The 46,265-nt window shown below is 74.9% G+C and carries 43 protein-coding genes and 1 pseudogene; 24 read left to right on the forward strand and 20 right to left on the reverse strand.

Going from position 1 to position 46,265, the window contains the following annotated elements:
- The 6 genes from MNZ27_RS13140 to MNZ27_RS13165 form a co-directional block, all read left to right on the forward strand.
- Window positions 1–794 (forward strand): TRAP transporter TatT component family protein (locus tag MNZ27_RS13140; RefSeq protein WP_242394534.1); only part of this gene is annotated, 794 nt, incomplete at its 5' end.
- 17 nt (window positions 795–811) lie between these two features.
- The gene (locus tag MNZ27_RS13145) at window positions 812–1,672 is read left to right on the forward strand and encodes a DUF4292 domain-containing protein (protein WP_242394536.1); all 861 of its coding nucleotides are present in this window, start codon (window positions 812–814) and stop codon (window positions 1,670–1,672) included.
- Between the two features lie 145 nt (window positions 1,673–1,817).
- Window positions 1,818–2,519, forward strand: a complete 702-nt coding sequence (locus tag MNZ27_RS13150; RefSeq protein ID WP_242394538.1) for a MotA/TolQ/ExbB proton channel family protein — start codon at window positions 1,818–1,820, stop codon at window positions 2,517–2,519.
- 3 nt (window positions 2,520–2,522) lie between these two features.
- Window positions 2,523–2,984, forward strand: coding sequence for an ExbD/TolR family protein (locus MNZ27_RS13155; RefSeq protein WP_242394539.1), 462 nt, complete (start codon window positions 2,523–2,525; stop codon window positions 2,982–2,984).
- Between the two features lie 168 nt (window positions 2,985–3,152).
- Window positions 3,153–4,205 carry a GspE/PulE/PilB domain-containing protein gene (locus tag MNZ27_RS13160; protein WP_242394540.1) on the forward strand — a complete coding sequence of 351 codons (1,053 nt, stop codon included), beginning with the start codon at window positions 3,153–3,155 and terminating at the stop codon, window positions 4,203–4,205.
- A 146-nt stretch (window positions 4,206–4,351) separates the two neighbouring features.
- Window positions 4,352–5,170: an SIR2 family NAD-dependent protein deacylase gene (locus MNZ27_RS13165; RefSeq protein ID WP_242394541.1), complete on the forward strand. Its 819-nt coding sequence runs from the start codon at window positions 4,352–4,354 to the stop codon at window positions 5,168–5,170.
- Window positions 5,171–5,226: 56 nt separating this feature from the next.
- On the opposite strand, the gene MNZ27_RS13170 is transcribed toward MNZ27_RS13165, so the two are convergent.
- The 4 genes from MNZ27_RS13170 to MNZ27_RS13185 form a co-directional block, all read right to left on the reverse strand.
- The gene (locus MNZ27_RS13170; RefSeq protein ID WP_242394542.1) at window positions 5,227–7,527 is read right to left on the reverse strand and encodes a carboxypeptidase-like regulatory domain-containing protein; all 2,301 of its coding nucleotides are present in this window, start codon (window positions 7,525–7,527) and stop codon (window positions 5,227–5,229) included.
- A 294-nt stretch (window positions 7,528–7,821) separates the two neighbouring features.
- A complete protein-coding gene (locus tag MNZ27_RS13175) occupies window positions 7,822–9,021 on the reverse strand; it encodes a metallophosphoesterase (protein ID WP_242394543.1) in 1,200 nt (399 codons plus the stop codon).
- A 39-nt stretch (window positions 9,022–9,060) separates the two neighbouring features.
- On the reverse strand, window positions 9,061–9,456 hold the full coding sequence (locus MNZ27_RS13180; protein WP_242394544.1) for a hypothetical protein: 396 nt from the start codon (window positions 9,454–9,456) through the stop codon (window positions 9,061–9,063).
- Between the two features lie 83 nt (window positions 9,457–9,539).
- Window positions 9,540–9,887, reverse strand: coding sequence for a 4a-hydroxytetrahydrobiopterin dehydratase (locus MNZ27_RS13185; RefSeq protein ID WP_242394546.1), 348 nt, complete (start codon window positions 9,885–9,887; stop codon window positions 9,540–9,542).
- Window positions 9,888–9,974: 87 nt separating this feature from the next.
- Between MNZ27_RS13185 and MNZ27_RS13190 the strand changes: the two genes are divergently transcribed.
- The 3 genes from MNZ27_RS13190 to MNZ27_RS13200 all read left to right on the forward strand — a co-directional run bounded on the left by MNZ27_RS13190 (window position 9,975) and on the right by MNZ27_RS13200 (window position 12,260).
- Complete coding sequence (locus MNZ27_RS13190; RefSeq protein WP_242394547.1) at window positions 9,975–10,352, forward strand: DUF423 domain-containing protein; 378 nt, start codon at window positions 9,975–9,977, stop codon at window positions 10,350–10,352.
- A gap of 135 nt (window positions 10,353–10,487) precedes the next feature.
- Complete coding sequence (locus MNZ27_RS13195; protein WP_242394548.1) at window positions 10,488–11,816, forward strand: POT-type proton-dependent oligopeptide transporter; 1,329 nt, start codon at window positions 10,488–10,490, stop codon at window positions 11,814–11,816.
- Window positions 11,817–12,059: 243 nt separating this feature from the next.
- Complete coding sequence (locus MNZ27_RS13200) at window positions 12,060–12,260, forward strand: hypothetical protein (protein ID WP_242394550.1); 201 nt, start codon at window positions 12,060–12,062, stop codon at window positions 12,258–12,260.
- 54 nt (window positions 12,261–12,314) lie between these two features.
- Here MNZ27_RS13200 and MNZ27_RS13205 read toward each other — a convergent pair whose 3' ends face one another.
- Window positions 12,315–16,682: a DEAD/DEAH box helicase gene (locus MNZ27_RS13205; protein WP_242394551.1), complete on the reverse strand. Its 4,368-nt coding sequence runs from the start codon at window positions 16,680–16,682 to the stop codon at window positions 12,315–12,317.
- A gap of 91 nt (window positions 16,683–16,773) precedes the next feature.
- Between MNZ27_RS13205 and MNZ27_RS13210 the strand changes: the two genes are divergently transcribed.
- Window positions 16,774–17,289, forward strand: coding sequence for a DUF4442 domain-containing protein (locus tag MNZ27_RS13210; protein WP_242394552.1), 516 nt, complete (start codon window positions 16,774–16,776; stop codon window positions 17,287–17,289).
- A 105-nt stretch (window positions 17,290–17,394) separates the two neighbouring features.
- On the opposite strand, the gene MNZ27_RS13215 is transcribed toward MNZ27_RS13210, so the two are convergent.
- On the reverse strand, window positions 17,395–17,943 hold the full coding sequence (locus tag MNZ27_RS13215; RefSeq protein WP_242394553.1) for a hypothetical protein: 549 nt from the start codon (window positions 17,941–17,943) through the stop codon (window positions 17,395–17,397).
- A gap of 255 nt (window positions 17,944–18,198) precedes the next feature.
- Entirely contained in the window at window positions 18,199–19,095 is an 897-nt protein-coding gene (locus tag MNZ27_RS13220) for a transposase (RefSeq protein ID WP_242394555.1), read from the reverse strand.
- A gap of 377 nt (window positions 19,096–19,472) precedes the next feature.
- Here MNZ27_RS13220 and MNZ27_RS13225 point away from each other — a divergent pair.
- The 4 genes and pseudogenes from MNZ27_RS13225 to MNZ27_RS13240 form a co-directional block, all read left to right on the forward strand.
- Window positions 19,473–19,786, forward strand: a pseudogene (locus MNZ27_RS13225) (DUF4150 domain-containing protein); the annotation flags it as partial.
- A 36-nt stretch (window positions 19,787–19,822) separates the two neighbouring features.
- A complete protein-coding gene (locus MNZ27_RS13230; protein WP_308197959.1) occupies window positions 19,823–22,249 on the forward strand; it encodes an HET-C-related protein in 2,427 nt (808 codons plus the stop codon).
- Window positions 22,246–22,863, forward strand: a complete 618-nt coding sequence (locus MNZ27_RS13235) for a DUF7738 domain-containing protein (protein ID WP_242394557.1) — start codon at window positions 22,246–22,248, stop codon at window positions 22,861–22,863. Before MNZ27_RS13230 ends, MNZ27_RS13235 begins: the two co-directional genes overlap by 4 nt.
- A complete protein-coding gene (locus tag MNZ27_RS13240; RefSeq protein WP_242394558.1) occupies window positions 22,860–23,441 on the forward strand; it encodes a DUF7738 domain-containing protein in 582 nt (193 codons plus the stop codon). Before MNZ27_RS13235 ends, MNZ27_RS13240 begins: the two co-directional genes overlap by 4 nt.
- 630 nt (window positions 23,442–24,071) lie before the next feature.
- Here the strand turns inward: MNZ27_RS13240 and MNZ27_RS13245 are convergent.
- Genes MNZ27_RS13245 through MNZ27_RS13255 form a run of 3 tightly spaced genes read right to left on the reverse strand, consistent with a single transcriptional unit; the run spans window position 24,072 to window position 27,320 of the window.
- On the reverse strand, window positions 24,072–25,235 hold the full coding sequence (locus MNZ27_RS13245; protein WP_242394559.1) for a THUMP domain-containing class I SAM-dependent RNA methyltransferase: 1,164 nt from the start codon (window positions 25,233–25,235) through the stop codon (window positions 24,072–24,074).
- The gene (locus MNZ27_RS24035) at window positions 25,232–26,203 is read right to left on the reverse strand and encodes a GGDEF domain-containing protein (RefSeq protein ID WP_242394560.1); all 972 of its coding nucleotides are present in this window, start codon (window positions 26,201–26,203) and stop codon (window positions 25,232–25,234) included. The genes MNZ27_RS13245 and MNZ27_RS24035 overlap by 4 nt, the downstream gene beginning before the upstream one ends.
- Before the next feature lie 58 nt (window positions 26,204–26,261).
- Window positions 26,262–27,320, reverse strand: a complete 1,059-nt coding sequence (locus MNZ27_RS13255; RefSeq protein ID WP_242394561.1) for an OmpA family protein — start codon at window positions 27,318–27,320, stop codon at window positions 26,262–26,264.
- 106 nt (window positions 27,321–27,426) lie between these two features.
- On the opposite strand from MNZ27_RS13255, the gene MNZ27_RS13260 reads away from it, so the two are divergent.
- The 8 genes from MNZ27_RS13260 to phoU all read left to right on the forward strand — a co-directional run bounded on the left by MNZ27_RS13260 (window position 27,427) and on the right by phoU (window position 35,114).
- Window positions 27,427–28,122, forward strand: a complete 696-nt coding sequence (locus tag MNZ27_RS13260) for a response regulator (RefSeq protein ID WP_242394562.1) — start codon at window positions 27,427–27,429, stop codon at window positions 28,120–28,122.
- An 8-nt stretch (window positions 28,123–28,130) separates the two neighbouring features.
- Complete coding sequence (locus MNZ27_RS13265) at window positions 28,131–29,261, forward strand: sensor histidine kinase (protein ID WP_242394563.1); 1,131 nt, start codon at window positions 28,131–28,133, stop codon at window positions 29,259–29,261.
- Between the two features lie 227 nt (window positions 29,262–29,488).
- Window positions 29,489–30,625: a porin gene (locus tag MNZ27_RS13270; protein ID WP_242394564.1), complete on the forward strand. Its 1,137-nt coding sequence runs from the start codon at window positions 29,489–29,491 to the stop codon at window positions 30,623–30,625.
- 109 nt (window positions 30,626–30,734) lie between these two features.
- Window positions 30,735–31,766, forward strand: coding sequence for a phosphate ABC transporter substrate-binding protein PstS (gene pstS, locus MNZ27_RS13275; protein ID WP_242394565.1), 1,032 nt, complete (start codon window positions 30,735–30,737; stop codon window positions 31,764–31,766).
- Entirely contained in the window at window positions 31,750–32,745 is a 996-nt protein-coding gene (gene pstC / locus MNZ27_RS13280; protein WP_242394566.1) for a phosphate ABC transporter permease subunit PstC, read from the forward strand. The genes pstS and pstC overlap by 17 nt, the downstream gene beginning before the upstream one ends.
- Complete coding sequence (gene pstA, locus MNZ27_RS13285; protein ID WP_242394567.1) at window positions 32,742–33,590, forward strand: phosphate ABC transporter permease PstA; 849 nt, start codon at window positions 32,742–32,744, stop codon at window positions 33,588–33,590. The genes pstC and pstA overlap by 4 nt, the downstream gene beginning before the upstream one ends.
- Window positions 33,587–34,345, forward strand: a complete 759-nt coding sequence (pstB, locus tag MNZ27_RS13290; RefSeq protein WP_242394568.1) for a phosphate ABC transporter ATP-binding protein PstB — start codon at window positions 33,587–33,589, stop codon at window positions 34,343–34,345. The genes pstA and pstB overlap by 4 nt, the downstream gene beginning before the upstream one ends.
- A 67-nt stretch (window positions 34,346–34,412) precedes the next feature.
- On the forward strand, window positions 34,413–35,114 hold the full coding sequence (phoU, locus tag MNZ27_RS13295) for a phosphate signaling complex protein PhoU (protein WP_242394569.1): 702 nt from the start codon (window positions 34,413–34,415) through the stop codon (window positions 35,112–35,114).
- Window positions 35,115–35,121: 7 nt separating this feature from the next.
- Here phoU and MNZ27_RS13300 read toward each other — a convergent pair whose 3' ends face one another.
- The 9 genes from MNZ27_RS13300 to MNZ27_RS13335 form a co-directional block, all read right to left on the reverse strand.
- On the reverse strand, window positions 35,122–35,754 hold the full coding sequence (locus MNZ27_RS13300; RefSeq protein ID WP_242394570.1) for a hypothetical protein: 633 nt from the start codon (window positions 35,752–35,754) through the stop codon (window positions 35,122–35,124).
- Window positions 35,755–35,841: 87 nt separating this feature from the next.
- Window positions 35,842–36,447, reverse strand: coding sequence for a phosphatase PAP2 family protein (locus MNZ27_RS13305; protein ID WP_242394571.1), 606 nt, complete (start codon window positions 36,445–36,447; stop codon window positions 35,842–35,844).
- On the reverse strand, window positions 36,444–37,262 hold the full coding sequence (locus MNZ27_RS13310; RefSeq protein ID WP_242394572.1) for an NlpC/P60 family protein: 819 nt from the start codon (window positions 37,260–37,262) through the stop codon (window positions 36,444–36,446). The genes MNZ27_RS13305 and MNZ27_RS13310 overlap by 4 nt, the downstream gene beginning before the upstream one ends.
- Window positions 37,259–37,393, reverse strand: a complete 135-nt coding sequence (locus MNZ27_RS23610) for a hypothetical protein (protein ID WP_277957911.1) — start codon at window positions 37,391–37,393, stop codon at window positions 37,259–37,261. The genes MNZ27_RS13310 and MNZ27_RS23610 overlap by 4 nt, the downstream gene beginning before the upstream one ends.
- Window positions 37,390–38,406, reverse strand: a complete 1,017-nt coding sequence (locus MNZ27_RS13315) for an ABC transporter substrate-binding protein (RefSeq protein ID WP_242394573.1) — start codon at window positions 38,404–38,406, stop codon at window positions 37,390–37,392. The genes MNZ27_RS23610 and MNZ27_RS13315 overlap by 4 nt, the downstream gene beginning before the upstream one ends.
- Window position 38,407: 1 nt before the next feature.
- Window positions 38,408–39,169 carry an ABC transporter permease gene (locus MNZ27_RS13320; protein WP_242394574.1) on the reverse strand — a complete coding sequence of 254 codons (762 nt, stop codon included), beginning with the start codon at window positions 39,167–39,169 and terminating at the stop codon, window positions 38,408–38,410.
- Window positions 39,102–40,025: an ABC transporter ATP-binding protein gene (locus tag MNZ27_RS13325; protein WP_242394575.1), complete on the reverse strand. Its 924-nt coding sequence runs from the start codon at window positions 40,023–40,025 to the stop codon at window positions 39,102–39,104. The genes MNZ27_RS13320 and MNZ27_RS13325 overlap by 68 nt, the downstream gene beginning before the upstream one ends.
- Window positions 40,026–40,244: 219 nt before the next feature.
- Window positions 40,245–41,192, reverse strand: a complete 948-nt coding sequence (locus MNZ27_RS13330) for a THUMP domain-containing class I SAM-dependent RNA methyltransferase (protein WP_242394576.1) — start codon at window positions 41,190–41,192, stop codon at window positions 40,245–40,247.
- Window positions 41,193–41,196: 4 nt separating this feature from the next.
- On the reverse strand, window positions 41,197–41,460 hold the full coding sequence (locus MNZ27_RS13335) for a hypothetical protein (RefSeq protein WP_242394577.1): 264 nt from the start codon (window positions 41,458–41,460) through the stop codon (window positions 41,197–41,199).
- A gap of 84 nt (window positions 41,461–41,544) precedes the next feature.
- Between MNZ27_RS13335 and MNZ27_RS13340 the strand changes: the two genes are divergently transcribed.
- Window positions 41,545–42,657 (forward strand): glycosyltransferase family 4 protein, encoded by a 1,113-nt coding sequence (locus tag MNZ27_RS13340; RefSeq protein ID WP_242394578.1) that lies wholly within the window; start codon window positions 41,545–41,547, stop codon window positions 42,655–42,657.
- Here the strand turns inward: MNZ27_RS13340 and MNZ27_RS13345 are convergent.
- Window positions 42,633–43,907: an MFS transporter gene (locus MNZ27_RS13345; protein WP_242394579.1), complete on the reverse strand. Its 1,275-nt coding sequence runs from the start codon at window positions 43,905–43,907 to the stop codon at window positions 42,633–42,635. The two genes, MNZ27_RS13340 and MNZ27_RS13345, sit on opposite strands and share 25 nt — an antisense overlap.
- Window positions 43,908–44,119: 212 nt before the next feature.
- Between MNZ27_RS13345 and MNZ27_RS13350 the strand changes: the two genes are divergently transcribed.
- Complete coding sequence (locus MNZ27_RS13350; RefSeq protein WP_242394580.1) at window positions 44,120–45,715, forward strand: ABC-F family ATP-binding cassette domain-containing protein; 1,596 nt, start codon at window positions 44,120–44,122, stop codon at window positions 45,713–45,715.
- The last annotated feature ends 550 nt before the right edge of the window (window positions 45,716–46,265 follow it).

Below are 46,265 nucleotides of genomic sequence, written 5' to 3' on the forward strand. Positions count from 1 at the left end.
CCTCGGCCGAGGCGACGCGCCCGCCCGCCGCCGCGGAGGCGGAGCTCGCCCTCGCGGAGGGGGATCGCGCCTTCGCCCGGCGCGAGGACACGTCCCAGCTCGAGGCCGCGATCGCGGCGTACGAGCGGGCGGCGCTGCTCCGGCCCGCCGATCCCGCGATCGAGGTGCGCATCGCGCGCGCGGAGGCGTACCGCGGCCTCGCGGCCCCGGAGCCGTCCCGCGCCCGCGAGGGCTGGGACGCGTCGGCGCGGGCCGCGGAGCGCGCGCTGCGGGTGCTCGCGCCGTCGTGGGCGAAGGCGATCGACGCGGGCGAGGACCCGGCCGCCGCGGCGGCGCGGATCGACGCCGGCGGCGCCGAGGCCCTCTACTGGCTCGCGCTCGGGACCATGCGCTCCGCGCAGACGACCGGGTACGCGGCGGTGCTCGCCGTGAAGGACGCCGCCCTCGGGATGATGACCCGGGCGGCGGAGCTCGACGAGCGGGTGGACGCCGCCGGCCCGCTCCGCGCGCTCGGGGCGTGGCGGGCGGCCCTGCCGGTCGCGGCCGGCGGGGGCGCCGCCGCGAGCCGGGCGCACTTCGAGCGGGCGCGGGCGCTCGCCCCGGACGATCTGCTCGGCCCCGTGTCCGAGGCGGAGACCTACGCCGTGCTGACGCAGGACCAGCCGTTGTTCGAGCAGCTCCTCGCGGAGGTGCTCGCCGCCGATCCCGGGCGCGATCCGGTCCGCGCCCCGGAGAACCGCATCGCCCGCCGCCGCGCGCAGGAGCTGCTCGAGCGCGAGGCGCGCCTCTTCTAGCGCGCGAGGGTCGATCCGTGTCTACTCACCGTCGAACCGCCGTCCCCCTCCTGGGCGTCGTCGCCGCCGTGGCGCTGGCCGGCTGCCGGCCGCCTCGCACGCCGCCCCCGGATCTCTCGCTCGACCCCGCGGCGCTCCGCGAGCAGGTGCTGCACGCGGAGGGGCGCGTCCGGAGCGTGCAGGGAGAGGCCCGGGTCGGGGTGGACGCGCCGGGCGGCTCCGGCACCGTCAAGCAGTTCATCGCGGCGGAGCGCCCGGACCGGCTCCACCTCGAGGTGCTCGACTTCTTCGGGAACGTGGCGGTGGTCCTCGCCGCGGGAGACGGCCGGTTCGCGCTCTACGACGGCCGCGAGAAGGTCTACTACCGCGGGGCGGCGACCCCCGAGAACCTGGCGCGCCTCGTCCCGCTGCGCCTCCGCGCCGAGGAGCTCGTCGCGATCCTCTGCGGCGACGCCCCGCTCGTGGACGGGGCGCCGGCCGCGGCGGCCCCGGGGCCGGGGTACGTCACGCTGGATCTGGCCCGCGGGGCGCTCACCCAGTCGCTGCGGATCGGCCCGGGGGCCGTGATCGAGCGCTCGTCGCGCCGGATCGACGGCGCCCCCGGACCGGGGACGTACGACGTCGCGTTCGACGACTTCGAGCCGCACGCCGGCGTCCGGTTCCCCCGGTCGGTCGCGCTGCGGTCGGATTCGCCGAAGGTGAAGATCGACCTGCGCTGGGGGACGATGGAGGTGAACGGGGCGCCGGATCCGGCCCTGTTCCGCCTCGCGCCGCCTCGCGGCGCGCGCGTGGTGGACCTCGACGCCGGGCAGGCGGCGCGGGGCGCGCCGTCGAGCCCGTTCGGCGTCCCCGCGGGGAGCGACGCGCCGGCCGGCTGAGCCAGGCGGTCGGCCCTGCGGGCGCCCGACGGATCGGGCGTTCGGGGGAATGACCCGGGTCACCCGGGCGTTCGCGCCGTCGATGGGCCCCCCGCGCGACCGTCGCCGCCGTTAGACTCTCACCGCGCCCAGCGGAGACCACGACTTGGACTTCAGCTACTCGACCTTCCTCAAGAACGGCAGCGCGGCGATGTGGATCATCGTCGCGTGCTCCGTCATCGCGCTCGCGGTGGCGATCGAGCGGGCGGTCGCGCTCTTCGGCTTCACCGCGAAGGCGAAGAGCCTCGCGGACGCGGTGACCCGGGCGCTGTACCGCGGCGACGTCGAGGACGCCCGGGCGCAGTGCGAGCGGTCGGGATCGCCCGCCGCGGACGTGTTCCTCGCCGGCCTCGTCGCGGCGCCGCCCCGCCCGGGCGCCCGCGCCGCGCCGCCGGTCGAGAAGATTGTCGCGGCGGTGGAGCGCGAGCGCCAGCAGGCCAATTTGAAGCTCCGCCGGGGCCTCTGGATCCTCGGCACCGTCGGGGCGACCGCGCCGTTCGTCGGGCTCTTCGGGACCGTGGTCGGCATCATGCACGCGTTCAGGCAGATGGCCGCCACCGGGCAGGGGGGCTTCGCGGTCGTCGCGTCGGGGATCTCCGAGGCGCTCGTCACCACCGCGGGCGGCATCGCGGTCGCCATCGAGGCGGTGGTCCTCTTCAATTTCCTGAACGTGCACGCGCAGAAGCTCGCCCTCCAGCTCCGGCTCCTCACCGAGGAGTACCTCGAGATCCTGAAGGAGGTCCTCCCCGCGCTCCGGGCCGGCGCGGCGGAGCCGACGGCGCCGCTGCGGCCCGCGGGGGAGGGCTAGCGGATGGCGCTCGGCGGTCCGAACGGGGACGCGGGCGGCGACGACGAGGTGGGCGGCGGGATCTTCGCCGACATCAACATCACGCCGCTCACCGACATCTTCCTCGTCCTCCTCATCATCTTCATGGTGACCACCACCGCGATCGCGGAGGCCGGCCAGGAGAAGGGCGGCTTCAAGGTGAACCTCCCGAAGGGCGGCAAGGGCGAGGTCTCGGCGGTGCCGCAGGACCTCGCGGTCGCCATCCTGGCCGACGGTCGGGCGGTGATCGGCGGGAAGGTCCTGGACGACGAGGCGCTCAGGCGCGCCTTCGGCGAGGTCCGGGGCCGGAACGCCGACACGGTGGTGCTCGTGCAGGCGGACGAGGGCGTGCCGCACGGGAGGGTCGTGCAGGTGATGGAGCTCGCCCGCGGGGAAGGGCTCGCCCGGCTCGCGATCGCCACCCGCGCCGGCGGCGGCGGCCGCTGATCGAACTTCTCTCGGTCAGGCCCGTCGGAACTTCTCTCGGTCAGGCCCGTCGCGTCCGCGCCGCCGCCGGTCGCTGATCGTCACCGTGGCATGTCGTCGCGGACAGCGTCCCCTGCGGCGCCCGGTCGCTCGACCGCTCGACATGGCGCGAGGTAGGATTCGGGCTCCATGGGCCCGACACCGAAGAAGCGGCTGGGGGAGCTGCTCCTCGAGTCCGGCGTCATCGACGCGGCCCAGCTCCAGGCCGCCCTGGGACACCAGCGAAAGTGGGGGGGCCGCCTCGGGCAGGCCCTCGTCGAGCTGAAGCTCGCGCGGGAGACGGACATCGTCCGGGCGCTCGCGAGGACGCTTGGCTACGAGGTCGCGCGCCTCGGCGACGTCGAGCCCTACGCGCTCGAGCAGGCGCTGAAGCTCGTCCCGCGCGACTTCGCGGTCCGCCACAACGTGTTCGCGCTGTCGGCGGACTCGACGTCGATCTCCGTGGCGATGTCGGACCCGACGAACCTCGCGGTCGTGGACGAGCTGCGCTTCCGGACCGGTCGGCGCGTGAAGGCGAGCATCGGCGGCGACCGCGAGATCGCCGCGGCGGTGCGGCTCCACTACCCCGGCGAGGGGGGCGCCCTGCAGGTCGAGGCGATCGCTCTCGAGCTCGACGAGGTGGACTCCGGCGCGCCGGGGCTCGACCTCGCCGGCGGCCGCTCGGGCGACGCGTTCGACGCGTTCTTCGGGAGCGCGCCGGGTCACCCCGCGGCGCCCGCGGGGGAGCCGGCGGGGCGGCCCACGGCGCCGCGCGCGGCGGGCCGCACGCCGGCCCTCTTCGAGCTCGAGGACGCGTCCGGGGGCCGGCGGCGATCGCCGGCGGGCCCGACCCTGGGAGCGCTGGAGAGCGAGCTCGAGCCCGAGGAGCTGACGCCGGTCACGCTCGAGGAGCTCGAGGAGGAGCTCCCGGGTGAGCCGGTGCTCGCGACGGAGCTCGCGCCGCTCGAGACGGAGCTCGCGCCCCTCGAGGAGGAGCTGGGCGAGAGGCGACAGCAGCAGGCGCGCCCGATCTCCCCCGCGGAGCGCGAGATCCTCGACGCGCTCGACCGCCTCGCCCGCGGCGCGCCCCCCGAGCCGCACCTCGTGCAGCCGACGCAGGCGATGGCCGCGGTGATCCGGCTGCTCGTCCGGCACGGCATCGTCACGGAGCGGGAGCTCGTGGACGAGCTGCAGCGCAGGTAGCGGCGCGGACCGCCGCGCCGATGGCGAGCTCGTCGGCCGCCTGGCGAGCGGCCTCCCGCCCGGCATCCGGGCGACCCGCAGAGGGGGCTGGCGCGCGCGCCTCGCGAGCTTCGGGTCGCGCCCGCAGGGTGCGCTATTGTTTGTGGATGGATCAGAAGCTCGCGACGCTCCTCGAGGACACCCGCCGGCGCCAGGGGCCCGTGGTGGTGCTCACCGGCGCAGGCATCTCGGCGGAGAGCGGGATCCCGACCTTCCGGGGCGAAGAGGGCTACTGGGTGGTCGGCTCGCGAAACTACATGCCCCAGGAGATGGCGACCCACTCGATGTTCGAGCAGGCGCCGGACGAGGTCTGGCGCTGGTACCTCTACCGCTTCGGCGTCTGCCGCGACGCGCAGCCGAACGCGGGCCACGCCGCCCTGGTCCGCCTCGAGCGCGCCCTCGGCGATCGCTTCACCCTGGTCACCCAGAACATCGACGGGCTCCACCGCCGCGCCGGCTCGCAGCGCGTGTACTGCATCCACGGCGACGCGGCCTGGGTTCGCTGCGCGGCGGAGTGCGGGGTGGGGCTCCTCGACCTGCCGCGGTTCCCGCCGCGCACCAGGGACCAGCCGCTCACGGCGGAGGACCGGCGGCAGCTCACCTGCCCGCGCTGTGGGGGCTGGCTGCGACCGCACGTGCTGTGGTTCGACGAGTACTACGACGAGGAGCACTACCGCCTCGAGAGCGCGCTCCGCGCGGCGCGCGGCGCCGACCTGCTGCTCGTCGTCGGCACGAGCGGCGCGACCAACCTGCCCATGCAGATCGGCGAGCTCGTCTACATGCGCGGGGCGGCGCTCGTGGACGTGAACCCGGAGGAGAACCCGTTCGCCGAGCTCGCGGAGCGGTCGCCGCGCGGCCACTTCGCGCGCGGGAGCGCCTGCGAGCGGCTGCCGGAGATCGTCGCGGCGCTCGGGGCGGAGGGCTAGTACTGCTCCGCAGCGGCTCCGGCTCGCAATACTGATGCGCGGTGCGAGCGCCCGCGTCAGCGCCGGACCGGCGCGTCCGCGAGCGAGATCTCGAGTCCCCGGGTCTCGCCGGCCGCGAGCCGGACGTCGGCCTCGCCGCGGCGCCCGTCGTCGGTCCGGACGAGGAGCCTGAGCGGCTCGGATGGGAGATCGCCCAGGGCGAAGCGGTCGCCGGTGAACCGGTGCACGTCCACGGTGCGCCACCCCTCCGGCGTGGGCCGCGACGACACCTCCAGGGTGAAGCCCCTCACCGTGCGTCCACCCCCCCGGACGATCCCGTCGAGGGCGCCGCCCGGGGCGAGGGGGACCACCAGCGTCCCCGAGGCCGGGAGGGGGCCGGTGTACGCGCCGCTCCGGCCGCCGTTCCGGACGCGCAGGACCACCGCGGCCCCGCCGGGGACGAGGCCGGCGCCGAGGCGGACGCGCCCGTCCTCGCCCGCCGTGAGGGCGAGGGCGATCTTCGCGTCGTCGGGGCGGGAGAGCGTCACGATCGCGCCCGGCGACGGGGCGCCGCCCGGCTCGATCACGGCGACCTCCGGCCCCTCTTCGGCCGGCGCCGGGGCGAGCGCGAGGTCGAGCCGGGTGGTGAGGCGAGGCTCGACGCGCACGAAGGCGGGCGGGATCCGCAGGTCCGCGTAGGCCACCTCGGCCGGCGCGGCGTGGACGCGGTACTCGCCCGCGGGCACCGCGAGGCCGTAGTTCCCCGACGCGTCGGCGAGGGTCCGCGCCACCTGCGAGGTGCCGAGCCCGGCTCGGAGCGGGACCGCCACGACCGCGGTCCCCAGCGGCGGTCGCCGGCCGCCCGCCGTCACGCGTCCGCTCAGGAGCCCGGCGGCGGGGACGACGAAGTCCGCCCGGGACGTGCGACCGGGCTCGATCCGCACGGCCCGGACGTCGCCCAGGAGCGCGCTGGACTCGGCCGCGACGAGCTCGGCGCGCCCCGCCTCCACGCCGGTGATCCGGTAGCGCCCCTCGAAGTCGCTGTGGACCTCGATCGGGAGGACGCCCTCGAGGCCGTCCCCGCGCGACAGGACCCGCACCCGCGCGCCGGAGAGCGGCGCCCCGGCCGCGTCGGCGACGGTCCCCTCGACGGCCCCCCGGGCGGCGAGCGTGACGCGCACGGCCGCGCGCTGGCCGGCCGCCAGGGTGATCCCGGCGACGGTGGTCGGGCTCGCGTCCGGCGCGGACGCGCGCAGGTCGTACGGGCCGGGCGCGAGCCCGTCGAGCGCGAAGCGTCCGCCCGCGTCGGCGGTGGCGCTCGCGGCGCGGCCGCCGGTGTCGTGCCGGACGAGCTCGATCCCGGCGCCGCTCGCCGGCGCGCCGTCGCCGAGCACGACGGCGCCCTCCACGGTCGCGGCCGGCCCGAGCCGGACGGCGACGCCGCGGACCGCCGCGCCCGGCGCCGACGTCACCGGCGCGGTCAGGGCGCCCGCCTCGCCGGCGGCGGACGCGAGCAGGGCGTACTCGCCGGCGGGCAGCGCGATCGAGAACCGCCCCGCCGCGTCCGCGGTCGCCGTCGCGAGGTGAGCGCGCGAGACCGCGCGCACCGCAGCGCGGGCGGCGGCGCGGTCGCCGGGGAGGAAGATCTCCCCCGCGAGCGTCGCGAGCGGCTCGATGGTGAGCTCGAGCGGGCCGGCGCGGGGGACCGCCACGGGCTCCACCCGGAGCGCGTGGAACCCGGGCGCCTCGATCGTCATCGCCCAGGTGCCGGGCGCGAGCCCTCCGGCGTGGAAGCGGCCGGTCCCGTCGGCGTTCACCCGGAGCGTCTCCTCCTCGGGCGCGCCGAGGCCCGCGCCGAGCCGGGCCGCCGCGGCGGGGACGAGCGTGGTCCGCGCGGCGATCGGCCGTCCGTCGCGATCGTGGACCACCCCCTCGAGCGCGGCGGGCGGCGCCAGCTCCACCTCCACGCGGGACTCCGCCTCCCCCGTCGCCCGGAGCACCTCCGCGTACCCCGGCGCCAGCCCTGCCGCCCGGATCGCGGCGAGGTAGGCGCCGGCGCGGGCGGGCACCTGGGCGATCCCGTCGGGGCCCGCCGTCGCCGCGCCGGCCCGCCGCCAGGCCGGCACCGCGCCGACGACCGCGCGGTAGAGCTGCACCGACGCCCCGGCTTGCGGCTCGCCGCCCGCGGTCACCCGCACCACCGCGGCGCCGTCGCCCGGAGAGGCGGGCGCGTCGGGCGGGCTCGACGGCGGCGGGACGGGGAGCGGCGGCGCCGGGCTCACCTGGCCCTCGCGCGGGAGCTGCCAGACCACGAGCGCGGTGGCGAACGCCGCGGCGACGACGACGCCGACGAGGGCGACGCGGGGACGGATGCGCATGAGCTCCTCCCTGGAGCGCCGACCTTAGACCACCGCCCGGCGCGAGGCAGGCCCCCGAGCGGGCCGGCGGAGGTCACCACGAGTCATCACCCGGCGCGAGCGGGCGCGGCGTAGCGCCTCTCGGTTGGGTCGAGCTCGTCGCGAGGCACACGATGCCGTCGCCGAGCCGGGGCACACGACGACGGAGCAGCGCAGGCGTGCCTGGAAGGCACGTCGAGCAGCGGACGGAGGAGTCTGCCCGGCGCAGGCAGGCAGCGTGCGCCGCAGCAGGGCTCAGCCCAATCGAGCGGCGCTTCAGGTCAGGATGATGCGCGCGAGCTCGGGCGGCGAGCCGAGGCGCATCGGGGGTCCCCAGTAGCCGGTGCCGCGGGAGACGTAGACGTGACCCCGGGTGCCCGCCTCCTCGAGGGCGTACAGCCCCTTCACGTACGGGTACGCCGCGGCCACCAGGAGGTTGAACGGGAAGAGCTGCCCGCCGTGCGTGTGGCCGGAGAGCTGGAGCTCCACCCCGGCGCCGATCGCCTCGGGCACGCCGCGCGGCTGGTGCGCGAGGAGGACCAGGCTCCGCGCGGGGTCCCGCCCGGCGAGCGCGCGCGGGAGGTCCACGCCGTGGCCGTTCCCGAACCGCCCGGCGCTCCAGTCGTCCACCCCGGCGAGGTCGAGGGACGCGCCGGCGTCGCCGATCGCGACGCGCTCGTTGCGGAGGACGCGGACGCCGAGGCGCCGGAGGTACGCGATCCACTCCTCCACGCCCGAGTAGTACTCGTGGTTGCCTGTGACGAAGTAGACGCCGTGGCGGGCCCGGAGCGCGGCGAGGTGGCTCACCGCCTCGCCGAGCTCCCTCACCGAACCGTCCACGAGGTCGCCCGTGATCGCCACGAGGTCGGGGCGGAGCGCGTTCGTCTGCTCGACGACGCGCCGCACCTCGCGCGCCCGGATGGTGGGCCCCACGTGCAGATCGGTGATCTGCGCGATGGTGAAGCCGGAGAGCGCCGGCGGCAGCCGCTCGAGCCGCACCGGGATCTCGGTCACCTCCGCCGGCCCCGTGGCGCTCCGGAACGCGAGGACGCCCGCGCCGCCCGCGGCGAGGACCGCGCCCCCGGCGACCGCGCGGGCGACGAAGGCGCGGCGGCCGGGATCCGGGAGGTCGGGGGCGGAGCGCAGCCACGCGAGGACGGAGGTCGCGCCCCGCGCGGCGAGCCGCGCGAGGTCCAGGGCGGCGAGCGCGCAGAAGAGCAGGAACGCGACGCCGAGCCAGGTGAAGGCGGCGATGGGCAGGAGCCGCGCGATCCGGCCGGAGCCGAGCCGGACCGCGAACACGCCGGCTGGCACCGCGAGGGTGAGCGCCGCGAGGAGCACCGTCGAGAGCCGGCGCCACCCGTCCGGCAGCCCCGGGTCGCGCACCAGGCGGACCCAGAGGTAGGCGTGCATGCCGCCCAGGATGGCGAGGCTGACCAGGAGGAACGTCGCGAAGGGGAGGACCGGCCGGCTCACCCGGGATGGTGTAATCCGGCCGCGGTCGCGGTCGCGGGATCAGCGCGCCGCGTACCAGCTCAGCGCGTTCCACTCACGGTCGAGGTCGGCGCGGCGGGACGCGTACCAGCGCTCGAACCGTTCGGCCCGGTACGGATCGCGGCGCCAGGGGACGGAGTAGAAGTCCGCCCGGGCCTGGTCCAGCCGCACGTACTCGGCGCGGAGGCGCGCCCGCTCCTGCTCGCGGAACGCCCAGCGGCGCTCGTACCGCCCCCGCCACTCCCGGCCGTCGCGGTCTTCCCAGCGGTGGTCGCGGTCGTGCCAGCCGCGGCCTTCGCCCCAGCCGGCGGGGGCCGGGGCCGGGACGCCGTGGTCGTCGTCGCACGCGCGGGCGAAGGCGGGGACGGCGGCGGCGACTGCGGCGGTGACGACGAGGTTCCTGAGCGCGGTCTTCATGGTGTCCTCCGGTGTTCCCTCTCCACCGGAGAGACGCGCGGGCCGCGGCGATATTCAGGATCGGGCGCCCGGGTGGGCGTCGGTCAGCGCCGCGCGGCGGCGGCCGCGGGCAGCCGGTCGAGCTTCGCCGCGACGATGAAGTCGTTCTCGGTGAGGCCGCCCGCCTTGTGCGTCCACAGCGTCACGTCCACGGTGTTCCAGTGGACCGCGAAGTCCGGGTGGTGTCCCTCCGCCTCGGCGACCTCCGCGAGCGCGTTCACGAAGCGCATCGCCTCGGCGAAGTCCTTGAAGCGGTACTGCCGGTAGATGCGGGTGCGGGCCTCGCGCGCCTCCCAGCCGCCCAGCGTCCCGAGCGCGGCGTCCACCGCGGCCGCGTCCATCGGCGGGGTGCCCGGCTGACACGGGGCGCAGGTCTTGCTCGCGTAGTCCATGCGGTACGCCTCTCCGGCGTGGAGCCGGGTCGCAAGGCCAAGATGGGATGGCGACAGCCGCTCGCCTCGAGCCGCATACTGCCGGGCATGGAACGGCTCTTCTTCGCGCTCGGCGCGATCTCGGCCGGGATCTCGGTGGCGGCGGGTGCGTTCGGCGCGCACGCGCTCAAGGCGCGCCTCCCCGCCGATCTGCTCGCGGTGTTCGAGACCGGCGCGCGGTACGAGATGTACCACGCGCTCGGCCTGCTCGCGGCCGGCTGGGCGGTCTCCCGCGCCCCCGGCGCCGCGAGCTGGGCGGGCTGGCTCTTCGTGGCGGGGACCGTGCTCTTCTCCGGGAGCCTGTACGCCCTCGCGCTCACGGGCGTGCGCGCGCTCGGGGCGGTGACGCCGTTCGGCGGCGTCGCGTTCATCGCCGGCTGGGTCGCGCTCGCCGTCGCGGCGCTCCGGCTGCCCGCCGCGGGCTGATCGGCTCCGCGGTCGCGGGGACGCGCGACGGCGGAGGAAGGATCCGGTCGCGACCCCGGCTGCCGTAGGTGAGCTCTTTGGCCTGGAGGCGGAGCGCCTCGCGCGGCGGGGCCGCCGCGTGGCAGAGTGGCGCGCATGTCGCAGCTCCCCGCCCGCGCGGCCCGCTTCCCATCCTCGATCCGCTTCCTCGCCTGGAACGAGGCCGCGGAGCGGTTCTCCTATTACGGGATGTCGTCGATCCTGGTCCTGCACCTGGTGCGGAACCTCCACCTCCCGGAGAACCAGGCGATCGCCGCGTACCAGCTCTTCACCGCGGGCGTCTACCTCACCCCGATCGCCGGGGCGTTCCTCGCCGACCGCTACCTGGGCCGGTACCGCACGATCCTCTGGCTGTCGCTCGGCTACGTCGCCGGGCATGCGGTGCTCGCCACGTGGGATGGTGCGATCGGGCTCGTCGTCGGCCTCGTCCTGATCGCGGTGGGCGCGGGCGGGCTCAAGCCCTGCGCCTCGGCCTTCGCCGGCGACCAGATCCCGCCGGAGGACGAGGGGCTCGTGGCGCGCCTCTACGACCTCTACTACTGGATGATCAACCTCGGCTCGACCGCCTCGACCATCGCGATCCCGCTCCTCTTCGACCGGGCGAGCCCCCGGATCGCCTTCGGCGTGCCCGGCCTCGCGATGGCCGCGGCCCTCGCGCTCTTCTGGGCGGGACGCCGGCGCTACGTGTACGTGCCGCCCGCGCGCGCCAGCCGCGTCCCCGCCGGCGGCGTGCCGGGCTCGGCGGGGGCTGACGCGGGCGCGGCGCCGGCCGGCCGGATCCTCCTGCGGATCCTCGCGGTGTTCGCGCCCATCACGATCTTCTGGGCGCTCTTCTTCCAGTACGGGTCGTCCTGGACGCTCCAGGCGGCGCGGATGGTGCGGCCGGTGCTGCCGCTCGTCGGGGAGATCTCGGCGGGCAACGTGCAGACCCTCGACGCCGTGTTCGTCCTCCTGCTCATCCCGATCTTCGCGATGGTGGTCTTCCCGGCCGTGGAGCGGCGGGGCGTCCGCGTGACGGCGCTCCGCAAGATGACGGTCGGGATGTTCGTGACCGTGCTCTCGTTCGTCGCCGCCGCGCTGGTCGAGGCGGCCCTGGCGCGGGGGCCGGTGCACGTCGCCTGGCAGATCCCGCAGTACTTCTTCCTCGCGGTCGGCGAGGTCCTGGTGTCGGTGACCGCGCTCGAGTTCGCCTACTCGCAGGCCCCGGCCCACCTCAAGTCGGTCGTGATGGCGTGCTGGTACCTCACGATCTGGGCGGGGACGTCCCTCGCCGCGGTGATCGCCTGGCTGAACCGCTTCCAGGGCGTCCCGTACTACGTCTTCTTCGCCGGCCTCATGGCGCTCGCGGCGGCGAGCTTCGCGGCGGTGGCCTGGTGGTACGAGCCGGTCGCGCCCTCGACGGTGTCGCGCCCCACGGTGTCGTAGGTGCGTGGGATGGCCCCCTGCGCCCGGGCGCGCGCGTGCTCGGTGTTCGGGCCGCCTCCACGCATGCGCACGGCGACGCACATCGGCGCCAACTACACTGTAGGTGTCCCTTGCGAGCGCGGTGGGTCCCAACGGCGGCGCGCCGTGCTAGGTTGAGCGTGACCCCGGGTGCCGATGCCGGCAGCGGAAAAGGTAGCGAATGCGCCGCCGGAGCTGGCAGCCACTTTGCTGGAGACGATCGTCATGAAGCGAAACACCCTGCTCGCGCTCGTCTCGCTGTCGCTCCTCGCAGGCTGCGCCTCGACGGACGGTGTCCAGCACTACTCCGTGGTGCCGCAGGTCCAGGTGACCGAGCGGACGCCGACGAAGCGTCCGTCGCAGGCGAACTACCAGACCCGCCCCGAGGAGTCGCCGCTCTCCGGCTCCGGCGGCTCGGCCCGTTAGTACTGCTCCGCACGACCCACGAGCCAGTCGGCTCCCGACTTCTGACGCGCGGTACTAGCGAGCATCCGCGGCGCGGGGCTCGCCTCGCGTCGCGCCGGCCGGCGCCGCCGACGGCACGCCGGCGACGTACTCCACGCGCCGTCCCGACGCCGCGGAGACCCGCGGCCCCGGCGTGAGGATCCCCACCAGGTTGAGCGGATCGACCGCGGAGACCGTCACGCGCTCGTCGCCTGCACGCGGCGCGCGGCGGACCGCCCGCAGCGCGTCCACCGCCTCCGGGAGCGCGAACTGCTCGCCGGTGAACCCGGAGACGAACCGACCGCCGCGGATCGCGCCGCGCGCCTCGAGGGTCCGGTAGACCCGGACGAGCGCGCGCCAGGGCGGCGCGTCCTCGCGCGCGAGGAGGTCGCGGAACACCACGCCGTAGCGGCGCAGGTACTGCTGCGCGAGCCGCTCCAGGAGCGGCTCCGGGGGATCCTCGCCGCCGGCCTCTCCGGGCGCGCCATCCGGCGGCGGGGAGATGGGCCGGAGCAGCGACCAGCGTCCGCCGCCGCTGCCGGAGCGCGCGACGCGGGAGCGGCGGCGATCCCAGAGCGCCCGCAGCCCGGCGAACGCGTCGCAGGTCGCGGCGCCGGACGCGACGAGCTCGAGCAGGAGCGGCGCGAGCGCGTCGCGCGGCCGGCCGAGCGCGGCCGCGAGGTCGGTCGCGAAGGAGGCGCCGCGTGACGCCAGCGCCGCCGCGAGCCCGCGCGCCTCGAGCCCTGGGCGGGGCGGAGGTCCGCCGGCGGCCTCGAGGAGCCACCCGAGGTCCTCGCGGAGCGCGAGCGTGAGCGGGAACGCGCGGGTGGGCTGGGCGCGGTGGGCCGGGGCGCCTGCGGCGTCCGGGGCTCCGGGAGGCGCAGGCGCCGCGGCCGCCGCGAGCCGGCCGAAGGCGACCTCCCCGCCGAGGCAGAGCCGGTCGAGGAGCTCGGGCGCGTAGCCCTCGACGCGCGCGGCGAGCAGCTCGCGCTCCCACGCGCCCGCGGCGGCGTGGAAGCCCTGGAGCTGCCCGATCACCTCCGCCAGCCCACGCTCGCCGTGGAGGCGCGTCCCCGGGGCGAGGTGCTGCCAGCGGAGGAGGAAGCGCAGGAGGTCGGCCGCGGTCACCGGCTCGATCTCGCGCCGGAGCCGGTCGAGGGTGAGCCGGTGGATCCGCGCGAGCACCGTCCGCTCGCACCAGTGCGGCGCGTCCCGCGTCGCGGGCGTGCCGGCGAGGAACGTCCCGCGCAGGACGCGGCCGTCCGCCTCGAGCCGGACGAGGGCGAGCGCCACCCGGTCGGCCGCGAGCCCCAGGCGCGCGGCGAGCCCGTCCGCCGTCACCGGCCCGAGCCGCGGCGCCCACCCGCGGACGACCGCGAGCACCGCGTCGTCCGGATCGGTCGGGACCCGCTCGGAGGGGAGGGGCCGGAGCGGTGGATCGAGCGCGGGCGCCGCCGTCCCGTGCCCGCGGAGGGCGGGCGCGAGCGCGGCGGCGAGCCCGGCCCGCTCCGCCGCCATCCAGGCCGGCGGCGCGCCCGGCGCGAGCATCCGGGCGGCGCGGCCGGCCTCCCGCAGCGCGGCGAGGAGCGCCGACCACCGGCGCGCCTCCGCCTCGGGCAGGACGCCGACGTCGAGCAGCAGGTCGTGGAGCTCCTCGGCGTCGCGGACGTCGGGCGCGAGCTGCTCCTCGACGGCCGCCATCGCCGCCGGGTCGAGGGCGCCGGCGCCCGCCGCCTCCGATTCGGGCAGTGCACGCCGCAGGGTCACCGCGCGGGCGCGGCGCTCCTCGAGCGGCGCGTCGTCGAGGTAGGCCCAGGGGCGCGCGCCGAGGATCTCGTGGGCGAGCGGCGACGGCGCGGCGGTGTCCACGGACAGGAGGCGGAGCTCGCCGGCGCGCATGCGGGCGACGAGCGCCCGGAGGGCGGGCGCGTCCATCGCCTCCTCGAGGCAGTCGCGCAGCGCCTCGGTGACGAGCGGGTGCGCGGGGATCTCGATGGGCCCTCCGGGCGCGTTGTCCTGGCAGGCGACCTGGGCGGGGAACACCGCCGCGAGGAGGTCGTCGCTCCGCATCCGCGCGATCGCCGGCGGCGTGCGCCGCCCCTTGAAGAGGCGGGGGATCGCGAGCGCGCGCGTCGCCGCCCAGCGCCAGCGCACCGGGAACATCGGCGCCTGCAGGGCGGCCTGGGCGAGGACCTCGTCGATCGATCCCGGCGAGAGGAGCGCGAAGATCGACTCGAGGGGGAAGGCGTGCTGCGGCCCCAGCGAGAGGAGCACGCCCTCGTCGGTGGCGGCCGCCTGCAGCTCGAAGTCGAACCTCCGGCAGAACCGCTTGCGCAGCGCGAGCCCGAGCGCCCGGTTCACCCGCGCGCCCAGCGGGGCGTGGATCACGAGCTGCATCCCGCCCGCCTCGTCGAAGAAGCGCTCGGCGACGAGGGTCCGATCGGTGGGGAGCGCGCCCAGCACGGCGCGCGAGGCGGCGAGGTACGCCACCGCCTGCACGGCGCCCGCCGCCGGGAGGGCGGACGCCTGCGCGAGCCAGGCGGCCGCGCCGCCGGGATCGGCGAGCCGCGGCTCGAGCTCCTCGCGGAGCGCCGCCACCTCGGCCGAGAGCGCCGCGCTCCGACCCGGCGCCTCCCCGTTCCAGAAAGGGATCGTGGGCGGGGCGCCGCGCGCGTCCTCGACCCGCACCGTGCCCGCCTCGACGCGGCGGATCCGCCAGGAGGAGTTGCCGAGGAGGAACACGTCGCCGGCGAGGCTCTCGACCGCGAAGTCCTCGTCGAGCTGGCCGACCGTGATCCCCTCGGGCTCCGCCACCACCGCGTACTGCGCGGCGTCCGGGATCGTGCCCGCGCCGGTCAGCGCCGCCAGCCGGGCACCTCGCCGGCCGCTCACCCGGCCGTGCACGGCGTCGCGGTGCAGGTGGGCGGTGGCGCGGCCGACCCGCCCGGCGACACCCTCGGCGAGCATCTCGAGCACCGCGTCGAAGGAGGCGCGGGCCAGGTCGCGGTACGGCCAGGCGCGGCGGACGAGCGCGAAGAGCCGGTCCTCGTGGATCGCGCCGCAGGACGCCTCGGCCACCACCTGCTGCGCGAGGACGTCGAGGGGCGCCCGCAGGTCCGGGACGGCCTCCAGGCTCCCGCGGCGGAGGCCGCGCACCAGCGCGGCGCACTCGAGGAGCTCGTCGCGGCTGGTGGGGAAGAGGCGGGTCTTCGGCGTCCCGCCCCGGACGTGGCCGGCGCGCCCGGCGCGCTGGAGGCCGACGGCGAGGGCGCCGGGGCTGCCGAGCTGCACGACGAGATCGATCACGCCCACGTCGATGCCGAGCTCGAGCGACGCCGTGGCGACGACGGCGCGGAGCGCGCCCGCCTTGAGGCGCCGCTCCGCGTCGAGGCGGCGCTCGCGGGAGAGGCTCCCGTGGTGCGCCGCGACCGCATCCGGCCCGAGCCGCTCGGCGAGCGCATGGGCGGCGCGCTCGGCGAGGCGGCGCGTGTTCACGAAGACGAGGGTCGCCCGGTGCGCCCGGACGAGCTCGGCCACGCGATCGTAGGTCTCGGCCCAGAGCGCGCCCGAGGCGACCGCGGAGAGCTCGTCGCGCGGGACCTCGACGCCGAGGTCCAGGGGGCGCCGGCGCCCCACCTCCACCACCGTGCAGCGCGGGGTGCCGCGCGGGCCGACCCGCGCCGCGCCCACCAGGAAGCGCGCGACCTCCTCGACGGGGTGGACGGTGGCGGAGAGCCCGATGCGCTGCGGCCTCCGCCGGGCGACCGCCTCGAGCCGCTCGAGCGAGAGGGCCAGGTGGGCGCCGCGCTTGTTCCCGGCCAGCGCGTGGATCTCGTCCACGATCACCGTCTCGACGCTCGCGAGCGCGGCGCGTCCGCGCGCGGTGGTGAGCAGCAGGTAGAGCGACTCGGGGGTGGTGACGAGGAGGTGCGGCGGGGTGCGGAGGAGCGCCTGCCGCCGCGACGCGGGCGTGTCGCCGGTGCGGACCGCGACGCGGATCCGCGGGAACGCGCCCCCCCGACCGAGAGAAGTTTCGGCGGGGTCGCGCATCCGCGGCAACACGCCGCGCTCGCAAGGACCGAAAGAAGTGTCGGCCAGCGCCAGGTCGCGCAGCTCGTCGAGCGGGACGCGCAGGTTCCTCTCGATGTCGTTCGAGAGCGCCCGGAGGGGCGAGACGTACAGGACCCGGGTCTCGTCGCGGAGCCGGCCCTCGAGGCCGTCCCGGACGAGCCCGTCCACGGCGGAGAGGAACGCGGCGAGGGTCTTCCCGGAGCCGGTCGGCGCCGAGACGAGCACGTCGCGGCGCGCGGCGATGGCGGGCCAGGCGAGCGCCTGCGGCTCGGTCGGCGCCGGGAAGCGGGCCTCGAACCAGCGCCGGACGAGGGGATGGAAGCCGTCGAGCACGGGCGCTTCGATAACGCCCCCCGCGGGGCGACGCTCGCGACCGGTGGGGTCCGTATGAATGATCGGGTCCGCGTCCGGCCGGGAGCCCCGCATGCTGCTCAAGGAGACCGCCCTCGTTCGCCTGCTCTCGCTCAGGATCCCCGTCCTGTTGTTCCTCGGGCCACGGGTGGTCGAGCTCGACGACGCGGGGTGCGCCGTGGAGATCCCGCTCGGCTGGCGCGCCCGCAACCACCTCGGCTCGATGTACTTCGGCGCGCTCTGCGCGGGCGCCGACCTCGCCGGCGGCCTCAACGCCGCGCGGCTCATCCAGCGGCGCCACCGCGGGGTGAGCCTCGTCTTCGCGGCGTTGAAGGCCGAGTTCCTCAAGCGCGCCGACGGCGACGTGCTGTTTCGCTCCCGCGACGGCGCCCGGATCGCCGAGGCCGTCCGCCGGGCCGACGCGACCGGCGAGCGCCAGACGATCCCGGTCGAGGTGATCTCGACCGTGCCGGACAAGTACGGGGACGAGCCCGTCGCCCGGTTCACGCTCGGGCTCTCGCTCAAGCGCCGGAGCGCGACGCCCGCGCCCAGCGCCCGTCCCGAGGACCGCATCCACGTGGTCCGATGAAGCGCGTCTCTTCGCGAGCGCAACGCCCCGACCGAGAGAAGTTTGCGGACCTGGCCCGCGACCACCCGCGCACGTGACCGCGCGCGCACCCGACCACCGTCCGGATCAATCGCAGGGATACAGGCTCTCCGTCAGCCACCACCGCCCGCCCCGCACCTCGAAGCAGAACGGGACCCCCGGGGTCGCGAGATCGCGCGCGCGGAACTCGAGGCAGGGGCGACCGACCGGGCCGGCGCGCGGGTCGCGCCGGAACGCGACCAGCACCGCCACCTCCGGTGCCGCTGCGAAGAACGCCCGCAGCGACCGTGGGCGTCCTGCGGCGGCGGCGGTCGCGCCGGGGCCGCCGAACAGCACACCGTGAAGCCAGCTCGATGAATCCCGGAGGTCGCGCGCGATCCGGGCGCGCGGCACGACCCGGGCGCCACAGGAGAGGCCGTCGGCGGGAACGCGGGCGAGGATCGCGGCCGCATCGGCGGCCTCGATCTCCTTCTCGAGGTGGGCCCCCAGCCGGACCATCTCGTTCGCGATCGCGGCGCGCCGCCGCTCGAGCGCATCGGCCGGCGCGGGGGGAGCTGGTCGAGCGGGAGGGGCGTCAGCACGCTCCGACGTCGCGGCGGGGGCGACGAGCAGGAGGGCGAGCACGGCGGCGAGCACGGTATGACGGTAGATGCCACGCGACGCCGCCGCAACCCGACCGAGAGTAATTCGCGAATCCGAAGACACAGCCCGCACGACGGCGGGCAGACCGGGGACTCGGGAGCGGATCGGCGGGCGAGGTTCCGCGCATAAGGGACACGATCACGGAGAGCAAAGGCGCAGCGCGCACGGAAGTCGGCCAGACGACGTGCGCGAGCCGTGGGCGACTCACCGGGAGAGCCGGTCGGACTGCCCGAATTGGCTAGCCGAGGGCTACCCCTCGGCTTGGCAAAGCGCAGCGTGCTGCACGCGCATCAGCCACGAGCCTCGGGGGAAGAGGACGTTGCGGACGCCGGCCCTCCACTTGTCGAGCGCCTCCCGGTACGCCATGCCGAAGTCCTTGAGTCGCTGCAGGGCTTCGATCCGCTTCCACCTGTTCCTGCACGCGACGCGAGGATTGAGCCCCCGCCGCGGCTCGGTGGGGGCAGGGTGCGCGCGGGGCTTCTGGGCGAGGACGCGGGCCACTCCCAGGAAGGACCGGCCTTCCTTTTCGAGCTCCGCCGCGGCGCGGTCCTCGGCGTCGCGCAGCGCCTTGCCGAGCCGCTCGGCGAAGGCGGCGTCCGAGTCGAAGCCGGGAGGCGAGCAAAGCCGAAGGCTGGCGGTGGCCGGCATGCGGCCGAGCTTGCGGAAGAACACCGTCGGCCGCTCCGCGTCGGTGGCTTCGCCGCCGATCAGGCTCGGATCGGACCAGACCCCGGGCCACTCCCGTCCACGGCGAACGAGCCCGGCGGCGACGGGGTTGGCGAGGACGTAGACCATCTTCTCGACGACCGCGTCGTCCGTCTCGAGCTTCACCGCGCTGTAGCTGTCGCGTTCCCAGAAGCCGTCCCACCGGCCGAGCGAGCAGTTCATCGCCCGAGCGACGAGGCCGTCGAGGTAGCGGTGAAACTCGGGGAGCCGCGCACGCGGATCGGTCACGACCAGGTGGAAGTGATTCGAGAGCACGCAATACGCGTGCACCTGGATCCCGTACCGGTTCGCAGCGACCGCGAGGACGTAGCGAAAGATCGCGTCCGTGTCCTTCGAGGGCCGGAGGAAGAAGCGGCGCTCCGAGCAGCGGCGCGTGACGAGGTAGGTGGCGCCTTCGAGAACCTGACGCGGTGCGGTCATGCCCGACGCCCAGGGCAACCGGCGTGCCCGGGCGGGACCGTTGAATTCACACGACCTGGGCGGAACCGCACGGCCGCGCCGCGGACGCGGCGGTCCGCGAAAACTTCTCTCGGTCGGGGTCAGCCAGCCGGAACGCAATCGGCCCCTCGCGGCCAACTTCGCGACGACACGGTGCTTTCCCGGTTTCGTGTTGCGCGGCGAGGGGTTCCGACGATCGTTCGAGTCCAGTGGAGTCCAGTGGAGTCCGGTGAGGGGCGGTGGAGGGAGGCCCGGGTTTGGCCGGATTTTGGCCGGCGCGACTCCCTGGAGACCGGCTCTCACCGTCGGTGTGGTATGCCGTCCGGCTGGCCGGCGCTTCGCCGGCTGGGGGAGGGCGCATGGCGACCAAGGTCGGTGCGAACGGGCGGACGGTGGTCCACAAGGACAGCGGGGGGACCGTGTCCTTCGTGCCGGACGTCTGCCTGACGCCCCAGCCCTCCGGACCGCCCGTCCCGATCCCCTACCCCAACACCGCCGTCTCCGCGGACGCCGACAAGGGAGCGAAGTCGGTCCTCGTGGACGGCAACCCGATCCTCGTCCAGGGCTCCTGCTTCAAGCAGAGCACGGCGACGAGTCCGGTAGCGCCGGCGGCGTCACGAGCGGCAAGACGAAGGGGGCCGCCGAGTTCGTCGGCTACTCCTTCGACGTCATCGTCGAAGGGAAAGGGGTCGTCCGGCAGGGCGACCTCATGCTCGGCAACAAGGGGGCCGCGGTGAACACGCCTCCGGCCCCTCTCCAGCAGCCGCCGATGCCGCCCGCGCAGGAGGTGAGCCCCGACGACCTCGAAGAGGAGGAGGTGACCGACGAGACGCTCCGGTCGACCTTGGGCTACGACGAGCTGCGCGCGCGGGCGAAGGAGCTGGAGGAGATCCCATTCCTCACGTGGCTCACGGTCGTCTTCGGCGCCGACATCCCCGAGGATGGCTACCGGAAGCTACGCAACGCCCTCCTCGACGGGAGCCTGCCCAAGCCCGAGATCGTCCTCCTCCGTGGTGCCCTCCGCGGCCACGTGGCCGGCTACGACCGGGAGAGGCGGGCCATCGTGCTCAAAGCCTCGCTGGTCCGCGATGCGCGGGAGGATGCGGACGCAGCGTGGAAGCTCTTCTTCGCGCTGATCGAGGAGTTCGGCCACCACGTGGATCACCTCCTCCGGAACGAGTACTCGACGGTCGGCGGCGACGCCCGGCTGGACGAGGGGGTTCGGCTCTCGTACGCGCTGGCCGACCTCGGCTGGGGGGAGGCCGACCGGCGCGCCTTCGCGAGCCACGAGGCGGACGACGGGAGCGCGGAGCTCGAGGTGGGGTTCGAGAAGCTCCACGCCGCCATCGAGAAGTTCGCGACCCGGGAGGCCGAGGCGGAGGACGGCGCCTCCGGCCGGTACGAGTTCTTCGCCGCGGGGCGCGGGTCGGGGGCGAGGTCCGCCTCGGGGGGACTCGCCTCCTACCGGCACGAGTCGATCGAGGATTCCCTGAAGGATGCGGACCTCAAACCTGAAGTGCGGCGGGCTGTTTATTTCGGCAACTGGCTCCGGGACTACTCGCAGCTCGTCGATCCCAAGGTCACGCGCCCCCGGGATCCCAACGCTCCTCCCTCCCCGGCGGCCGGCCCCTTCTCCGTCTTCTCGCGCGACGCGCTCACGAAGGTGGTGGACCTCCTCGCCCGCTCCGAGTTCCGCGACCTGCCGCAGTTCCGCGTGACGCCGGAGCGGCTCGGCGTCTACCGGAACGAGGAGCACATCGACAACCCCACCGGCACGCTCGACGCGAGGGGAATCGACCCCTCCTTCCGCGGGCCGGTGCTGCCCCGGGAAACCGGCGTCGACCCGGCGACGGGGATGAAGCGCTACATCCGGAGCAGCCCGCCCTCCGCGCTCCGGCCGGCGCGGGCGCACCGCGTCAAGGACGGGGAGACCCTGGAGCGCCTGGCTCGCGCCAACGGCCTCACCTGGCAGGAGCTGGCGCGCCACAACTTCGGCACCGCCGTCCCCGCCGAGGTGAACCGGCTCCTCCGCGAGCGTGTCGGCTGCACCCGGATGACGTACGACGGCCAGAACTACGTCTTCACGAGCCAGGACAGCCCCGGGATCATCCAGATCCCCGCCGGCGGAGGGACCTTCGGTCCGGAGCAGCCCTGGACGGCGCTGAGCTACATCACCCGCCAGCTCCAGCACGCGATCGAGGAGGGGCGGACGGCCGAGGGCTACCGGCTGCTCGGCCAGGGGCTCCACACCCTGGAGGACTTCTTCGGCCACACCAACTTCGTCGAGGTCGCCCTCTGCCACCTCGGCCACGCCGTCGAGGCGTGGGTGCCGATGAACCGCTCCGGCGCGCCGGTGGACTCCCGGACCCTCCCGATCACCTCCGGCTCCTTCGGCGGCCTCGACACCGCCGCGAGCCTGCTCCTCGGCGTCGGCGAGCTGCTCCAGAAGGAGCAGGAGTGCAGACCCGGCGAGCCGACCCGCGGCACGCTCATCCTGCTGATCCTGCTCCAGGACCTCGGCTACGAGAAGACGCGCAAGGTGATCGGCGGCGTCACCACGGCCCTCAACGAGGCGGAGCGGCGCATCCCGGGGCTCAGCGCGATCAACTGCGCCGTCGCGAAGGTGGTGGCGGTGGTGCAGGGGCTCCTCGGCGGCGCCGTGCGTGCGATGGCGGGCCAGATCGACGACGCGCAGACCGCGTTCCTCCGGGACCCGTCGAGCACCGACCCCACCCACTCGCAGCTGGCGAAGGACCACGACGATCACCCCCTCCACGTCCTCGCCGCCCGGCTCGCCGGCATGGCGTCGAAGGAGGTCGCGGCGGCGGTCCAGGGCGCCTGGAGCGGCCGGGGCGGACGGGACGAGCCCCTGCGAACCGCCGCCCAGTACCTCATCCACCCCGCCCGGATCCAGGCCGGGACGGCGCCGGAGCTGATCCTGAAGGAGATCGACCGGTGGGCGGATGTGAACGGGCCAGCGCTGAGGCAACTCGGCTCACGGTCGTGGGCCGTGGAGTGGACGAAGCAGCGCTCGAAGGAACTCGCGACGATGAGGAAGCAGGCTTCGAGGCTCTACGGCGGCAAGGAGCCCGTCCAGGAGCGGATCCGCCAGCTCCGCGAAGGGAAGAAGAAATGAGCCCCCCAATCCGTCGGGCCGCGCCGGCCCTCCTCCTGCTCCTCGCCGCCGCCTGCACCGAGCCGGCGAAGCCCGCCCGCGTCCTCGACGAGCGCCACGTCATCACCGTCGACGGCACCACCGTCCGCTACAACGGCCAGCTCCTCGACTGGAATGGGACCGTGAAGGACTGGGAGAAGGTGCTGGGGCCGGCGACTCGAGTGGTGCGCGCCATTTCCGTGTGGGATGACCTCGGTGTCTTCCTCTACCACGATGACGTCAAGCCGACGCCAGCCGCGTTCGAGGTTCTCCTTGGCCGTACGCGTCACTCCCAGGCCACGGAGGGCGCGCCAGACTTCTGGCCTCGAGAGCCATTCAGGGGAAGGTTGGTCGTGGACGGCGCGCTCATCCACGGTCGCTCTACGATTCGGGAGATCGACAGGCAGAAGAAGGGGGCCCAGTTCCAAAGGAGCTACCTGCCCACGATCTATGACTACGACCTCGACGGATTCTACATCCGCCTCGACTTCGGCCACGACGGCACCCTGACGTCGTTCTCAATCAGTCCCTCGATCTTCGGGAAGCCCGCAGGAACTCAGGGCGTGCAGCAGCCCGGCGAAGGGAAGAAAAAGTGAGCCCCCCTCTCCGTCGCGCCTCGCTCGCCCTCATCCTGCTCCTCGGCGCCGCGTGCTCCGAGCCGGCGAAGCCCGCCCCCGTCCTCGACGAGCGCCACGTCATCACCGTCGACGGCACCACCGTCCGCTACAACGGCCAGCTCCTCGACTGGAATGGGACCGTGAAGGACTGGGAGAAGGTCCTGGGGCCGGCGAGTCGGGACGAGGAAGGAGTGGCGACCTGGGACGACCTGGGGTTCTTCGTCTTTCACAATCGGGGATCGCCGCATCCCACGTCGCTTGCTGTTCTCTTCGGTCGCTCGCGGCACTCGGGAGCGAGTGAAGGGACGCCCGGACATTGGCCTGCCGTGTTGTTCCGCGGTCGTCTCGTCGTTGACGGAACGCCCGTACATCCCGGGCTCGCGCTCTCGGCCATGCGGCGCGATTGCGGCACGATGCATTTCACACGCGGATACCTCCCCACCATCTACACGAAGAGCAGCGCCGGGTACCTCCTCGGCCTCGAGTTTGGCCACGATGAGTCTCTGACCGAGTTCTCCATCTCGGCTCAACTTCCTCCGGGCGGCTCGCCGCAATGAACCGGACGGATCCTCACCGCGGCCTGCACGGAGCCGGCGAAGCCCGCCCCCGTCCTCGACGAGCGCCACGTCTCTCACCGGCAACCATCGATGAACCCGACTTCTGGCCGCGAGGGTCGTTCCGGGGCCGGCTCGTCGTCGATGGTGCGCCGATCACAACGGGCACAACTGTTGGTGACATCAATGCACGGAAGAATGGGGCTCCGTTCCGGCGTGGCCACCTGCCTTCCATCTTCGAATCGGAGTCGGGTGGATTTCTCCTCGGCATATCGGTCGGCTTCGACGGCAGGCTTCGCACCTTCTCCATGTCGCTCGCGAGTAGAAACTGAGGCGGCCTCCGCGCGTCTCCAGGGAAGAAGAAGTTGAGCCCCCCTCCCCGTGAGGCCTCGCAGGCCCTCCTCCTGTTCCTCGGCGCCGCGTGCTCCGCGTCGGCGACGCCCGACCCGGTTCTCGACGAGCGACACGTCAGTCAGCGGTGTGGCGCGCGGCGGAGTCCGGATTTTGGCCGGCCCGGAACCGGTTGCCGACCCCCAGAAATACAAGCCCCCGACAACCTTGGAGGTTGTCGAGGGCAAGATGGAGCGGGAAAAGGGATTCGAAAACTTCTCTCGGTCGGGGTCAGGGTCGGGGTCAGGGGATCCGGTACGTGAGGAGGTGCGTCTCGAGGGGGCCGTTCCAGAGCCGGTGATCGATCGTCGGGCGGAGCGGGATGGCTCGCGCGAGGAGGGGGTTCCCGGAGAGGAGCACCGCGCTCCAGCCGTGGTGGCGCGCGAGCATCTCGGCGAGCCCGCGGTAGAAGCCGACGAGCTTCTTCTCCTGGACGCGCGCCTCGGCGGGGCTCGCGCCGGGGCCGGCGCCGCCGAGGCGCTCGCCGTACGGCGGGTTCGTGACGATCGCGCCCGCGTCCGCGATGGGCTCGAGGGCGCGGGCGTCGGCCTGCTCGATCACGACGTCGCCGGCGAGCCCGGCGGCCTCGACGTTGCGCCGGAGCGCGAGGATCGCCTTCGGGTGCCCGTCGCGCGCGAGGATGGGCGCGGGCGCGCGCGGGAGCACCGCCGCCCGGGCCTCCTCCCGCAGCCGGTCCCACGTCGACTGGACCGCGCCGCGGTACCCCGGCCAGCGCTGGAACCCGAACGCGCGCCCGAGGCCCGGCGCGATCCGGCGCGCGCGCAGCCCGTGCTCGATGGCGAGGGTGCCCGAGCCCGCCATCGGATCGACGAACGGGATCGCCGGATCGACGCCGCCGAGGAGCAGGATCGCCGCGGCGAGCGTCTCCTTGAGCGGCGCCTCCGTCATCGCGGCGCGGTAGCCGCGCCGGTGGAGCGGGCTCCCCGCGAGGTCCAGGGAGAGCGCCGCCTCGTCCCGGGCGAGGTGGAGGACGATGCGGACGTCCGGATCCTTCGGGTCCACGTCCGGCCGCGCGCCGTGGCGGGCGCGGACCGCGTCCACCACCGCGTCCTTCACCTTGAGCGCGGCGAACCCGGAGTGCGTGATGGTCCGCGAGGACACCGTCGCCTCCACGGCGAGCGTGGTGCGCACGTCGAGCCACGGCTCCCAGTCGATCGCCCGGACCCCGGCGTACAGCGCGTCGGCGTCCGGCGCGGGGAAGCGGCCGAGCTCGAGGAGCATCCGCATCGCGGTGCGGGCGTGCAGGCACGCGCGGAGCCCCGACTCCATCGGCCCCTCGAAGGCGACGCCGCCCCGGTCGCCCCGTATGTGGCCGAGCCGCATCGCGACGAGCTCCCGCCGCAGCGCACCCTCGGTGCCCTTGGCGCAGGTGGCGAAGAACTTCACGTCGGCTCCGTTCGCGATGGGGGTGGCGCGTCGCCCGTGAAGACGGCGAGGCGGACCGAGCCCTTCGCCTCGCGCTTCGCCCGGTACATGAGCGCGTCGGCGCGCGCGGTGAGCTCGTCGACGTCGCCGGGCGGGGTGAGGAACACGGCGGCGCCGATCGAGAAGCCGACCCGCCAGCCTTGCCGCGCGACCGTCTCGAGCAGCGTGGCGCGGAGCCGGGTGAGGAGCGCGTCGGCCATCTCCGCGTCCACCTCGGGGAGGAGCAGGCCGAACTCGTCGCCGCCGAGGCGCGCCACCGCGTCCACGGCGCGGGTCCCGCCGCGGAGCGTCCGGGCGATGGTCGCGAGGAGCGCGTCGCCCTCGGCGTGGCCGTGCCGGTCGTTCACGAGCTTGAAGTCGTCGAGGTCGAGGTAGGCGATCGTGAGCGGCCGCCCGTGCCGCCGCGCGCGCTCGAGCTCGAGGTGCGCCGCCTCGAAGAAGGCGCGGCGGTTCGGGATCTGGGTGAGCGCGTCGGTGCGGGCCAGGAGCTCCTCCCCCTCCAGCCGCCCCTTGAGCGCGTCGAGGACGAGCACCAGCGCGAGGGAGGTGCCGATGAGCATGAGCCCGTTCCAGACGAGCGCGGGGAGGGCGAGCTCGCCGGGCGTGTGCGCGAACCGGTAGAGGAGGTCCGCGCCGGTCGAGACGAGGCCGCTCGCGATCGCGAGCGCGACGCCTCCGCGGAGCGAGGCGAACCACGTCCCGAAGCCGATCGGGGCCAGGTAGAAGAGGATGAGCGACACGTCGGTGCGTGTGAGGTAGTCGCACGCACCGACGCAGAGGATCATCCCGAAGGCGCTGAGCAGCCAGCCGGCGGGCGTGAGCGGGATCGCGCGCGGCCGACCCGGCTCGCTGGCGTGCGAGGGCTCGGCCACGTGCGCGGCCTCGCGCGCAGCGGCCTTCGAGGCCGGGTTCGAGGTGAGGCGGTCCACCGGAGCGTGCTGCCCGAGAAATTACACGGAGGTGGATGCTGTCAAGGCGCGAGGTGGGTCAATGGAGCCCCACGATCTCGAGCCGCCGGTTCGCGGCCCGTCCACGAGCCGTGAAGTTCGGGAGGAGCGGGCTCTCCCCGCCGCGGCCGGCCCAGCTCAGGCGGCCTCGCGCGACCCCGAGATCGGCCAGGCGAGCGATCGCCACCTGGGCCATGGCCGCCGACAGCTTCGCGTCCGCCTCGGGATCGCTGGTCGTGTCCACGAAGGCCTCGATCCGGGCCCTCGCCTCCGGGGAGGCGGCGAGCGCGACGGCCAGATCGGCGAGCCCGGCGTCGCGCTGGAGCTGCGCGGTGCGACCCGTGAACGTCACGTCCTGGGCGACGAACCGATCGCCGGTCACCAGGCGTCGCGCCCAGTCCGCCTGGCGGGCCGTGCGGGGCTCCGTGCGCACGGGCGCCAGCCTCGCCGGGGGAGGGGGAGGCGGCGGGGGCTGCGCCGCGCGGGCCTCGGAGAGGGCGACCGCGCGGAGGGCCCGCGACCGCTCCGGATCGAAGCAGCGCTTCGGACCGGGGCCGCCGAGGCGCGCGAGCATCGGCTGCGCCGCGTCGAGGAGCGTCCGCCGGACGGCCGCCTCCGTCCGCTCGCCCGGGGCCGGCCGGACCGGCGCCGACGTCGCGAAGAGCAGGTCGCGGTGCGACGCGAGCGCGAGCCGGACGGTGACGACGAGCGACTCGGCACCCTGGCCGCGCCCCTCCACCGCGCCGTAGAGGGCGGCGTCCGCCCCGAGCAGCTCGGCGAGCTCGAGGGCGAGGCTCGGGGGGATCCCCTCCGGCAGCTCGAGCGGCGTGTCGCGGAAGAGCGCGCGGAGGTCGCGCACCGGGTACGCGCGGGTGCGCGCGGCGTCCACGCCGCCGAGCAGCGCCGACGTCGCAGCGTCCGCGGCGAGGGGCGCGTCCGAGGCGTTCTCGAAGGGAGCGACGAGGAGACAGCGGACGCGGGCGAGCTCCGCGGCGCGGAGCACGGGGGACCCGGTCACCGCGGACGCGGCGAGCGTCGGAGGGCGGACCGCGGCGCAGCCGAGCCCGAGGGCGGCCGCCGCGACGAGGATCGAGCGCATTCGACCGGTATCCTACCCCGGACGGGACGCCGGGCGATGCCGACGTCACGATTCCGTCGCGAACGTGCCATCCAGCCGACACAACCCGGTGCGTTAAGGTGACGACGTGACGTCGGTACTCCTCGTCGACGACGAGCGCGATCTCCTCTCGCTCGTCGACTTCAACCTCCGCGCCGCGGGGTTCGAGACGCTCCTCGCGACCAACGGGGAGCAGGCCTTCGCGCAGCTCCGGCGGCGCGTGCCGGACCTCGTCGTGCTCGACGTGATGCTGCCCGACGTCTCGGGGACGGAGATCTGCCGGCGCATCAAGTCCGACCCCCGCACCCGCCACGTCCCGGTGGTGATGCTCACGGCCCGGGGCGAGGAGGTGGACCGCGTGGTGGGGTTCGAGCTCGGCGCCGACGACTACGTGACGAAGCCGTTCAGCGTGCGCGAGCTGGTGCTCCGGCTGAAGGCCGTGGCGCGCCGCGGCGGCGCCGGCCGGCCGCTCGAGGAGCCGCCGGAGTCCGTCGGTCCCATCCGCGTGGACGTGGACGCCCACCGCGCGTTCGTGGACGGGGAGGAGATCCAGCTCACCCCGCTCGAGTTCAAGCTGCTCGTCACGTTCATGGCGCGGCTCGGGCGCGTCCAGTCGCGCGAGCAGCTCCTCGAGGACGTCTGGGACATGTCCTCGGAGGTGGAGACGCGCACGGTGGACACCCACGTGAAGCGGCTGCGCGAGAAGCTCGGCTCGGGGCGCGAGCTCCTCGAGACGGTCCGCGGGATCGGCTACCGGCTCGTCGCCCCGGGCGACGCGGGGTGAGCGGCGCGATGTTCCGCCGGGACCCGCTCGCCGCGGCGATCCGCGCGCTCCAGGCCGAGCTCGCCGGGGGGCCGCGCGCCGAGCTCGGTCGAGAGGTCCGCGAGCTGGAGGCGCTCCTCGCCCAGCGCGAGCTCCGGCGCTTCGCGACCCTCCGCGGCCCGGCCGAGCAGGAGCTCCTCGCGGCGCTGCCGGACGCGGCGGCCCTCGTCTCCAAGGAGGGCTGGGTCCGGGCGTCGAACGCCGCGTTCGACGCCCTCGCCGCGACGGGGCGCGCCGCCGGGCTCACCCCCCTCGAGATCACGCGGTCCGCCGAGCTGCACGAGGCGGTGAGGCGGGCCCTCGAGGGGACCGCGCGTCGCCTCGAGCTCGTGGTCCAGCGCCGCACGTTCCTCGTCCACCTCTCGCCCCTCCTCCGGGGCGAGGTGCTCGTCCTCCTGCGCGACGTCACCGACGCCAAGCGCGCCGAGGCGACCCGGCGCGACTTCGTGGCGAACGCGAGCCACGAGCTGCGCACGCCCATCGCCGCGATCCGCGCAGCCGCCGAGACCCTCCTCTCCGGCGCGGTGGAGGAGCCCGCCGCGGCGCGCGGCTTCGTCGAGATCGTCTCGCGCCACGCGGAGCGGCTGGCGCGGCTCACCCGGGACCTGCTCGACCTCTCCCGCATCGAGTCGCGGCAGTGGAAGCTCGAGCTCGGTCCGGTGCAGGTCGCGGCGGTGGCGAAGCAGGCCCTCGAGCTCCTCGCCGGGGCGGCGGGCGAGAAGGGCCTCGCCCTCAGGTGCGAGGTGCCGGCGGAGGCGAGGGTCCGCGCCGACGCCCGCGCGCTCGAGCAGGTGCTCGTGAACCTGGTGGACAACGCCGTGAAGTACACCGCCGAGGGGAGCGTCGCGATCGGCGCCTCCCGGGACAGGGACGGCTGGGTGCTCTCGGTGAGCGACACCGGCCCCGGGATCGCGCGCCACCACCTCGACCGGATCTTCGAGCGCTTCTACCGCGTCGACGCCGGCCGCTCCCGCGAGGCGGGCGGCACCGGCCTCGGCCTCGCGATCGTGAAGCACCTCGCGCAGGGGATGGGCGGCGAGGTGGGCGTCGAGAGCGGCAACGGCGGCTCGCGGTTCTGGGTGCGGCTGACGGCGGCCTGATCCGGCCGCGCCCCGCTCCTTCCTCGTTCTCGTCCTCGTCCTCGTCGCGTCCCGCGCGCGCGCCGATCCCGTCACCCTGCGTGAGCGCCGAGCCCGCCCGGCGCCTCCGGCCCTTTCGTCCGTGACGCTTCACCGAAGCGTCACCGCCGCGCTGCGGACGCGCCACGGGCCCCCTCTACAAGTCGCCCAGTCCGAGACAAACGCCTCACCCATCGAAAGGATCGTAGATGTTCCGCAAGACCTCTCTCCTCGCGCTCGTCCTCTCCCCGGCGGTCGCGCTGGCGCAGGCCGCCCAGCCTGCCCCCGCCGAGGCCGCGCCCGCCATCGCGCCGGCGCCCGCCCCGGCCGCCGCTCCCGCGCCGGCGGCGCCGGCGAAGCCGGCGATCGACGCCAAGGTCGGCCTGATGGTCCAGGGCTGGTTCTGGGCCACCGACGACAACCGCTACGCGTTCGGCCAGAACGTGACGCCCCCTGCGAACGGGCTCGCCCCCGGCAAGGGCGACTCGACGTTCAGGATCCGCCGGGCCGAGCTCAGCTTCGGCGGCAAGGTGAACAACGTCATCGAGTTCAACGCGATGATCGATCCGTCGATCAGCTCGGGCCCCATCCTCCAGGACGCCTTCGTCGGCGCGCTGCTCCCGAACACCACGGTGCGCCTCGGCCAGTTCAAGCTCCCGCTCACCATGGAGGGCTACGGCTCCTCCTCGGCGCTGCTCTTCGCGGAGCGCGCCATCGTGACGCGCACGTTCGGCGACAAGCGCGACCTCGGCCTGATGGTGCTCTCGCGCGATCTCCCGTTCGTCGAGTACGAGGCCGCCGTGGTGAACGGCTCCGGGAAGAACACCACCGATCCCACCCCGCAGAAGGGCGGCGTCGGTCGCCTCGTGCTCAAGCCGGTGAAGGGCGTCTCGTTCGGCGGCTCCGGGTACTACAGCCAGAACTACGACCCCAAGACGAACGAGTACTTCCGGCAGACGCGCGCCGGCGGCGAGGTCGCCATCGACCTCGCCGGCGTCACGGCGAACGCGGAGTACGTCGAGGGGCGCGACGAGCAGGCGACCTACACGGCCAAGCCGTTCGGCTGGTACGGCGTGCTCGGCTACCGCCTCGGCCAGGTCCAGGCGGTCGCCCGCTACGAGCAGTTCGAGTCCGACAAGGGGCTCAGCCGGGCGGAGTGCCGCGTCGCGGGCGCCACCGCGTCGCGGTGCCTCAAGAACGCCGCCTTCACGGCGGGCGTGAACTACTACCTGCCGGCCGAGATCTACGGCGGGGCGAAGCTCCAGCTCAACTACGTGCGCGGGCGCGACGAGGTCGCCGAGCGTAGCTCGAACGAGGTCGTCCTCGTGGCGCAGGTGAAGATCTAGTCCCTTCGCGGCGGAAGCGTGACGGCGATCCGCAATCGTCGCCCCGCCGTCACGCGCCCGTCACATTCGTACCTCTATAACGAACCCGCATGCTGGAAAGGATGCATCCATGAAGAAGCTGCTCGTCGCAGGTCTCCTCGCGCTCGCGGGGGCCGCCCAGGCCGCGGACCCGCTCCTCATCAACGGGGCGGGCGCCACCTTCCCGTTCCCGCTCTACTCGAAGTGGTTCTCCGAGTACGGCAAGCAGCACCCGGACGTCCGGTTCAACTATCAGTCCATCGGCTCGGGCGGCGGCATCCAGCAGATCACCCGCGGCACCGTGGACTTCGGCGCCTCGGACGCCCCCATGACCGCGGAGGAGCTCGCGAAGCTCCCCGGCGTCGTGCACGTCCCGACGGTGCTCGGCGCGGTGGTGGTGACCTACAACGCCCCCGTCCAGGGGCTGAAGCTCACCCCCGAGACGCTCGCCGGCATCTTCCTCGGCAAGATCGCGAAGTGGAACGACCCGGCGCTCGCCGCGGTGAACCCCGGCGCGAAGCTGCCCGATCTCGCCATCGCCGTCGTGCACCGCTCCGACGGCTCCGGCACGACCAGCATCTTCACCGACTACCTCGCCAAGGTCTCCCCCGAGTGGAAGTCCCGGGTCGGCGCCGGCAAGAGCGTCAAGTGGCCGGCCGGCCTGGGCGCGAAGGGGAACGAGGGCGTCACCGGGATCGTGAAGCAGACCCCGGGCGCCGTCGGGTACGTCGAGCTCGCCTACGCGAACCAGAACAAGCTCCCCATGGCCGAGCTCAAGAACCACGCGGGCGTGTTCGTGAAGCCGACGATCGCGGCGACCTCCGCGGCCGCCGCGGGCGTCCCGATGCCCGACGACTTCCGCGTCTCGATCACCGACGCCGCCGGGAAGGACGCCTACCCGATCGCCTCGTTCACCTACCTCCTGGTGCCGGGCGATCTCCGGGACGGCGCGAAGGGCAAGGCCATCGTCCAGTTCCTCTGGTGGGCCGTCCACGACGGGCAGCACCTCGCCGCCCCGCTCGATTACGCTCCGCTGCCCAGGGCGGTCGTCGAGAAGGTCTCGGCCAAGCTGAAGACCCTCAAGGTGCAGGGAAGGCCGGTCGCCCTTGGCGCCTCGCGGTGACCAGTCCGGCGCGGCGGCCGTCGCCGAGGCGATGCCCGCCGCGCCGCTGCGCGCGCTCCGCAACCCCGGGGATCGCGCCTGGAGCGCGCTGCTCATGGTCCTCGGCGGCGCGCTCCTCGCGGTGGCGGGGATCATCGTCCTCGCCCTGTGGGACGTGGCGCGCCCGCTCGGGGGCGTCGTCTCCCTCAAGCAGTTCGTCACCGGGCAGGAGTGGGACCCGACGTCGGACGCGTTCGGCGCGCTCGCCTTCGTCTACGGCACCGTGGTGACGAGCCTCGTCGCCGTCGTGGTGGCGGTGCCGGTGTCGGTCGGGCTCGGGATCTTCCTCGTCGAGATGGCCCCGGCCCGCGTCCGGCCGGTGGTCTCGTTCCTCATCGAGACGCTCGCCGCGATCCCCAGCGTCGTGTACGGGCTGTGGGGGCTGTTCGTGCTCGTCCCCTGGCTCCGGACCTCCGTCGAGCCGCTGCTCGGCCGCGCGCTCGGGTTCCTCCCGCTCTTCCAGGGGCCGCCCATCGGCCTCGGCTACCTCGCGGCCGGCCTGATCCTCGCCGTGATGATCCTCCCGACGATCGCCTCGATCACCATCGAGGTCCTGAGGACCGTCCCCTCCACGCTGCGGGAGGGGGCGTACGGGCTCGGCGCGACGCGCTGGGAGGCGATCCGGATGGCGGTGCTCCCCTACGCGCGGAGCGGGATCGTGGGCGGCGCGCTCCTCGGACTCGGGCGCGCGCTCGGCGAGACCATGGCGGTCACGATGGTGATCGGGAACTCGCCCACCATCCAGACCTCCCTGTTCGCGCCCGGGTACACCCTCCCGTCGGTCATCGCCAACGAGTTCGCGGAGGCGACGGGGGAGGTGCACACCGCGGCGCTCGCGGGGCTCGGGCTGGTCCTCTTCGGGCTCACGGTGATCCTGAACGCGCTGGCGCGCCTCCTCGTCCAGGCGGTGGGGCGCGGGCCCGCCATGGGGCGGCCATGAGCAGCGCCCTCGTCCGCCGTCGGGCGGTTGACCGGCTCATGACGGCGCTCGCCGCGGTGGCGGTCGCGGTCGCCCTGGTGCCCCTCGCCTCGGTGCTCTGGCTCGTCGTCTCGCGCGGCGCGGCGGGGCTCTCGTGGGCGTTCTTCACGCACCTCCCGACGCCTGTCGGCGAGCCGGGCGGCGGGATCGGGAACGCGCTGGTGGGGACGCTCTACCTCGTCGGCCTCGCCTGCCTCATCGGGCTGCCGGTGGGGATCGGCGCGGGCGTGTACCTCGCGGAGCGCGGCGACTCGCCGATCGGCCGCGGGATCCGGTTCACGGCCGACGTGCTCTCCGGCGTCCCGTCGATCGTCGTCGGCGTCGTCGCCTACGGCCTCATCGTCGTGCCGATGAAGCGGTTCTCGGCGATCGCCGGCGCGGTCGCCCTCGCCATCCTCATGGTGCCGACCCTCGCGCGGAGCACCGAGGAGCTCGTCCGGCTCGTCCCGGGCGCGCTCCGCGAGGCGTCGCTCGCGCTCGGCGTCCCGGAGTGGAAGACGAGCCTGCGGGTCGTGCTGCGCACCGCCCTCGGCGGCATCGTCACCGCGGTGCTGATCGCCGTCGCCCGCGCGGCGGGGGAGACCGCGCCGCTGCTCTTCACCGCCCTCAACAACCAGTACTGGAACCTGAAGCCCGACCAGCCCACCGCCTCCCTCACCGTGCAGATCTTCAACTACGCGATCAGCCCCTACGAGGACTGGCACGCCAAGGCGTGGACCGCCGCGCTCGTGCTGCTCCTGCTCGTCGGTTCCCTGAACCTCCTCGCCCGGTTCCTCTCGCGGAGCCGCCTCCGGAGCCAGCGATGAGCGCCCCCGCGAAGCTCACCGCCGTGGACCTCCACGCCTTCTTCCGCGGCACGGAGGTGCTCCGGGACGTGTCGCTCGAGATCCCGCCGCTCTCGGTGACGGCGATCATCGGCCCGTCCGGCTGCGGGAAGTCCACGTTCCTGCGCTGCCTGAACCGGATGCACGAGCTCACGCCCGGCGCGCACGCCACGGGCCGGATCGAGCTCGACGGCCAGGACGTCTACGGCCGCGACGTGGATCCGGTGCACCTGCGCCGGCGGGTCGGGATGGTGTTCCAGCGCCCGAACCCGTTCCCCACCATGTCGATCTTCGACAATGTCGCGGCGGGCCTGCGGCTGAACCGGATCCGCGGCGATCACGAGGCCAGCGTGGAGCGGTGCCTCCGGCAGGCCGCCCTCTGGGACGAGGTGAAGGATCGCCTCGGCGCGAGCGCGCTCGGCCTCTCCGGCGGCCAGCAGCAGCGGCTCTGCATCGCGCGGGCGCTCGCGGTCGAGCCGGAGGTGCTGCTCATGGACGAGCCGGCGAGCGCCCTCGATCCCATCGCGACCGCGAAGATCGAGGACCTCATCCACGAGCTCAAGACCCGCTATACCATCGCGATCGTCACCCACAACATGCAGCAGGCCGCCCGGGTCTCGGATCGGACCGCCTTCTTCTACATGGGCGACCTCGTGGAGGTCGGGCCGACCGAGCAGATCTTCACGACCCCGCGCGAGCAACGGACCGAGGATTACGTCACGGGCAAGTTCGGGTGAGCGGCCGCGAGGCGAACGCGGCCCGCTCGGCCCGCGGAGCCACGCACCGGCAGGGGGTATCGACGCCATGACACCGACGCACACCGACAAGTCGTACGAGGCGGAGCTCAGCGGCCTCCGCGACCGGCTCCTCGAGATGGGGGGGCTGGTCGAGCGGGCGATCGACGCGAGCGTGCGGGCGATCACGGAGCGCGACACCGCGCTCGCGCAGTCCGTCAAGACCGGCGACCGCGAGATCAACCGGATGGAGGTGGAGATCGACAACGGCTGCCGCCGGATCCTCGCGCTCCGGCAGCCGGCGGCGTCCGACCTGCGCTTCATCACGACCGCGCTCAAGATCGTCACCGACCTCGAGCGGATGGGCGACCTGGCCGTCAACATCGCCGAGCGGGCCATGGAGCTCAACCAGACGCCGCCGGTCGCGCCGATGCACGATCTCTCGAAGCTCGCCGATCTCTCCGAGGCGCAGCTCAAGAAGGCCCTCGACGCGTTCGTGACCCACGACGTCGAGGAGGCCGAGGAGGTCATGCACCGCGACGACCTCCTCGACGCGCTCTACCTCAAGATCTTCAACGACCTCCTCGCGATCATGATGGAGGACTCGCGGCAGATCCGGCGCGCGACGGCCATCATGTTCGCGGCGAAGCACCTGGAGCGCTTCGGCGATCACGCCACGAACCTCGCCGAGATGGTCGTCTACATGGTGCGCGGCACGGACGTCCGGCACCCGCGCAGCCGTGGCGAGGACGTGCCGCCTCACCAGGCGTAGCGGTCGGTCACCGCCCGCCCGCGGCGCCCGTCCCCGTCGCCGGTCCGCCGGCCGGCGCCGCCGGCTGGCTCACGCCGCCGCCGGGCGAGGCCGTGCCGGGCCCCGCCGCTCCGGCCGCCCCGCTGCCCGTACCACCGGGGACGGTCGTCGCTCCGCTGGCGGGAGGCGTCACGCCGGTCGTCCCCGGCGCCGCCGCGCCCGCTCCGCTCGAGCCGACTCCGGTGCCCGTGCCGACTCCGGTGGTCGTGCCGGTGCCGGTCATGCCGGTGCCGGTGCCGGTGCCCGTGGCCGTCCCGGTGCCCGTCGTCGCGCCGGTTCCGGTCGTCCCGGGGACCACGCACCGGACGGCGCCGGTGGTCGCCGCGGAGCTACCCGTGCTGCCCGCCGTCGCGCCCGTCCCCGCGGCGAGCCCGGTGTCCGGGACCATCCCAGGTGGACAGGATTCGGCCGTCGTGCCGGTGCCGCCCCCGGGCGGGGCGGTGGGGGTGGCTCCCGTCCCCGGCACCGAGCCGACGCCGCTCGAGCCGGGCACCCCCGGCATGCCGGTCGAGCTGGGGGAGCCGGTCCCGCTGGTCCCCGCCTGCGCAAGCACCAACGCGGGCAGGGCGGCGAGCGCCGCCTGCACGAGTCGCCTGGTCATGGTGACCTCCGCTGGAACCGATGCGCATCGCGCCACGCCCGGGCCTGGATGGCGGCACGCGGCGGCGGGCCGGGACCCGGCGCCGGCTCAGGCGACGAGGAGGCGGGCCGCGAGGCCGGCGAAGACGCCGAGGAGCGCGCCGGCGCCGACGTCGAGCGGGTAGTGGGCCCCGAGGTACACGCGCGACAGGCCGATGCCCACCGCGAGGAGCAGCGCCGCGGGGCCGACGCCGTGCGGCTCTCCCGCGAGCGCGACCGCCACGCCGAACGCGGCGGAGGTGTGCCCGGACGGGAACGAGAACTGGTCCGGGTTCTCGGCGAGCGCCTCGAAGCCGCCGATGGCGCTGTCCGGCCGGGCGCGGGTGAGGCTCCGCTTCAAGGTCTGGGAGAAGACCGTCGCGAGGGTCGCGCCGGCGCCGATCCGGAGCCCGACGTGGACGCCGCGCGGCGTGAAGGTGGCGAGGCACGCGAGGCCCAGCACCGTCCAGCTCTTGCCGTCGCCGAGCGCGGTCAGCGTGCGCGCGATGGCGGTGCGCCAGGGGTTGCGAAAGCGCTGGACCGAGACGAGGAGCGCCTCGTCGAACGAGAGGAGGCGCTGCAGGCGTCCCCCGCGGACGACGACGGGGCGCCCCTCGGCGTCGAGCGCGATCGCCCCCTCCGCGAGCTCCAGCCCTGGATCCGTCGTCTTGCTCATCGCGTCGCACGGTGGCGCGCGCGGACGTCATCCGCGCGGCTCACCTGCAACGTTCGCGTGAACTCCCCCGTCAGCAACTCCCCGAAGGCGGCGAAGAGCTCGCCCGCCAGGTACCTCGTCCCGCGGGGATCCCGGCGACGCAGGATCCGCAGCCGGCCGTTCGCGTCGGGATCCGACGGGTGCGCGAGATCCATCTGGATGCGCTCGATGCGCCCGCCGCGGTGCAGCATCGTCACGACGTCCCCGTCCACCGCCTCCACGAGCGCGACGTGGCTGTAGGGATCGTCGAGCCGTCCGTTGCGGTTCCGGTCGTAGGTGTCGTGGAAGAAGGCGAGGTCGCCCGGGCGCGGCCGCGTCACCGGGCGGCTCGCGTCGTGGAGCGACTCGGAGCGCGAGCGGCGGGGGCCGAGCTGGACCACCACGCCGGCGGCCCGGTAGGCGGCGAGCACGTACCCGGAGCAGTCGAGGGCGGGGCGGGTCCCGAGCCGCCCCCGGGCGGCGTCGAGGATGCGTGCGCGGAGCGCGTCGAGGAGCGGAGCCTCCGGGGTGGCCACCTCGCCGCCGGCGCGGTCGGCCTCGTCCTCGCCGGCGGCCCGTTCGGCCTCGGCCGGGGCGTCGGGCCGCGTCCGGTCGCCGCCCTCCGGCGACGCGTCCGCGCCCGGGGCGCTCGCCGGCCCACCATGGACGGTCTCGGCAGGGACCTCGGGCGCGCCGGCAGGAGCCGGTCCGGGCTCCGCCTGGGTGGGCCGCGCCATCGCACACCCGGTGAGGAGCGCCAGCGCGAGGGCGAGGGGCGCGGAGCGGGATCGGATCACGCGACGCCGAGCTCCGGCGTGGAGCGCACGCGGACGTGGAGGGACGCGGGCTGGCGGTCCTGCACGCGCGCGACGGGGATCCGGGCTGCGAGCGCGCCGCAGGGCGCCATGGACGTATTGGCGGAGGTCATCTCCGGGCGAGCTCCTGCAAGGGACGAGGGTCCACCATACCGGAAACTTCTCCCGGCGGGGCGAATCCGAGCGCCTGCGCGTGGCGGGCCTGGTCCGCGAGCTGCGCCGCGAGCGGATCCGAGAGCAGCTCGAGCCGGGAGAAGGCGTCGGCGAGGACCGCGGGCGGGAGCGGCTTGCCGCCGAGCTTGCCGTACGCGGCGTTCACGGCGGCGAGGAACGCGTCGCGCCGGGCGGTGTATCGGGCGGTGAGCTCCACGTGCGCCCTGAGCAGCGCGTCGATCTCGGGGCGCCGCTCCGCGAGGGCCCGCCTGGACACGGCGAGCACCGTGGTCGGGAAGCGGCCGCCCGGCCAGAGCGTCCGTTCGTCCACCAGGATCCGCCCGCCGCCCTCCGCGACGAGCCGCGCGCCCCACGGCTCGGGGACCCACGCGCCGGCCAGCTCGCCGCGGGCGAAGAGCGAGAGGATGTCCGGGTTCGACAGCGGCGTCACGTTCACCTGCCCGGCGCGATCCCCGATCGCGAGGCCGTGCGCGCGCAGCCAGGTCCGGAGCGCCACGTCCTGCGTGTTCCCGAGCTGGGGCGTCGCGACCCGCCTCCCGGCGAGGTCCGCCGGCGTCCGGGCGTCGCGGACGACGAGGACCGCGCCGCCCGACGCGGCGCCCGCGACCACGCGGAGCTCCTGGCCGTGGGTGCGGAGGTACGCGATCGCCGCGGGCCCGGGGCCGACGTAGGTCGCGTCGAGGTCGCCCGCGAGGAGCGCCTCCATCGCCGCGGGACCGGCGTTGAAGACGCGGGTCACGAGCTTCCCGCCGAGCGCGCGGGCGAAGGTCCCGTCGTCCACGCCGACGAGCGCCTGGGCGTGCGTGATGTTGGGGAAGTACCCGAGGCGGAGCGGATCGCCCGGCGCGCCGCCGCGACGGCAGGCGCCGACCGCGAAGGTGGCGACCGCGACGGCGACGCCGATGGCCAGGCCGGCGGCGAGGACGAGGCGGCGCACCCGGGTCGAGGCCATGTCAGCTCACCTCGACGAGCCCCCAGCGCCGGCGGATCCGGACCTCGAGGAGGCGGAACAGGACCTGATCCACCGCGACGCCGATGGCGACGATGCACAGCATGACCCCCATCACCTGCGCCGCGTCGAGCAGCTCGCGCCCCTGCGAGAGGAGCTGGCCGAGGCCGCCCGCGACGAAGAGCAGCTCTCCGGCCATGAGCGCGCGCCAGGCGAAGCTCCATCCGAGCTTGAGGCCCGTGAGGATCCCCGGGAGCGCGGCGGGGAGGAGGACGCCGGCGACGAAGCGCGGCCCGTGGATCCCCAGGGTGCCGGCGGCGCGCAGCAGCACCGGGTCGATCCCCGAGACCCCGTCCTCGGTCGCGATGGCCACCGCGAGGAGCGAGCCCATCACCACGACGAAGAGGATCGCGGTCTCGGAGAGGCCGAACCAGAGCACCGCGAGCGGGAGCCAGCAGATGGACGGCAGCGCCTGGAGCCCGAGCACGGCCGGGCGGAGCGCCCGCTGGACGAGGAGGCTCCGCGCCATCGCGATGCCGAGCGGGACGCCGAGCGCGGCCGAGATCCCGTAGCCCTGGACGAGCCGCCCCAGCGATCGCGCCGTCGCCGCGCCGAGCCGGCCGTCGGCGGCGAGGCGCCCGACGCTCGCCGTCACGGCGACGGGGCCCGGGAAGAGCCACCGCGGCCAGGGGCCGAACCTAGAGAGGAGCTCCCAGAGCAGGAGCGGAGCGACGAGGAGCGCCGTCGTCCGGAGGACGTGTCGCATCGGGTGCCTCCCCGGGCGCCGCCGCCTCGGCCGCGGCCCGCTCCGCGCGGCGCAGCTCCTCCCGCACCAGGCGCGACATCTCCACGAGCGCCGGATCGTCCGGGTCGCGCGGCCGCGGGAGGTGGACCTCGAGATCGTGCAGGACGCGCCCGGGTCGCGCGGCCATCACCACGACGCGATCCCCGAGGACCAGCGCCTCGCGCACGTCGTGGGTCACGAACACCACCGTCTTCCGATCGCGCGTCCAGATCCGCTGGAGCAGCTCGTGCATGTGGCTGCGCGTCTGGGCGTCGAGCGCGGCGAACGGCTCGTCCATGAGGAGCACGGCGGGATCCATCGCGAGGGCGCGCGCGAGCTGGACGCGCATCCGCATCCCGCCCGAGAGCTGGTGCGGGAGCGTGTCCTCGAAGCCGTCGAGGTGGACCAGGTGGACGTACTCTCGCGCCCGCGCGTCGGCCTCGGCGCGGCCGAGGCCGCGGGAGCGGAGGGCGAAGACGAGGTTCTGCCGCACGGTGAGCCAGGGGAACAGCGCAGGCTCCTGGAAGACGAGCAGCCGGTCCGGACCGGGGCCGGTCACCTGCACGCCGTCCACCGAGATCCGGCCGCCGCTCGGCGCGATGTGGCCGGCGAGGGCGTAGAGGAGCGTCGTCTTCCCGCAGCCCGAGGGGCCGACCAGGCACACGAACTCCCCCGAGTGCACGGCGACGTTCACGTCGCGCAGCGCGACCACGCGGTTCGCGAAGCGGTGCCCGACCCGGAAGACGTCGATCTTGGGGGGACCCAGGCGCGCCGGGTGCGGAACGAGCCGTCCCCGCACCGGTCGGCCCAGGAGGCGCGCGAGCAGCTCGGTCCACATGCGCAGAGAATGTGCGATCCCGTGCGCCTGGCGGCCTGCCCGGAAGCCCGGTATGTGGCTTGGGCGGCCCGCGCGGGGCCGCATGGGAGAATGGGCGGCGCTGGGCTGGACAGGGCCTCGGGCCTCGGACCTCGGACCTCGGACCTCGGGCCCCGGGTCGCGAGAGCGTCGATCTCGTGACGGACGGATCCGGGTCGCTCCTCCGCCTGAAGCCCGAAGTCACGGTCGGTATACGAGCAGACGGCACCGGATCCCGCCGTTCCGCACGGGCGTCGCCCGGATCGGCGACCCGGGCAGGAGCCGCTCCTGGCCGCGGTCCGGGGCGAGCACCGTGACGTCCCACCCCGCGAGGCGAGGAAAGAGCGCGGCGAGCGCGCGCCAGGCCGTGGAGGCGTCCTCGTCGAGGCGAACCCCGTAGGGAGGGTTCACCGCGCACAGACCGTGGCCGGGGGGCGGGACGACGCCGGCCGCGTCCGCGCGCGCGAACGCGATCGCATCGGCGATCCCGGCGGCCTCGGCGTTCTTCCGCGCGAGGCGGAGGGCGCCGCCGTTCCGGTCGGAGGCGTGTATCGGGACCTTCACCGGGCGGATCGCCGCGGCGAGCCGGGCGCGGAGCCGTTCGAGGCGCGCCGGATCGTGCCCGGGGAGGCGCTCGAGCGCGAAGCTCCGCCCGAGCCCGGGGGGGCGGCGCGCCGCGGCGAGGGCGGCCTCGATGGCGATCGTCCCCGAGCCGCACATCGGATCGAGGAACGGGCGCTCACCGTCCCAGCCGCTCGCGAGCAGGAGCCCCGCGGCGAGCGACTCCCGGAGCGGCGCGGCGCCGATGCGCGCTCGCCACCCGCGCCGGAAGAGCGGCGCTCCGGCGGCGTCCACCGAGAGCGTGGCGCGCCCGCCGTCCACCCGCGCGACGAGCGGGAGCGGCCCGGCGGCCGCCGCCGCGGCTCGCCTGGCGCGGGGCAGCTCGTCCGCGCCGCCTCGCCAGAGCCGGAGCAGCACCGCGTCGGCGATCCGCGAGCCGAGGCAGGCGAGGGCGGCTGCGTCCTCGCCCTCCGCCTCGGCGCCGCCAGCCGTCGCCCGCGCCTGGAGGCCGAGCCGGCCGAGCTCGGCGGCGAGGACCGGCTCGAGCCCCGATGTGCAGGCGCAGAAGATCCGCTCCGGACGACCCATCACCTCACCTCGATCCGGACCGGAGCGCGCCGGCCTCCGCGGGCCGGGCGGCCCCGTGGCACCGCACCGCGAGGCCGAGGCCGACGATCAGCGCGAGCGCGGCTCCGAGGAGCGCGAGCGCGATCCCGGGCCGAAGGCGGGCCCGGGGCCGGCCGGGCGGGCGCGGCGCGACCGCGGCGGCCGCCTCCGGAGCCGCGGCCTCGGCGGCGGCGAGCCGCTCCTCGGGCCCGGTGGGCGCCTCGCCGCCTGGCGAACGATCTCCCGGCATGGCGCGCATCCTAATGCCCGGCGGGCCCCGGCGCGCGCGCGCCGTTGCCGACCCGCGTGACGGCGTGTAGGCTTCCCGGCTCCGATGCGGCTCGGGTTCGACGCGAAGCGCGCGTTCCACAACGCGACGGGGCTCGGCAACTACAGCCGCGACGTCCTCCGCATCCTCCAGGCGCGCCGGCCCGAGCACGCGTACGTCGCCTACACCCCGCGCCCGCCGGCCGCCGGCGCCGGCCTGGCCCCGCTCGCCCGCGGCCCGGCGGGGATCGTCGGTCGCGTCGCCCCCTCGCTGTGGCGGCAGGTCGGGATCGTCCGCGACCTGGTGCGCGACGGGATCGACCTCTATCACGGGCTCTCGAACGAGCTGCCGACCGGCATCGAGCGGACCGGGATCGCGACGGTCGTGACCATCCACGACCTCATCTTCGAGCGTCACCCCGAGCTGTACGCTCCCGTGGACCGGCGCATCTACCGCTTGAAGTTCCGGAGCTCGGCCCGCCGGGCTCGCCTCGTCATCGCGGCGAGCGCGGAGACGAAGCGCGACCTGGTGGAGCGGTACGGCGTCGACGCCGAGAAGATCCGGATCGTCTACCAGGTCTGCCACCCGGCCTTCCGCGCGCCGCGCGATCCGGCGGCGGAGGAGGCGCTGCGGGCGCGCCTCGGCCTCCCCGCGTCGTTCGTGCTCCAGGTCGGGACCATCGAGCGGCGGAAGAACCTGCTCCTCACGGCCCGGGCGGTCGCCGGGCTCGACGGCGTGCACCTCGTCGCCGTGGGGCGTCCCACGGCGTACGCCCGGGAGGTGGAGGCCTTCGCCCGCGGGGCCGGCCTCGCGGGGCGGCTGCGGATGCTGCGCGGGCTCACCATGGCGGAGATCGCGACCCTTTACCGGCTCGCGACCGTCGCGACGTACCCGTCGTTCGTCGAGGGCTTCGGCATCCCCGTCCTCGAGGCGATGGCCTCCGGGACGCCAGTGGTGACCACCCGCGGGGGCGTGTTCCCCGAGGTCGGCGGCGACGCGGCGGTCTACGTCGATCCCGACGCCCCGGAGGAGCTCCGGACCGTGCTCGCGCGGCTGCTCGGCGATCCGGAGGAGCGGGCGCGGCGGGGCGCGGCGGGGCTCGCCCGCTCCGAGCGCTTCCGGGACGAGGTGATCGCCGACGAGCTGTTCCGCGCCTACGCCGAGGCGCTCGGGCGCTGATCCGGCTGCGCGAACGCGGCCGCCGCCGCGAGGAGCGCGCCCGCCGCGAGGAGCGCGACCGGGACGAGGAACATCGCCCGGCCGAGCGAGTTCAGCCGGTCCGAGAGGAGCCCGACCAGCACCGGCGCCGGAGCGTCGCCGAGCGCGAGGATCGCGAGCAGCGCCGCTGGTGCGAGGGCGGGGCGCTCGGCCGCCGGGAGCGCGTTCCGCAGCGCGCCGACGAGCGGGCCGGCCGACGCGGCGAGGAGGAAGAGCGCCCCGAGCAGCGCCGGGAGGTAGAGCCCCGGTCGCCAGGCGGCCAGCATCCCGAGCGTGAGGGCGCCAGCGCCGCCGCTGGCGCAGGCGGCGGCCCAGGTCTCCGGCGCCCGGGCGGCGGAGAGGGCGCGGACCAGCCGCCCGCCGGCCCAGATCCCGGCGAAGCCGACGAGGACCGCGAGGACCCCGACGCCGCCGCTCGCGAGCGGCCGCGGCATGCCGCGCGAGCGCTCGAGGAAGGACGGGAGCCACGCCGCGAGCGCGCTCACCGCGAGGGCCCAGGCGATCCCACCGAGCAAGGCGAGGGGACGCTCGCGCCCGGCGAGGAGCCGCCGGGAAATCGCCGCCACGCCCGCGCGCCGCACCGGCGCGAGGAGGTGTGGCGGCGCGCCGGGCGCGGACCGCTCGCCGCGGAGGAGCGCGAGCGCGCCGGCGGCGATCGCGAAGGCGCCGGCGGCGACGAACCCGGTCCTCCACGAAGGCCAGCGCTGGAAGACGCTCGCGCCGAGGTAGCCGACCGCGAGGCCGGCCGGGGCGCCGGTCGCGAGCCACCCGAGGGCGCGCGGGGGCAGGCGCTCGGGCGGCCCGACGAGCGCGGGCAGCAGCGCGACGACGACACCGGAGGCGGCGCCGGCCGCGATGCGCGCGGCGGCGAGGGTCCACGGCCCCCGCGCTGCGGCGCAGAGGATGGACGCGGCGCCGGCGACGACGAGCGCGGCGGCGGCGACCTGGGAGCCGCGCGGGCGGGCGCCAGGCCGCTCGAGGCGCGCGAGCACGACCACCGCCGCCGCGAGCGCCGCGAGGGCGAACTCCGTCACCGTCGCCCCGAGGCGCCGATCCGGCACGAGCCAGAGATCGGGGCGCATCGCCTCGAAGAGCGGCGCGGCCGCGCTCCGGAGCGTGAACACGGCGAGGAGCGCCAGGCCCGCCTGCCGGAAGCCCGGCGGCGGGGGCGCGAGGGGGGAGTCTTCGTCTTCGCCGGGCGGCGTCGTCACGGCGCGCGAGCGTAGTCGTGGGCGGGCCCGCGGTCGAGGGCGACGTGACGCTCCCCGCGCGCGCGGCGCCGGCGGCCGGCGGCGCCCGACGCGCGATCCTGCGCGAGCGAGCGCCCGGGGGAGGCCCGGGCGGACGAGCGCCGCCGGGCGTGCCCGCGGCGGCGCGGACCGCTCGCCAAGGCGGCCGCGTTCCGCTAGAACAGCGCACTTCCATGATCACCGTGCAGAACGTCAGCAAGGCCTTCGGGCCGAAGAAGCTCTTCGAGGACGTGGACGTCACGTTCTCGCCGGGCAACCGGTACGGCCTCACCGGGCCGAACGGCGCCGGGAAGACGACCTTCATGAAGATCCTCGCCGGCGACGAGGACCCCGACACCGGCACCGTCCTCCGCCCGCGGAAGCTCGGCATCCTCCGCCAGGACCACTTCAAGTACGAGGACAACCGGGTCCTCGACGTCGTCGTGATGGGCAACGCGCCGCTGTGGGCGGCGATGAGCGAGAAGGAGGGGCTCCTCGCGAAGCCGGACATCGGCGAGGTCGAGGGGACCCGCCTCGCCGAGCTGGAGGGCGTCATCGCGGAGGAGGACGGCTACTCGGCCGAGTCGGACGCGGCCACCCTCCTCACCGGCCTCGGGATCGAGGAGCCCTGGCACGACCAGCCGATGCGCGCCCTCACCGGCGGCTACAAGCTGCGCGTGCTCCTCGCGCAGGCGCTCTTCGGCCACCCCGACGGGCTGCTCCTCGACGAGCCGACGAACCACCTCGACATCGAGTCGATCCGCTGGCTCGAGGGCTTCCTCCGCGCGTACGAGGGGGTGCTCATCACCATCTCGCACGACCGCCACTTCCTGAACGCGATCTGCACGCACATCGCCGACATCGACTACGAGACCATCATCACCTACCCGGGCGCCTACGACGCGATGGTCCGCCAGAAGGGCCAGGTCCGCAGCCGGGTCGAGTCGGAGAACGCCGAGAAGAAGAAGAAGATCGCCCAGCTCCAGGAGTTCGTCGCGCGCTTCCACGCCGGCACCCGCGCCTCGCAGGTGCAGAGCCGCATCCGCGCGATGGAGAAGCTGAAGCTCGAGGACATGAAGCGGTCGAACATCGCCGCCCCGTTCATCAAGTTCGAGCAGAAGGCGCCCTCCGGGAAGCAGACCCTGGAGATCGAGGGGATCTCGAAGGCGTACGGCGGGAACGAGGTGATCCAGCCGTTCAGCGCCCTCGTCACGCGCGGCGAGAAGATCTGCGTCATCGGGAAGAACGGCGCGGGGAAGAGCACGCTCGTGAAGATGCTCGCGGGCGAGCTCGAGCCGGACGACGGCCACGTCAAGTGGGGGCACCAGGCGCAGGTCGGGTACCTCCCGCAGGATCAGGCGGGCGCGATCCGCCCCGGGACGACCGCGTTCGGCTGGCTGCGGGAGCTCGAGGACAAGCTCTCGAACGAGGAGATCTCCGGGCTCCTCGGCCGGATGCTCTTCTCCGGCGAGGAGCGGATGAAGCCGACCGCGACGCTCTCCGGCGGCGAGACCGTCCGGCTGCTCCTGGCGAAGCTGATGCTCTTCAAGGACAACGTCCTGATCCTCGACGAGCCCACGAACCACCTCGACCTCCAGTCCATCGCCGCGCTCTCCGAAGGGCTCCAGCGCTACGAGGGGTCTGTCATCGTGGTCACCCACGACCAGGAGCTGATCCGGGAGGTGGGCTCGCGGATCTGGGCGCTGCACCACGGCGAGCCGGTGATGGACTTCCCGGGGACGTTCGACGAGTTCGTGGAGAAGCACCCCGACCTCGCGAGCCTGCATTGATCTAGCGAGGGCTGCGCCCTCGCCCCGTCCAGCAAAGCTGGCCGGGGCCCCACTCCTGCTGCGCGGGGCCCGTGACCGCTCCCGACCCCCGCTTCGCGGGGGATCCGCTCACGGTCCCCGCGCGGAGGGGCTGCGCCCCTCCCCCCGCCTGCGGCCTGACCATTCATTACATCGTCCCGGCCCGCATCCGCTCCGCGAGGCGTTTCGCGCCCGGGGCCGCGGGTACGAGCGCGCCTGCACGGCGAGCGTGGGGCTGGCTCAAGAAGGAGTGGAGGCCGGGGCGCCGCCCGCGGGCGGGGACCGGAGTGACGAGATCGGCCCCGAAGAAGCCTGTGCTTCACCGGCATGATGGAGGCGTTCGCCGCAGCTCTCGACCGGTCCACCGTCGTGGGGGCGACAGGAGAGCTGGAGCAGTCCGGTGGACGGCCGTCGATCCCTGTCACCGTCCCTGAGGACCGGAGCGGCCATCCGCTCACCCCGAGCGCTTCTTCCTCGCTGCGCGCGGCGGCTGCGTTCCCGGTGGCTCGACGGATGCGGGGTCGAAGAGCTC

Origin of the sequence: Anaeromyxobacter oryzisoli, assembly GCF_022690765.1 — a bacterium.
Lineage (GTDB): Bacteria > Myxococcota > Myxococcia > Myxococcales > Anaeromyxobacteraceae > Anaeromyxobacter > Anaeromyxobacter oryzisoli.

Excerpts from the sequence above, each read along its gene's own strand:
- phoU (WP_242394569.1), top strand. The coding sequence starts at position 34,413 with ATGACACCGACGCACACCGACAAGTCGTACGAGGCGGAGCTCAGCGGC.
- MNZ27_RS23610 (WP_277957911.1), bottom strand. The coding sequence starts at position 37,393 with ATGACCTCCGCCAATACGTCCATGGCGCCCTGCGGCGCGCTCGCAGCC.
- MNZ27_RS13200 (WP_242394550.1), top strand. The coding sequence starts at position 12,060 with ATGAAGCGAAACACCCTGCTCGCGCTCGTCTCGCTGTCGCTCCTCGCA.
- pstS (WP_242394565.1), top strand. The coding sequence starts at position 30,735 with ATGAAGAAGCTGCTCGTCGCAGGTCTCCTCGCGCTCGCGGGGGCCGCC.
- MNZ27_RS13350 (WP_242394580.1), top strand. The coding sequence starts at position 44,120 with ATGATCACCGTGCAGAACGTCAGCAAGGCCTTCGGGCCGAAGAAGCTC.
- MNZ27_RS13210 (WP_242394552.1), top strand. The coding sequence starts at position 16,774 with ATGCTGCTCAAGGAGACCGCCCTCGTTCGCCTGCTCTCGCTCAGGATC.
- MNZ27_RS13170 (WP_242394542.1), bottom strand. The coding sequence starts at position 7,527 with ATGCGCATCCGTCCCCGCGTCGCCCTCGTCGGCGTCGTCGTCGCCGCG.
- MNZ27_RS13230 (WP_308197959.1), top strand. The coding sequence starts at position 19,823 with ATGCTCGGCAACAAGGGGGCCGCGGTGAACACGCCTCCGGCCCCTCTC.
- MNZ27_RS13220 (WP_242394555.1), bottom strand. The coding sequence starts at position 19,095 with ATGACCGCACCGCGTCAGGTTCTCGAAGGCGCCACCTACCTCGTCACG.
- MNZ27_RS13265 (WP_242394563.1), top strand. The coding sequence starts at position 28,131 with ATGTTCCGCCGGGACCCGCTCGCCGCGGCGATCCGCGCGCTCCAGGCC.
- MNZ27_RS13155 (WP_242394539.1), top strand. The coding sequence starts at position 2,523 with ATGGCGCTCGGCGGTCCGAACGGGGACGCGGGCGGCGACGACGAGGTG.
- MNZ27_RS13315 (WP_242394573.1), bottom strand. The coding sequence starts at position 38,406 with ATGGCCTCGACCCGGGTGCGCCGCCTCGTCCTCGCCGCCGGCCTGGCC.
- MNZ27_RS13335 (WP_242394577.1), bottom strand. The coding sequence starts at position 41,460 with ATGCCGGGAGATCGTTCGCCAGGCGGCGAGGCGCCCACCGGGCCCGAG.
- MNZ27_RS13255 (WP_242394561.1), bottom strand. The coding sequence starts at position 27,320 with ATGCGCTCGATCCTCGTCGCGGCGGCCGCCCTCGGGCTCGGCTGCGCC.
- MNZ27_RS13270 (WP_242394564.1), top strand. The coding sequence starts at position 29,489 with ATGTTCCGCAAGACCTCTCTCCTCGCGCTCGTCCTCTCCCCGGCGGTC.
- MNZ27_RS13195 (WP_242394548.1), top strand. The coding sequence starts at position 10,488 with ATGTCGCAGCTCCCCGCCCGCGCGGCCCGCTTCCCATCCTCGATCCGC.
- MNZ27_RS13320 (WP_242394574.1), bottom strand. The coding sequence starts at position 39,169 with ATGCGACACGTCCTCCGGACGACGGCGCTCCTCGTCGCTCCGCTCCTG.
- MNZ27_RS13160 (WP_242394540.1), top strand. The coding sequence starts at position 3,153 with ATGGGCCCGACACCGAAGAAGCGGCTGGGGGAGCTGCTCCTCGAGTCC.
- MNZ27_RS13180 (WP_242394544.1), bottom strand. The coding sequence starts at position 9,456 with ATGAAGACCGCGCTCAGGAACCTCGTCGTCACCGCCGCAGTCGCCGCC.
- MNZ27_RS13325 (WP_242394575.1), bottom strand. The coding sequence starts at position 40,025 with ATGTGGACCGAGCTGCTCGCGCGCCTCCTGGGCCGACCGGTGCGGGGA.
- pstB (WP_242394568.1), top strand. The coding sequence starts at position 33,587 with ATGAGCGCCCCCGCGAAGCTCACCGCCGTGGACCTCCACGCCTTCTTC.
- MNZ27_RS13185 (WP_242394546.1), bottom strand. The coding sequence starts at position 9,887 with ATGGACTACGCGAGCAAGACCTGCGCCCCGTGTCAGCCGGGCACCCCG.
- MNZ27_RS13165 (WP_242394541.1), top strand. The coding sequence starts at position 4,352 with ATGGATCAGAAGCTCGCGACGCTCCTCGAGGACACCCGCCGGCGCCAG.
- MNZ27_RS13235 (WP_242394557.1), top strand. The coding sequence starts at position 22,246 with ATGAGCCCCCCAATCCGTCGGGCCGCGCCGGCCCTCCTCCTGCTCCTC.
- MNZ27_RS13305 (WP_242394571.1), bottom strand. The coding sequence starts at position 36,447 with ATGAGCAAGACGACGGATCCAGGGCTGGAGCTCGCGGAGGGGGCGATC.
- MNZ27_RS13330 (WP_242394576.1), bottom strand. The coding sequence starts at position 41,192 with ATGGGTCGTCCGGAGCGGATCTTCTGCGCCTGCACATCGGGGCTCGAG.
- MNZ27_RS13300 (WP_242394570.1), bottom strand. The coding sequence starts at position 35,754 with ATGACCAGGCGACTCGTGCAGGCGGCGCTCGCCGCCCTGCCCGCGTTG.
- pstA (WP_242394567.1), top strand. The coding sequence starts at position 32,742 with ATGAGCAGCGCCCTCGTCCGCCGTCGGGCGGTTGACCGGCTCATGACG.
- MNZ27_RS13190 (WP_242394547.1), top strand. The coding sequence starts at position 9,975 with ATGGAACGGCTCTTCTTCGCGCTCGGCGCGATCTCGGCCGGGATCTCG.
- MNZ27_RS13340 (WP_242394578.1), top strand. The coding sequence starts at position 41,545 with ATGCGGCTCGGGTTCGACGCGAAGCGCGCGTTCCACAACGCGACGGGG.